This is a genomic window from Pseudoalteromonas sp. CST2 (assembly GCF_028599385.1).
In the GTDB taxonomy this organism is placed as follows: Bacteria; Pseudomonadota; Gammaproteobacteria; order Enterobacterales; family Alteromonadaceae; genus Pseudoalteromonas; species Pseudoalteromonas atlantica.
In genome coordinates this window covers 230,686-288,356 of sequence record NZ_JAQREO010000003.1, presented here as the reverse complement: position 1 = coordinate 288,356, position 57,671 = coordinate 230,686, and the positions used below count along the sequence as shown (strand labels likewise).

49 protein-coding genes (2 of these 49 only partly in view) are annotated in these 57,671 nt (G+C 40.0%); 34 read left to right on the top strand and 15 right to left on the bottom strand.

The window, feature by feature from the left end; genetic code table 11:
- Positions 1–696, bottom strand: the 5' portion of a protein-coding gene (locus PSH41_RS06110) for an aspartate aminotransferase family protein (RefSeq protein ID WP_029774471.1). The gene continues 510 nt to the left of window position 1, outside the view; only the first 696 of its 1,206 coding nucleotides appear in the window; the start codon lies at positions 694–696; the stop codon falls past the left edge of the window.
- 182 nt (positions 697–878) lie between these two features.
- On the opposite strand from PSH41_RS06110, the gene PSH41_RS06105 reads away from it, so the two are divergent.
- Both PSH41_RS06105 and PSH41_RS06100 read left to right on the top strand, forming a co-directional pair.
- Entirely contained in the window at positions 879–1,307 is a 429-nt protein-coding gene (locus PSH41_RS06105) for an Lrp/AsnC family transcriptional regulator (RefSeq protein ID WP_273588479.1), read from the top strand.
- 128 nt (positions 1,308–1,435) lie between these two features.
- Complete coding sequence (locus PSH41_RS06100; RefSeq protein WP_273588480.1) at positions 1,436–2,608, top strand: cellulose-binding family II protein; 1,173 nt, start codon at positions 1,436–1,438, stop codon at positions 2,606–2,608.
- A gap of 64 nt (positions 2,609–2,672) precedes the next feature.
- Here the strand turns inward: PSH41_RS06100 and PSH41_RS06095 are convergent, their stop codons facing one another.
- Positions 2,673–3,605, bottom strand: a complete 933-nt coding sequence (locus PSH41_RS06095; RefSeq protein ID WP_248443530.1) for a hypothetical protein — start codon at positions 3,603–3,605, stop codon at positions 2,673–2,675.
- 374 nt (positions 3,606–3,979) lie between these two features.
- On the opposite strand from PSH41_RS06095, the gene PSH41_RS06090 reads away from it, so the two are divergent.
- The 10 genes from PSH41_RS06090 to rluF all read left to right on the top strand — a co-directional run bounded on the left by PSH41_RS06090 (position 3,980) and on the right by rluF (position 19,463).
- Positions 3,980–4,282, top strand: coding sequence for an isoamylase early set domain-containing protein (locus tag PSH41_RS06090; RefSeq protein ID WP_004586437.1), 303 nt, complete (start codon positions 3,980–3,982; stop codon positions 4,280–4,282).
- Between the two features lie 9 nt (positions 4,283–4,291).
- Positions 4,292–6,289 carry a 4-alpha-glucanotransferase gene (malQ, locus tag PSH41_RS06085; RefSeq protein ID WP_273588481.1) on the top strand — a complete coding sequence of 666 codons (1,998 nt, stop codon included), beginning with the start codon at positions 4,292–4,294 and terminating at the stop codon, positions 6,287–6,289.
- Positions 6,282–8,501: a 1,4-alpha-glucan branching protein GlgB gene (gene glgB, locus PSH41_RS06080; RefSeq protein ID WP_273588482.1), complete on the top strand. Its 2,220-nt coding sequence runs from the start codon at positions 6,282–6,284 to the stop codon at positions 8,499–8,501. Before malQ ends, glgB begins: the two co-directional genes overlap by 8 nt.
- Positions 8,494–10,557 carry a glycogen debranching protein GlgX gene (glgX, locus tag PSH41_RS06075; RefSeq protein ID WP_273588483.1) on the top strand — a complete coding sequence of 688 codons (2,064 nt, stop codon included), beginning with the start codon at positions 8,494–8,496 and terminating at the stop codon, positions 10,555–10,557. The genes glgB and glgX overlap by 8 nt, the downstream gene beginning before the upstream one ends.
- Positions 10,550–13,087, top strand: a complete 2,538-nt coding sequence (locus PSH41_RS06070) for a glycogen/starch/alpha-glucan phosphorylase (RefSeq protein WP_273588484.1) — start codon at positions 10,550–10,552, stop codon at positions 13,085–13,087. Before glgX ends, PSH41_RS06070 begins: the two co-directional genes overlap by 8 nt.
- Before the next feature lie 14 nt (positions 13,088–13,101).
- Positions 13,102–14,403 (top strand): glucose-1-phosphate adenylyltransferase, encoded by a 1,302-nt coding sequence (gene glgC, locus PSH41_RS06065; protein WP_004586432.1) that lies wholly within the window; start codon positions 13,102–13,104, stop codon positions 14,401–14,403.
- A 41-nt stretch (positions 14,404–14,444) separates the two neighbouring features.
- Entirely contained in the window at positions 14,445–15,980 is a 1,536-nt protein-coding gene (locus tag PSH41_RS06060; protein ID WP_273588485.1) for a glycogen synthase, read from the top strand.
- Positions 15,981–16,071: 91 nt separating this feature from the next.
- Complete coding sequence (locus PSH41_RS06055) at positions 16,072–17,286, top strand: EAL and HDOD domain-containing protein (RefSeq protein ID WP_121638494.1); 1,215 nt, start codon at positions 16,072–16,074, stop codon at positions 17,284–17,286.
- Positions 17,287–17,320: 34 nt separating this feature from the next.
- Complete coding sequence (locus PSH41_RS06050) at positions 17,321–18,400, top strand: DUF418 domain-containing protein (RefSeq protein WP_273588607.1); 1,080 nt, start codon at positions 17,321–17,323, stop codon at positions 18,398–18,400.
- A gap of 76 nt (positions 18,401–18,476) precedes the next feature.
- Entirely contained in the window at positions 18,477–19,463 is a 987-nt protein-coding gene (gene rluF / locus PSH41_RS06045) for a 23S rRNA pseudouridine(2604) synthase RluF (RefSeq protein WP_029774482.1), read from the top strand.
- 9 nt (positions 19,464–19,472) lie between these two features.
- On the opposite strand, the gene PSH41_RS06040 is transcribed toward rluF, so the two are convergent.
- The 3 genes from PSH41_RS06040 to PSH41_RS06030 form a co-directional block, all read right to left on the bottom strand.
- A complete protein-coding gene (locus PSH41_RS06040) occupies positions 19,473–19,781 on the bottom strand; it encodes a hypothetical protein (protein WP_174694625.1) in 309 nt (102 codons plus the stop codon).
- Positions 19,782–20,653: 872 nt separating this feature from the next.
- Entirely contained in the window at positions 20,654–23,734 is a 3,081-nt protein-coding gene (locus tag PSH41_RS06035; protein WP_064387226.1) for an efflux RND transporter permease subunit, read from the bottom strand.
- 2 nt (positions 23,735–23,736) lie between these two features.
- A complete protein-coding gene (locus PSH41_RS06030; protein WP_024031767.1) occupies positions 23,737–24,819 on the bottom strand; it encodes an efflux RND transporter periplasmic adaptor subunit in 1,083 nt (360 codons plus the stop codon).
- Positions 24,820–24,942: 123 nt separating this feature from the next.
- Between PSH41_RS06030 and PSH41_RS06025 the strand changes: the two genes are divergently transcribed.
- The 3 genes from PSH41_RS06025 (at position 24,943) to PSH41_RS06015 (ending at position 27,247) form a co-directional block, all read left to right on the top strand.
- Complete coding sequence (locus PSH41_RS06025; protein ID WP_054981916.1) at positions 24,943–25,839, top strand: LysR family transcriptional regulator; 897 nt, start codon at positions 24,943–24,945, stop codon at positions 25,837–25,839.
- Entirely contained in the window at positions 25,829–26,140 is a 312-nt protein-coding gene (locus tag PSH41_RS06020; RefSeq protein WP_248450236.1) for an MGMT family protein, read from the top strand. The genes PSH41_RS06025 and PSH41_RS06020 overlap by 11 nt, the downstream gene beginning before the upstream one ends.
- Positions 26,141–26,695: 555 nt before the next feature.
- Entirely contained in the window at positions 26,696–27,247 is a 552-nt protein-coding gene (locus PSH41_RS06015; RefSeq protein ID WP_264389886.1) for a diguanylate cyclase, read from the top strand.
- A gap of 272 nt (positions 27,248–27,519) precedes the next feature.
- On the opposite strand, the gene PSH41_RS06010 is transcribed toward PSH41_RS06015, so the two are convergent.
- Both PSH41_RS06010 and trhA read right to left on the bottom strand, forming a co-directional pair.
- Positions 27,520–28,419, bottom strand: coding sequence for an SDR family oxidoreductase (locus PSH41_RS06010; RefSeq protein WP_273588486.1), 900 nt, complete (start codon positions 28,417–28,419; stop codon positions 27,520–27,522).
- Positions 28,420–29,025: 606 nt separating this feature from the next.
- Entirely contained in the window at positions 29,026–29,655 is a 630-nt protein-coding gene (trhA, locus tag PSH41_RS06005) for a PAQR family membrane homeostasis protein TrhA (RefSeq protein WP_004586420.1), read from the bottom strand.
- Positions 29,656–29,822: 167 nt separating this feature from the next.
- Here trhA and PSH41_RS06000 point away from each other — a divergent pair, with 167 nt between their 5' ends.
- The 16 genes from PSH41_RS06000 to PSH41_RS05925 all read left to right on the top strand — a co-directional run bounded on the left by PSH41_RS06000 (position 29,823) and on the right by PSH41_RS05925 (position 41,686).
- A complete protein-coding gene (locus PSH41_RS06000) occupies positions 29,823–30,182 on the top strand; it encodes a hypothetical protein (RefSeq protein WP_273588487.1) in 360 nt (119 codons plus the stop codon).
- Positions 30,183–30,407: 225 nt separating this feature from the next.
- The gene (locus tag PSH41_RS05995) at positions 30,408–30,686 is read left to right on the top strand and encodes a hypothetical protein (protein WP_273588488.1); all 279 of its coding nucleotides are present in this window, start codon (positions 30,408–30,410) and stop codon (positions 30,684–30,686) included.
- Positions 30,687–30,909: 223 nt separating this feature from the next.
- Positions 30,910–31,491: an LON peptidase substrate-binding domain-containing protein gene (locus PSH41_RS05990; protein WP_004586417.1), complete on the top strand. Its 582-nt coding sequence runs from the start codon at positions 30,910–30,912 to the stop codon at positions 31,489–31,491.
- A 69-nt stretch (positions 31,492–31,560) separates the two neighbouring features.
- Positions 31,561–32,184 carry a sigma-70 family RNA polymerase sigma factor gene (locus PSH41_RS05985; protein WP_004586416.1) on the top strand — a complete coding sequence of 208 codons (624 nt, stop codon included), beginning with the start codon at positions 31,561–31,563 and terminating at the stop codon, positions 32,182–32,184.
- A complete protein-coding gene (locus tag PSH41_RS05980; RefSeq protein ID WP_054981919.1) occupies positions 32,177–32,857 on the top strand; it encodes a ChrR family anti-sigma-E factor in 681 nt (226 codons plus the stop codon). The genes PSH41_RS05985 and PSH41_RS05980 overlap by 8 nt, the downstream gene beginning before the upstream one ends.
- Before the next feature lie 8 nt (positions 32,858–32,865).
- The gene (locus PSH41_RS05975) at positions 32,866–33,819 is read left to right on the top strand and encodes a YbgA family protein (RefSeq protein WP_273588489.1); all 954 of its coding nucleotides are present in this window, start codon (positions 32,866–32,868) and stop codon (positions 33,817–33,819) included.
- Complete coding sequence (gene phrB / locus PSH41_RS05970) at positions 33,819–35,210, top strand: deoxyribodipyrimidine photo-lyase (RefSeq protein WP_273588490.1); 1,392 nt, start codon at positions 33,819–33,821, stop codon at positions 35,208–35,210. The genes PSH41_RS05975 and phrB overlap by 1 nt, the downstream gene beginning before the upstream one ends.
- Position 35,211: 1 nt before the next feature.
- A complete protein-coding gene (locus PSH41_RS05965; RefSeq protein WP_096042973.1) occupies positions 35,212–35,640 on the top strand; it encodes a nuclear transport factor 2 family protein in 429 nt (142 codons plus the stop codon).
- 2 nt (positions 35,641–35,642) lie between these two features.
- Positions 35,643–36,353, top strand: a complete 711-nt coding sequence (locus tag PSH41_RS05960) for an SDR family NAD(P)-dependent oxidoreductase (RefSeq protein ID WP_248531905.1) — start codon at positions 35,643–35,645, stop codon at positions 36,351–36,353.
- On the top strand, positions 36,350–37,606 hold the full coding sequence (locus PSH41_RS05955; protein ID WP_273588491.1) for an NAD(P)/FAD-dependent oxidoreductase: 1,257 nt from the start codon (positions 36,350–36,352) through the stop codon (positions 37,604–37,606). The genes PSH41_RS05960 and PSH41_RS05955 overlap by 4 nt, the downstream gene beginning before the upstream one ends.
- Positions 37,599–38,336, top strand: a complete 738-nt coding sequence (locus PSH41_RS05950; RefSeq protein ID WP_054981923.1) for a DUF1365 domain-containing protein — start codon at positions 37,599–37,601, stop codon at positions 38,334–38,336. The genes PSH41_RS05955 and PSH41_RS05950 overlap by 8 nt, the downstream gene beginning before the upstream one ends.
- A 53-nt stretch (positions 38,337–38,389) precedes the next feature.
- A complete protein-coding gene (locus PSH41_RS05945) occupies positions 38,390–39,652 on the top strand; it encodes an SAM-dependent methyltransferase (protein WP_273588492.1) in 1,263 nt (420 codons plus the stop codon).
- Entirely contained in the window at positions 39,627–40,139 is a 513-nt protein-coding gene (locus PSH41_RS05940; RefSeq protein ID WP_273588493.1) for a DUF2878 domain-containing protein, read from the top strand. Before PSH41_RS05945 ends, PSH41_RS05940 begins: the two co-directional genes overlap by 26 nt.
- A gap of 50 nt (positions 40,140–40,189) precedes the next feature.
- Complete coding sequence (locus PSH41_RS05935; protein ID WP_273588608.1) at positions 40,190–40,663, top strand: chalcone isomerase family protein; 474 nt, start codon at positions 40,190–40,192, stop codon at positions 40,661–40,663.
- Between the two features lies 1 nt (position 40,664).
- Positions 40,665–41,204 carry a DUF3833 domain-containing protein gene (locus PSH41_RS05930; protein WP_273588494.1) on the top strand — a complete coding sequence of 180 codons (540 nt, stop codon included), beginning with the start codon at positions 40,665–40,667 and terminating at the stop codon, positions 41,202–41,204.
- 206 nt (positions 41,205–41,410) lie between these two features.
- Positions 41,411–41,686 carry an HU family DNA-binding protein gene (locus PSH41_RS05925; protein WP_004586404.1) on the top strand — a complete coding sequence of 92 codons (276 nt, stop codon included), beginning with the start codon at positions 41,411–41,413 and terminating at the stop codon, positions 41,684–41,686.
- Positions 41,687–41,891: 205 nt separating this feature from the next.
- Here the strand turns inward: PSH41_RS05925 and ilvN are convergent, their stop codons facing one another.
- Together ilvN and PSH41_RS05915 are read right to left on the bottom strand one after the other, a co-directional pair.
- Positions 41,892–42,389, bottom strand: a complete 498-nt coding sequence (gene ilvN / locus PSH41_RS05920; RefSeq protein ID WP_004586403.1) for an acetolactate synthase small subunit — start codon at positions 42,387–42,389, stop codon at positions 41,892–41,894.
- Positions 42,389–44,113, bottom strand: a complete 1,725-nt coding sequence (locus PSH41_RS05915) for an acetolactate synthase 3 large subunit (RefSeq protein WP_054981927.1) — start codon at positions 44,111–44,113, stop codon at positions 42,389–42,391. Before PSH41_RS05915 ends, ilvN begins: the two co-directional genes overlap by 1 nt.
- 444 nt (positions 44,114–44,557) lie before the next feature.
- Here PSH41_RS05915 and PSH41_RS05910 point away from each other — a divergent pair, with 444 nt between their 5' ends.
- Positions 44,558–47,557 (top strand): immune inhibitor A domain-containing protein, encoded by a 3,000-nt coding sequence (locus tag PSH41_RS05910; RefSeq protein ID WP_273588495.1) that lies wholly within the window; start codon positions 44,558–44,560, stop codon positions 47,555–47,557.
- Between the two features lie 203 nt (positions 47,558–47,760).
- Here PSH41_RS05910 and PSH41_RS05905 read toward each other — a convergent pair whose 3' ends face one another.
- The 6 genes from PSH41_RS05905 to PSH41_RS05880 all read right to left on the bottom strand — a co-directional run bounded on the left by PSH41_RS05905 (position 47,761) and on the right by PSH41_RS05880 (position 54,851).
- Positions 47,761–48,768 (bottom strand): isocitrate dehydrogenase, encoded by a 1,008-nt coding sequence (locus PSH41_RS05905; protein WP_004586400.1) that lies wholly within the window; start codon positions 48,766–48,768, stop codon positions 47,761–47,763.
- Between the two features lie 189 nt (positions 48,769–48,957).
- Positions 48,958–50,646: a hypothetical protein gene (locus tag PSH41_RS05900; RefSeq protein WP_273588496.1), complete on the bottom strand. Its 1,689-nt coding sequence runs from the start codon at positions 50,644–50,646 to the stop codon at positions 48,958–48,960.
- A gap of 6 nt (positions 50,647–50,652) precedes the next feature.
- Positions 50,653–51,039, bottom strand: a complete 387-nt coding sequence (locus PSH41_RS05895) for a DUF3192 domain-containing protein (protein ID WP_004586398.1) — start codon at positions 51,037–51,039, stop codon at positions 50,653–50,655.
- Positions 51,040–51,108: 69 nt separating this feature from the next.
- A complete protein-coding gene (gene xni, locus PSH41_RS05890; protein ID WP_248450211.1) occupies positions 51,109–51,882 on the bottom strand; it encodes a flap endonuclease Xni in 774 nt (257 codons plus the stop codon).
- Positions 51,883–51,892: 10 nt separating this feature from the next.
- On the bottom strand, positions 51,893–53,236 hold the full coding sequence (ppnN, locus tag PSH41_RS05885) for a nucleotide 5'-monophosphate nucleosidase PpnN (protein WP_004586396.1): 1,344 nt from the start codon (positions 53,234–53,236) through the stop codon (positions 51,893–51,895).
- Positions 53,237–53,315: 79 nt separating this feature from the next.
- Entirely contained in the window at positions 53,316–54,851 is a 1,536-nt protein-coding gene (locus tag PSH41_RS05880; RefSeq protein ID WP_248450209.1) for a GGDEF domain-containing protein, read from the bottom strand.
- Between the two features lie 203 nt (positions 54,852–55,054).
- Between PSH41_RS05880 and PSH41_RS05875 the strand changes: the two genes are divergently transcribed.
- Positions 55,055–56,845 (top strand): M61 family metallopeptidase, encoded by a 1,791-nt coding sequence (locus PSH41_RS05875; RefSeq protein WP_248450207.1) that lies wholly within the window; start codon positions 55,055–55,057, stop codon positions 56,843–56,845.
- Between the two features lie 143 nt (positions 56,846–56,988).
- On the top strand, positions 56,989–57,671 hold the 5' portion of the coding sequence (locus tag PSH41_RS05870) for a sensor domain-containing protein (RefSeq protein WP_273588497.1). Its footprint extends 1,390 nt past the window's final position; only the first 683 of its 2,073 coding nucleotides appear in the window; its start codon is at positions 56,989–56,991; its stop codon lies off the right edge, out of view.

Genomic DNA, 57,671 nt, shown 5'->3' with positions numbered 1-57,671 from the left:
ATCGCCAGTGCGGCCAACGCCTGTTTGTACTTCATCAAAAATTAGCAGTGCATTGTGCTTAGTACATAACTCGCGTACTTTTTTAGCAAATTCGTCGGTAGGTGAAATAATGCCGCCTTCACCTTGTAGTGGCTCCATCATTACGGCACATGTTTTATCACTGATGAGTGCTTCAAATGCTGCAATGTCGTTGTAATCACAATGCATAATGTCGCCAGGTTTAGGGCCAAAGCCATCAGAGTAAGCAGCTTGTCCGCCCACCGTTACAGTAAAAAATGTACGGCCGTGAAACCCTTTGTTAAAGGCAATAATTTGCGATTTTTCTTCGCCGTGTTCGTCAAGTGCAAAACGACGAGCAAGCTTAAGAGCCGCTTCGTTGGCTTCTGCGCCTGAGTTTGCAAAATACACTTTATCTGCAAATGTCGCTTCAACCATTTTTTGTGCTAAACGCAGGGCTGGCTCATTAGTCATTACATTTGATAAGTGCCAAATTTTCTCGCCTTGCTCTTTTAAAGCAGATACAAGCGCTGGGTGGCAGTGGCCTAAACAATTAACGGCAATACCGCCTGCAAAATCAATAAACTCGTTATTATTTTGATCCCACACACGTGAGCCTTCGCCGCGCACTGGAATAACTGCCGACGGATTGTAGTTTGGCACCATTACATCGTTAAATAAGTCTCTTGTTACTTGCATTATGTACACCTAAAAATTGTGAATATTGAATAAAGATTAGCAAAATAAAAACGTTAGCGTTTTCTCAGCTAGGTAATTTTTGTTATTAAGCACTATTATCGAAGGTTGTAGGTTAAATTTGCAGTGCTATTTTGTGAAAAATGATTACAATAAAAGTCAAAATAACGAAATTAATAAGCAATATGATAACTCCACAAGACGAAAAGCTACTTTCAATTTTAAAAACCAATGCAAGAGCCAGTATCTCTGACTTAGCACGCATGCTTAATTTATCGCGCTCTACCGTGCAAAGCCGTATGTTAAAACTTGAAGAAACAGGAGTTATAAAAGGCTATAGCGTAGATTACGGTGAAGACTATTTGACCAGTATGGTCTCGGCTCATGTATCTATAAAGGTGATGCAAAAACTCACCACTAAAACCAATTTAGAACTTAAACAGATTGATGCTATTTCTCAGCTTTATGCCATTAGTGGGGAGTTTGATTTAATTGCTGTAGTGCAAGCGCAAAACTTAGAAATGCTAAGCCATTTACTTGATGATATAGGTAATTTAGACGGGGTAGAGCGCACAACATCCTCAGTGATTTTAGAAACAAAATTTAAGCGTTAAAGTATAGTGTTACTGAAGCGGAAGGTTACCTATTGATTTAACTTAATATTTAATTTTATCGAAGTTAGATATTTTCGCAAAGCCTTACTATACTAATTGTAATTAACACAATTATTTAGCAATGGATTATGCCCACAACGTTATTTTTTGCACTTTTAACTTTAACTGAACCCTTAAAATTTGGTACCAATGTATCGCTTACAACACCAGATAATGCGGTTAACCAAGTGCAATGCATTTTACACAATATGGACATGCCATTTGAGTTGCAATCGTTACCTTGGCTGAGGGCTCGTCGCGAGGTAAAACAAGGTAGGTTGGATGGGTATTTTACAACGCATTTAACCTCTGAGATGAGCCAGTATGGTAAGTTGTCTTCACCTATTTACCTAGAAAATTGGTACTGGTTTACTCACCCCGATAGTGTTAATAAAGACCCGAAAAAATTACGTTATGGCGTGGTCCATGGCAGTTATCAGGCTAATTGGTTTAAAACGCAGAATATTACCTCGTTAGTTGAAGTAAACTCGCTAGAAGAAATAGTAAATGTACTTCACCATCATAGAGTAGACAAAGTATTACTTGATTTAGATGATTTTAATAATGCTGCCGATCACTTAGGTATTGACGCATCTGCCTATCCGCGCTCATTTTATCGTTATGTGCCTTTAGGGGTTTTTGCTGCTAATAAGCTTATTAATTCGCACCCTTCTTTTTTAGAAAAATTCGATGAAACGATTCCTCAATGTGCCCCTGCACCGTTTTATTTATCACAGGGCGAACAAGTACAAATACTAAATACATTGTTAGAGCCAATAAAGGCGTTAATTTCACAGCCCATAATTACCGTTGCCGCAGCGCAAAGTAACCATATAAAGCTGACTAACAAAGCGCTTAAACTCGCTGATGAGCATTGGATTAAAGAAGTCAAAACACATCAACATGATTTAGCTAAAAATATGCTATTTACTGATGCTTCTTTATATTTAAAACAATGGCAAAGGCAGTTCAAAGGCATAATTACCGAAACTATAGTGACAGATGAGCAAGGTAAAAATGTGGCTATAAGCAAAATCACCAGTGATTATTGGCAAGGGGATGAGAATAAATTTAGCCTCGTATACCAGCAGTCTTTAGCGTATCGCTTTGACAGTGTTGAATATGATGCCTCAACACATCATTTTCAGGTGCAATTAAGTTTACCGATAAAAAATGCCAAGGGCGATCATATTGGCGTTATTATTATGGGGGTCGATGTAGAAAAAGCGCTGCACTCATTTAATAACAACGCATTAAATTAATAGCGTGAGCAGCGTTTTATTAAAGCCCACGTGTATAGCAAAATTTTGTGTAAATATTGTATAGCTATTTATTTACAGCAGCCTTTGGCGCTTGTCTGATAACGGTTTTTTGTGCTTCGTTTAATTTAATAACGTAAGCATTTCCTCCTACCAGCCCTTTAAATTCTTCATCGGTAAAAATAAGCGTATTATCATCATAAAAGGTGATCGCTTCTTTTTGCGTAACAATACCTAAATCGATTCGAGACACATCACCAGAAAAAAACTTGTCGCCTTTAAAGTTTTCGAACAGCCAAATACTTGTAGAATCAAGTAACACAAGTTTAGTCCTGTCAGGGCTAAGAGCAGCGGATGTGATCCAACAGAGTTTTTCTAAAGTTGTGCAAGTTTTAAATGAATCAATTAACTGTGCATCAAAATTGGCTGCATGATCGCCCACTTTATAAACATTGGTTATGCCATCGAAAGGCTCAGTTCTATTTTTGGTAAATAAATATAAATGGCGTTTGTACTCTACAAAAGCTTCTAAATCAAAGTTGCGTTTGTTAGGCGTAATGGGAGTGCCGTCCATTTCAGGATAGGTGAATTTAATAATTTCGGCTTCGGTGGTCTCTGTTTTTATATCTATTGGGTTTTCTATTTTATAGATAGTTAACCACTTTCTGTCGTTTTTATTATTGCCAAAATCACCTAAGAAAAAATGACCAAATTTATTTTGCGTCATGTCTTCCCAGTCTATATTTTTAGCATTCGTAACAAGGATTTCTTTTTCAATAGCGCCATCTTCGCCCAGGCGATAAAGTTTTGGGTCGTCACCGCCATCATTAATCGCCCACAAACGCTTTTTTTTATCAAACTCAATGCCTGAAATTTCTTTTAATTTAGGGTCTACTGATAATTGCTTTTTACTATAAAGGGTATATATAGAAAGGCTTACAAAGGAGGCAAGTGCAATAAATACAATTACCGTAGTAAATAAAATGCTTTTTTTCAACATGAAATTTTTGGTATTTCAGAGACGTAAGATGCTGTGTATTATTACTTAAGCACACTGATAACGAAAGAATTTTATAGGTTAGTGTGAACCTTTTATACGATTTTTTACTCAATATATTAATAATGAAAAATGATTAAGTTGGTTTAATACTTGCTGTACATTAGTTTGTCATTAATAAGCGAAAATTTTTATCGTAATCGCACCTTATATGTGCAGCTCAAAACTTTTTTGCACTGTAATAATGCGTAAATAAAAATTTGTTTAAATTACCTGCGTTTAATGATGTTTAAATGCACCCCACATCGCCCTTTAAAGTGTTGTATCGGCCCTGTGGCAAAGATTAAGTACCCATTTTGGTTTAGTTGGAGCCTACTATGTTGAATAAACGTTTTTTCAAAACAAAAAATGAAGCTGAAGTTACCTTTGAGTTTACCCACCCTGATGCAGAGCAAGTAAGTTTACTTGGCGAATTTACCGATTGGCAGCCGGTGCCTATGAAGCTTAATAAAAAAGAAGGGGTGTTTAAATGTAAGCAACGCTTGCCAGTTGATCAGCAGTTTCATTTTCGTTACTTAATTAATGGTGATATTTGGGATAACGACCACCAAGCAGATGACTACCTACCTAATACATTTGGCACAGAAAATAGCATAGTGAACACTCAACGCATAAATTAAGGCGAGTAAATGGACGCACTTTCGCAGTTGTTTTATCTGCACGGTATTGGTTATGAGTTTACTAAATACACGGGCGAGCAGGTTATATTTAACGAAGACACGCGCAAACGTGCCTTACAATGTTGTGGTGTAAATACCGAAGATGAACACCAAATAGCACAGCTTAATTATCAATTAGATGTTGCGCCTTGGTTAGAGTTAGCACCCGATACCAGCTTAGTGAATTTAACTGATAACCTTTTTTATATTCGCATAGATGAGCGTCAACGTGATTTACCTGTGGCGATAACGTTGCCAAAGTTAAACGTAACCTATGAGCGTGCTAACTTACATAGTTTGGCTATTACGGGCGATTACTATGTACATGGCGTGCGTTATATTGAAGTAGCAGTGCCGTTAGGAGCTATTCCGGTAGGTTATCATCAGGCGCTGGTTAGTGTAGGGGAGCAAAGCAAAGAGATTCAATTGTGGGCCACCCCAGAAAAAGTTTTTCAAGTAGATGATACTAAGCGCACTGGGCTTTCGCTGCAGTTGTACACAGTTAAAAACAAAGCAGGCCTAGGTGTAGGGGATTTTAATGATTTACTAGAGCTATGTGACTTATGTGCACAGCAACACATGGACTACATATTACTCAACCCATTACATTTGCTGTTTGCACAGCAGAGTGAGCGAGCCAGTCCCTATAGCCCTAATAGCCGTGCGTTATTAAATCCTTTGTACATTTGTGTTGAACTATCAGCTGATGCTAAAAACAATCCACAATTAGATGCTTTGTTACACAGTGATGAGGTAAAAGCGCTTTTTAACAGCAATGAACAGTTTATAAATTATGAAAAAGTAAGCGCAGTTAAATATGCATTATTTAAAGCGCTATTTAGTCATTTTGAAGCACATGCTAGCGCTTCACGACGCGATGAGTTTGCCCAGTTTTGCAAACAAAACGCCCAGACCCTAACTACGCTAAATTCAGCCAATCCTACCTTTGATTACTACTTACAATGGCAGGCTAAATTACAATTAAGCCATTGTCAGCAGCACTGTTTAAATAAAGGCATGGCAATAGGTTTAATTAATGACCTTGCTGTTGGTTGTGCAGGAGATGGCGTTGAGTATCAATCTCAGCAATCACTTTTTAGTGATAATGCCAATGTTGGCGCACCGCCAGACCCTTGGGCGCAAGCAGGGCAAAATTGGGGGCTGCCTGCGCTTAACCCGCAACAATTAAAAAATGATCACTTTGCCTTTTATCGCTCACTTATTAGCGCAAACATGCAAGGCGTTGGCGGTTTGCGCATTGATCATGTTATGGCACTAAGGCGCTTATGGTGGTGCTTTGAAAATAACCATACACAAGATGGCTGTTATGTTTATTACCCTTTCGAGCACTTATTGGCTATTTTAAAAATAGAGTCTCACCTTAATCAGTGCATAGTAATAGGTGAAGACTTAGGCATAGTCCCGCCCGAGGTAAAACACGCACTTGCTGTAAGTGGTATTTATTCAAATAGCTTATTTTATTTTGAAAAACAACATGATGGTGAGTTTTTACCGTTACAAGAATTACCTAAGCATTGTTTAATTATGATAGCGAATCATGACGTACCGCCATTTTGCGGCTGGTGGCAAACAGATGATTTAGATATTAAACGTCAGTATCAGCTTATTGATGATCAGCAGTACCAACAGCAATTGCACGAAAGACAACAAGAAAAACAACGATTACTGCGTTTTATACAGTTACATAGCGCAGAGCAACTTAGCGAAACTAGCGATGCTATGTGTGTTTACGGTGAACTTGCCAAAGCACTTGCACGCAGTGAGACCCGTTTATTTGCACTTCAGCTTGATGATTTAGATAAACAAACGTATCCGGTGAATATACCCGGTACTAATACCGAATACCCAAATTGGCGCCGTGTTTTAACTCATTCAAGCAACGCTATTTTTAAAAATAATGCCAGTACCTTGGCTGCAGTTAATTCAATAAGGAAAGGATATGAGTAGTACCGCACCAAAGGATTCATTACAGACCCATTACGACGCACAGGTAACTGCACTTCAAGGCGGCAGATTTAAAGACCCTTTTAGCTTTTTAGGGGCACATGCTTATAAAAATGGCTACGAAATACGCGTGTATTTACCCGCAGCTAAAAATGTAAATATTATTATTAATGATAAAAAAGTTATTGCTAAGCGTTATAACAGCAGCGATTTATTTATTGCAACAAGCAACGAAATGCCAACGCAACCTTATAAGTGCAACGTTGAATATGCAAACTCAGCATTATGTTTTTACGATGAATATAGCTTTGCAAGCAGCCTAGATACGGATGCAATGTATTTATTTAACGAAGGCAGTTTAGAGCATGCATATAAACATTTAGGCGCTCACTTTATTAATCAACAAGGGGTTGATGGAGTGCGTTTTTGTGTGTGGGCGCCTAATGCAGCCAGTGTATCTGTTATTGGCGAATTTAACCTTTGGCAAGCTAATCGTCATTATATGCGCTTTCATCCTGCGTGTGGTGTATGGGAGCTTTTTATCGCAGGGCTTCAGCCCGATACCTGTTATAAATTTTCTATTGTGACACAGCAAGGCGATGTGCTTGAAAAAGCAGATCCGTTTGCCTTTAAAATGCAGCAAGCTCCGGGTACGGCCAGTGTGTTACAACAGCAAGCAACGCCTATTTCGCTCAGTGATAGCGAGCTTAAAAATCGTCAAAAGCGTAACCATATAGACGCGCCGGTAAGTATTTACGAAGTGCACTTAGGGTCATGGCAAAGGGCTGAAGAAAACCGCTATTTAAGCTATAGCGAACTTGCCGACAAACTGGTTAATTACACGCTTGAAATGGGCTTTACGCATATTCAATTAATGCCAATAAGTGAATATCCGTTTGATGGCTCTTGGGGTTACCAGCCAGTGGGGTTGTTTGCACCAACTAGTCGCTTTGGTGATTACAGCAGTTTTAAATACTTTGTTCAGCAGTGCCACAAAGCAAACTTAGGCGTGCTACTTGATTGGGTGCCTGGGCATTTTCCTAGTGATCCGCATGGTTTACACCACTTTGACGGCACGCATTTATTTGAACATGCCGATATTCGACAGGGCTTTCATCCTGATTGGAATACCTATATTTATAATTACGACCGCCCGGAGGTTAAAAGCTTTTTAATCTCTAATGCGATGTATTGGCTAGAGCAATTTGGCCTTGATGGACTGCGCGTAGATGCGGTTGCTTCAATGCTTTATCTAGATTACAGCCGCAAAGAAGGTGAATGGGTTGCCAATTGTTATGGTGGACGAGAAAACCTAGGCGCTATTGAGTGCTTAAAGCAGGTGAATTTGCGTAGTTATAAAAACAATCCGGGCATTATGATGGTGGCTGAAGAGTCGACCGCGTGGCCGGGGGTCACTCAAAGTGTTGATCACAATGGCTTAGGTTTTGGCTACAAATGGAATATGGGGTGGATGAACGACAGCCTTCATTACATGCAACATGACCCGCTTTATAGGCAGCATCATCATCACGAAATGACGTTTTCTATGGTGTACGCATTTAGCGAAAATTACATTTTACCGCTAAGTCATGACGAAGTTGTACATGGTAAAGGCTCATTAATTGAAAAAATGCCTGGTGATGATTGGCAAAAATTTGCGAATTTACGTGCGTATTACGCATTTATGTGGGCGCACCCCGGTAAAAAGCTGTTGTTTATGGGAGGCGAAATAGCACAGCGAAAAGAGTGGGATCACAACCATTCTATTGATTGGCATTTGCTAGAGCATAAAAGCCACCGCGGTATACAAAACACTGTACAAGCGCTTAATACTGTTTATAAAAAGTCGCCTGCACTGTATGAACTCGACTCAAGCCCTGCGGGTTTTGAATGGATAGATAACAACAATAACGAGCAAAGTATATTTAGTTTTGTACGTTATGCTAAAAATGCCCACGACTTTATTGTAGTAGTGGCAAACTTTACGCCTGTTTCTTATCAAGAGTATGAAATTGGGGTACCCGCAGCGGGTAAGTATAAGGTTATTTTAAACACCGATGATGATGCTTTTTTTGGCTCAGGTATTAAAGTAACAGCAAACAAAAACGCTACAGTTAGAAGCGTTAAGGCAAGCGCTCATGGCTTTTCGCACAGCATTAAAATTGCAATGGGCGGGTTAACGACTATTTATTTACAAAAGGTTGAAGATGAGTAATCGATTTGAGGTTTCACATGGGCAACCACAGCCACTTGGCGCAACTATTAGCAGTGGCGGCGTTAACTTTAGCTTGTACGCACCTAAAGCAACACAAGCTTATGTGTGCTTATTTGATAAAAGCGGGCACTCTGAAATATTAAAAGTAACCATGCATATCAACGAAGGCGGTATATGGACAGCCCATGTCGCGCCCTTAGCCGAAGGCGCATTATATGGGTATCGCGTAGAAGGGGAGTACAGTCCTGAAAAAGGTCTGCTGTTTAACGAGCACAAATTGCTGATTGACCCTTATGCAAAAGACTTGTTTGGCGAATTTACATGGAGTGAGCGCCACTATGGGCAAATGCCTATTGGCACGAAAAGCACCGTTAATAATGCCATTGATATACCTAAATCACGGGTTATTAATAGCCAGCCTTATAAACATAAAAAGCCAAACCATAGCTGGTCTAATACCGTTATTTATGAGTGCCATGTAAAAGGCGCCACGTGCCGACACCCTAATATTCCTAAAAATTTACAAGGCAAATTTTTAGGCTTAAGCCACCCTAGCTTTATTGAGCATTTGCATAATTTAGGGGTTACCGCACTAGAGCTGCTCCCTGTACATGCTTTTATAAGTGAGCAGTTTTTAACAGCAAAAGGGCTGCAAAATTATTGGGGCTACAACACACTCAACTTTTTTACCCCCCATAAAGATTATTTAGTTGATGATGACATTAACGAATTTAAGCGCATGGTTAGTGAGCTTCATAAAGCGGATATAGAGGTTATTTTAGATGTGGTTTATAACCACACCGCAGAAGCGGGCGCCGATGGGCCGATTTTATCGCTCAGGGGGTTAGATAACCTAGCTTATTACCGGACGGTGGCTGATAAGCCTCAGGTGTATATAAACGATACCGGCTGTGGTAACACCATTAATATTGATCATCCTAAAACCTTAAAGCTGGTACTTGATAGCTTACGTTATTGGGTGCAAGTAATGGGAGTAGACGGATTTAGGTTTGATTTAGCCACCATTTTAGGCCGAAATGCCCATGGTTTTAATAGCGCCCATGCGTTTTTTCAAGCCATTGAACAAGACCCTGTATTAAGCCGTGTAAAGCTTATTAGTGAGCCCTGGGATATAGGGCCAGGAGGTTATCAACTGGGTTCTTTTGCTGCACCTTGGCGAGAGTGGAATGACCAATACAGAGATGTAATACGCCGATTTTGGCAAAGCGAAGAAGGCGTTATTGCAAATGTGGCAAAACGTATTCATGGCTCATTTGATATTTTTGAGCACAGCCAGCGCGGGCCGCTAAACAGCATTAATTTTATTACCAGCCATGATGGTTTTACGCTTGCCGATTTAGTGAGTTATGAGCACAAACATAATGAAGCGAATGGCGAGCAAAATCGCGATGGCCATAGCGCTAATCATTCCACCAATTGTGGTGTTGAAGGGTTTACTAATGATGCCAAAATTATTGCCCTAAGACTGCAGCAACAAAAGAACTTTTTACTTACGCTAATACTCTCAAAAGGGGTGCCTATGATTGCCTCAGGCAGTGAAATGGGTCACTCGCAAGGGGGCAATAATAATGCGTATTGTCAAAATAACCGCACCAGTTGGTTGGCATGGAAAGACTCACAGCTAAATCATTCACTAACCCGATTTATTGACGATGCACTAAAAATAAGACGTGGTCACAGTGCGTTTAAACACAGCGTGTTTTCAGAAGATATAGACGAGCGCTTTACGGTTAAATGGTTTACCGAGCAAGGCGTAAAAATGACCAACGAGCATTGGCACGAGCCACAGCGCCAGTTTTTAATGTATAGCTTGTTAGATAAGCAAAATAAATACGCCTTATTAATCATTTTAAATGCGAGTAAAAAAACAGTTTTTTGTAAGTTACCCCCATCGCCAATCGCGGCGCAATGGGACATGGTTTTATCAAGTGTACATAACGCATCGGTGAGTAGTAAAGAGGATGCAATAGTCGAAATTTCAGCACAAAGCAGCTGGGTTTTTAGTGCAAATTTAGAGGACGATGGTCATGTCTAAGCAAGACGAAAATGTGTGTGTGGTAAAAGGGTGGCAAGAAGGCCCTGTAATTGATGAAAGCACTTTAAAAGATGATTTAACTCGGCACTTTTATTACAGTTTAGGGCGTGACAAAGTGGGTGAGTCGCAACTGTATTTATATCATGCGCTTGCGCTGACAATAAGAGATCGGCTTGTTGCTCGTTGCAGAGAAACCAAACAACAAATCAAGCAAGAAAAACGCCGTAAAACAGCTTACCTATCGCTAGAATTTTTAATGGGTAGAGCACTTGGTAATGCAATTTTAAATCTCGACTTAGACGAACAAGTCTCCAGTGCACTGCAAGAGTATTGCACTACAATTGAAACCGTAGCCCAGGCAGAGCACGATGCAGGGCTAGGTAATGGTGGCCTTGGGCGTTTAGCTGCCTGCTTTTTAGATAGTTGTGCAAGCCTTGCACTTCCCGTGGTTGGTTACGGTATTCGCTACGAATACGGTATGTTTAACCAATCATTAAAAAATGGCCACCAAGTTGAGCAACCCGATAACTGGCTTCGTGAGGGGCACCCGTGGGAGCTTGCCGCGCCTGAGCAATCACAACGAGTGAAGTTTTTTGGGCACGTACAAAGTTATACCGACAAACATGGGCGCGAACACCGTCAATGGATTGGTTGTCACGACGTATTAGCTGTGCCATATGATGTGCCTATTCCTGGTTATAAAAACGACATTGTTAATACGCTAAGGCTATGGAAATCAGAAGCGACCGACGAATTTAACTTAACCGAGTTTAACGCGGGGAGTTATTCAGAAGCGGTAGCGCAAAAAAACCTAGCAGAACAAATCACAATGGTGCTTTACCCAAATGACAGCAGTGAAAATGGTAAAGAGCTTAGATTACGCCAACAGTACTTTTTATCATCAGCGAGTATTCAAGATATTGTATCGCAATGGGTTGAACAGTACGGCGAAGACTTTAGTGACTTTGCAGCCCATCATGTATTTCAATTAAACGATACGCACCCAAGTATTGCCGTGGCAGAGTTAATGCGCATTTTAGTTGATGATTACGAGCTTGATTGGGGTAACGCATGGGAAATTACAACCAGCACAATGGCTTACACTAACCACACGCTATTGCCAGAGGCGTTAGAAAAATGGTCAGTGCCGCTTTTTGCAAAACTATTGCCGCGAATTTTAGAAATTATTTATGAAATAAACGCTCGCTTTTTAGCGCAAGTGGCTCAGCATTGGCCAGGCGATGCAAGTAAGCAGCGTGCGCTTTCGTTAATTGAAGAAGGCGACGTGCCGCAAATACGCATGGCTTATTTAGCGATTGTGGGCAGCTATTCGGTAAATGGTGTGGCCGCACTACATACCCAACTTTTAAAAGAAGGGCTATTTAAAACCTTTTATGAGCTTTGGCCTAACAAGTTTAATAATAAAACCAACGGGGTTACCCCAAGGCGTTGGTTAGCTCACTGCAACCCGGCCTTGAGTCATTTAATTACAGAAAAAATTGGCTCAAAATGGGTTAGCGATTTTGCAGATATAAGCCAATTACGCCGCTACTTCGACGACACCGCGTTTCATCAGCAATGGCAAAATGTTAAACGCGAAAACAAACAACGTCTCGTCGATTTAGTGAAAGAGCGCTGTGGTGTTGATTTTGATGTAGAGATGATGTTTGACGTACAAGTTAAACGTATTCACGAATACAAACGCCAGTTATTAAATGTACTTCATGTTATTCATTTATATGACCGTATACGCCGAGGCGATACCACAAACTTAGTACCACGTTGTGTGCTGCTAGGGGGTAAAGCCGCGCCTGGTTATTACATGGCTAAAAAAATAATTAAGCTAATTAATAACGTAGCTGAGGTTATTAATAAAGACCCACTTGCAGCGCCTTATTTACGAGTTGCGTTTTTGCCAAATTATAATGTGACCGCCATGGAAACTATTTGCCCTGCAACTGATTTATCAGAGCAAGTATCGACCGCAGGTAAAGAAGCATCAGGCACCGGTAACATGAAGTTTATGATGAATGGTGCGCTTACTATTGGTACGTTAGATGGGGCGAATATTGAAATTAGAGACGCTGTTGGCGCTGATAATTTCTTTTTGTTTGGTGCGCAGGCTCATCAAATTGATGATATTAAATCTCGATATAACCCTTCTCATTTAATAGAGCAAAACAGCGACCTAAGCCACGTAATGCAGTTACTCGAAAGCGGGCAATTTAACCTGTTTGAGCCTAATTTATTTGACGACATTATTAATGCTATTAAAAGCCCTCACGATCCGTGGCTGGTTGCACATGACTTTGAAAGCTATGTGGCAGCGCAAAAGCAGGTAGAGGCTGCGTATCAAGACCAAACGCATTGGACGCAAATGAGTATTTTAAATACGGCCGCAAGCGGCATATTTTCAAGCGATAGAACCATAAGCCAATACAGTGAAGATATTTGGCACCTAACCCCCCTAACTATTAGTGAAACAGACTTACACGCAACTACGAGCCATGCCACTAAGAGCACAGACTAAACGGAGAGAGTATTATGCCTAGTTATGCAAATCGTTACATAAGTAGCTTAACCCGAGATACGTACGCGTTAATACTGGCTGGTGGACGCGGCTCACGCTTACACGAATTGACAGATTGGCGCGCAAAGCCCGCTGTTTATTTTGGCGGTAAGCACCGTATTATCGATTTTCCATTATCAAATTGTATCAATTCGGGTGTGAGGCGTGTAGGCATAGCCACACAATATAAATCGCACTCTTTGATTCGCCATGTTAATCGCGCCTGGGGCCATTTTAAAAAGGAGCTGGGGGAGTCGGTTGAAATTTTACCCGCATCTCAGCGTAATGGTGATGAGTGGTATTGTGGGACTGCCGATGCGGTTTTTCAAAACATGGATATTATTCGCCACGAACTGCCAAAATATGTGATGATTTTGTCAGGCGATCACGTTTATCGAATGGATTACGGCGCTTTATTAGCCGAGCATGTGCAAAAAGGAGCCGACATGACAGTATGTTGCCTTGAAGTACCTGTTGAAGAGGCTGCAGATACCTTTGGGGTAATGACCGTTGATGAAAAAAATCGGGTATGTCGCTTTGATGAAAAACCTTCGATCCCCAGCTCTGTCCCTGGTAAGCCAGGTACCTGCTTAGCCTCTATGGGCAACTATGTGTTTAATACTGAGTTTTTATTTGAGCAGCTAAAAAAAGATGCTGAAAATGAAGGTTCTGGCCGCGACTTTGGGCACGATATTATTCCGGCAATTATAGAAGAGCACAGTGTGTATGCGTTCCCGTTTAGAGATCCCATGCAAGAAGGGCAACCTTATTGGCGCGATGTAGGAACGTTAGACTCGTTTTGGGAAGCCAATATGGAATTGGTAATGCCCGAGCCACAGCTAGATTTATACGATCCAACCTGGCCTATTTGGACCTACCAAGAGCAGTTGCCACCGGCTAAGTTTATTTTTGATGATGAAGATAGACGAGGTATGGCGGTAGACTCAACGGTATCAGGAGGGTGTATTGTATCGGGCTCCGTGGTTAGAAAATCACTGCTTTTTTCTAACGTACACGTGCGTTCATTTTGCGAAATAGAGCAATCGGTTATTTTACCCGGGGCTCTCATTAATCGTCATTGTAAAATTAAGCGAGCGATAATTGATCGAAGCTGTGAAATACCCGCAGGGCTTGAAATTGGCTACGATAGAAAAGCCGATGAAGAAAATGGCTTTAGGGTGTCTAAAAAAGGCATCGTATTAGTCACCCGTGATATGCTCACGGAACTTGCTAAAAAGCTTGAACGTCAAGCACACGAAAATAAAAAGTTCGCTTAAAATCGGATGCGAATAACAAAGGTTAAGGAAGTAGTAAATAAATGCATGTATTAATGGTTGCCGCAGAAAACGATGCTCTACCAAACGCTAAAGTGGGCGGGGTAGCAGATGTAGTCAGAGATGCCCCAAAAGCACTAGCAGCACAAGGCGTGAGCGTAGATGTTGTTATTCCTGATTATGGGTTTGAGCAACTGCAACGTGAATATATAGGTGATGTCACTGTTATATTTAGAGCGCAGCCACAGGTATTATCTTTATTTAAAATAAGTGATGACAACACACACATTAATCAATTTGTTATTTCGCACCCACTGTTTAACCAATCGGGTTCGGTGTATTGCAATGACCAACCCGGGCGACCTTTTGCTACTGATGCAACAAAATATGCATTATTTAGTGCCGCTCTATGTGAAGCGCTGCTACAGGGTTTAATAACGCGCCCTCAAGCACTGCATTTACACGATTGGCATAGCGCGTGTGTCGCCGTATTATTAAAATTTGATAAACGCTACGATACCCTCGCTAATTTACATATTGCCTATACAGTTCATAATTTAGCACTGCAAGGGATCAGGCCTTTTAAACACGACGACTCGAGTTTGGAGGCTTGGTTTCCGTCGTTAGGTTATAACGGGCAACATTTGTGCGACCCTCGTTACCCACACTGTTTTAACCCTATGCGCAGTGCTATAAATTTGGCAGATAAAGTTCATTTAGTCTCACCTACTTACAGTACTGAGGTACTAAAGCCGAGTAATTATCAGCAAGGTTTTTTTGGTGGAGAAGGCTTAGAGCTTGATTTACAAAATCAATCGGCTCAAGGCAAGGTGGTGGGAATATTAAATGGCTGTGAATACCCTGAGAAAAACCCTGAGCAGGTTACTTTATCGCTCTTGTATGAGCGTATTGAACATACTTTATTTAACTGGATGGCAAAACATGAGCAGCTTGAAACGAGCTACTATGTGGCGCATCAGCGCATGCTGCAGTTTAAAAACACGCCAATAGATGGGCCCCTCGTAACAAGTGTTGGCAGGCTGACCGAGCAAAAGGTGTTATTACTTTGCCAACAATACGGTAATGCATTAGCGCTTGATAAAGTGTGTGAAATAATTAACCGTTTTAATGGTCGTCTTATTATTTTAGGCTCTGGTGACAAAGCCCTTGAAAGCATTTTCACCAAGGCCATGGCACGCAATGCAAACTTATTGTTTTTAAAAGGTTATGGGCAAGGTATTGGCGATAGCCTATATGAGCTAGGGGATTTATTTTTAATGCCAAGCTCGTTTGAGCCATGCGGAATTAGTCAAATGCTTGCTATGCGCGCAGGGCAACCTTGTTTAGTACACAGTGTTGGCGGTTTAAAAGACACCGTAAGCCACAACAACAATGGCTTTGCATTTTCTGGCGGCTCGTTGAATATACAAGTTGATGGGTTAATGACATGCTTGACTGAAACCCTTACGCTAAAACAGCAAAATCCTAAGCAATGGAGTAACATTACTGCTAATGCTAAAGGAGCACGTTTTTCGTGGGAAACGGTCGCTGCTGATTATATTTCAAGCATGTATTGCTAAATCATTAAAATTAAACGCAGCAGAAGTGACATTTATACCTATTTACGCTATTAATTACTTAGTTTGAGTATAAAAATAAGAAGTAGGTAATGTGTCTGTATTTGTTGCAAGGCAAGCAATATTCAATCGTAAGCAAAATGTAGTTGCTTACGAGCTTTTATTTCGTAATAGTGCTGAAAACTTTTTTCCCGATATAGAAGAAGGTCAAGCAACTGCTCGCCTAATAATGGAAAACCAGCTTAATTTAGGCACACGCCACATCACCTCAGGTAAAACGGCACTGATAAATATAGGCCCAGACTCTTTAAAGCACAATTTATGTGACTTTTTACCCTGCAAAGATGTGGTCATTGAGCTATTAGAAACCATTGAACCCACCGACGATAACTATCAGCTTTGCAGAGAGCTTTTTCATAAAAACTATAAACTCGCATTAGATGACTTTGTTTATAACGAGCAATGGGAGCGATTTTTAAAGTTTATTAAGCTAGTAAAGTTTGATATTGCGCAAACGCCTTTATCAGATATTGCTGAGATTGTAGAAAAACTAAAACAGCATAAAAAAATAAAAATATTAGCAGAAAAAATAGAAACCCAAGCAGATTATCACCAAGCACATAAAATGGGGTTTGATTACTTTCAAGGCTACTTTTTTGCCAAGCCCACAATGCACGAACAGCAAGACATTGATTATAACTATGCGTTAGTTGTGGCTATTTACGCGCAAGTAATGAAACCAAGCCCAGATATAAAGCAAATTAGTACGTTATTTGAAGCCGATGCGGCCTTGGCTTATAAGCTTATGCGGCTAATTAACAGCGGTGTTTTTCCTATTCAGAGTAAAATATCATCTATTAAACAGGCGTTAGTGTATTTAGGGCATGAGCATTTAAAAAAGTTTGTTAGTTTAATTGTTACCGCGCACACCGCGGGAAAAAAGCCAGCAGAACTAATGCAAGTGTGTGTAGTTAGAGCACGCTTTTGTGAGCTAATAGCAAAGCAAGTGTCTAAATCGTTGGCGGGTGAGGCGTTTTTAACCGGCTTGTTTTCGTTACTAGATGCGATACTCGATCAACCTATGAGTTTATTAGTCGAAAAGTTACCTTTTCCTGATGATATTAAAGCGGCATTATTAAACGAAAAAAACACCCTATATTATATTTTAAATGTAGTACAAGCGTACGAAACAGGTAGCTGGTGGACATTAGAAAAAGCCGTTATATTACTTAATGTTAAAAGTGATGTGCTGCCAGGGTTATATAATCAAGCCGTAGATTGGGCAGATAATTATAAAAATAATAGTTAAAGGACAGTAACCGCTCATTATGCGAAATTATAATATGGACTTTATTCGCGGCATTGCCGTGCTTTGCCTAGTGTATATGAATGGCTATGCGTTTGGCTTAATGGATTATAGCTATATTCCTTTATCTACCCCGCCTTTTAGCGACACCCTTATCCATGCTGTGAGTACTTTTTTTGTTGATGGCCGATTTAGAACGCTGTTTAGCTTACTGTTTGGGGCAGGGCTTTATATTCAATGGCAAAAAGTTAAATCAATAGCACCTTTAAAAGCGCGATTGCATTGGCTCATCATTTTTGGTTTGGTACATGGTTTTTTACTTTGGGCTGGCGACATTTTATTTTTGTACGGTGTATCTGGCTGGTTTGTTCTAAAATATTTGCAAAGTAATAACCGACTGCTTGTAAAAAGGGCAGGGGAGTTTCTTTTAATTGGTTGTGTAGCCACGGGGTTGGTGCTCTTTAGTGCGCCAGATGAGGTCGTTTATCGTGATTCAGCACAGTATATCGATTTATATAGCCCGCATTACAGCGATTACTTTTTGAGTAATCTAGGTATGAATGTATTAATGCTGGTAGCTGTTCCTATCATGATCATGTGGCTGTGCGTAGGGCTAATGCTGATTGGCATATATTTATATAAAAATGAGGTTTTTAGTAAAGGTTTAACTAAGCCGCACCTTATTGTTTGTATAGCTGGTGCCTTTATTTTTTCAGGCATGAGGCTTTATGCGTCAAAGTTTACAGGAGGAGCAGGGTTCGCTATACAAGAGTTTATAAATACCTTTGCCGCATTGTTCATGACTGTATTTTATATTCATCTCATCGTGAAATTTTGTAATAACCGTGCTCATGTGGGTCGGCTTATTCAGCAAGCTGGGCGCTTAGCTTTTACCTTATATATATGCCAAACACTGATGCAGCTATTGCTTTATAAAGTGTTGTATCCGCAGTGGGTATTAAGTTTTAACCGAATAGACTATTGGATAGTCGCGACTGGCCTAGTTAGCGTGCAGCTATTGTTTACAGCTTTATATTGTCGCTATTATGAGCAAGGGCCACTGGAATATGTTTGGCGCAGGTTAACTCAAGCAAAAATTGCAAAAATTAATGCGTAAAGGTTTAAATTAGGGGCGAAAAATAATGGCGTGTGGTTTACACTAGTCGCCTTTAAAATTAGGACCATTAAGTGCCATGACCGAATTAAAACGTTTAAATAAATTTATTAGTGAAACAGGTTTTTGTTCACGCCGTGAAGCCGATAAATATATTGAGCAAGGTCGTGTAACGGTTAATGGTAATACGCCTGAAATGGGCGTAAAAGTGGCTGATACCGATACTGTTTTAGTAGATGGAAAACCGCTGCGCGAAAAACCAAAACGCGTGTACATTGCGTATAATAAGCCAGTGGGTATTACTTGTACCACCGAGAGTAAAATTCAAAGTAATATTGTTAAAGCCGTTAATTATCCCACCCGTATATTTCCTATCGGCCGTTTAGATAGACCTTCAGAAGGATTGATTTTTTTAACTAACGAAGGCGATATCGTTAATAAAATTTTGCGAGCGGGTAATAACCACGAAAAAGAATACGTGGTGACAGTTGATAAACCACTCAATCGCCAATTTGTGAGCAAAATGGCCAACGGTATTCCTATTTTAGATACCGTTACAAAAAAATGTAAAGTGACACAAACAGCTCCGCAAGAATTCAAAATAGTGCTTACGCAGGGGTTAAACCGCCAAATTCGTCGTATGTGTGAATACCTAGGTTATGAAGTTGTGACCCTTAAACGTACCCGCATTATGAATGTAACGTTAAAGGGCTTAAAAGTAGGCCAGTGGCGACATTTAACCGACGTAGAAATGGCGCAAATTAATGACTCCATTGCTGATTCGGGTAAAACGCAAGAGCACTCGGTTGATACCAATAAGCAAAATGCCAATAACAAAGGCGAGCCTAAAAAGCGTGATTTTCAGGGGGAAAACCCACGCGCCTTTAATAATGAACGAGGCACTCGCACTCAAAGAAGTAACACGCCCTTTCAAAAGCGCTCAACCACCTATGTAGGTAAAGGTGGAGCTAGTAAAAATACGCAAGGTGATAGCAAAAGCGCAAACAACAAAAAGCCAGCAAACGGTAAAGCGCGTTCATCTGGCACGTTAAGTTTAAAAAAATAGCGTGCGCACTTACCATTGTATTTGATGTACAACGTTACCGAGTGGGCTTTTAACGCCTACGATGTTTATTTTCTCATTTTTTAGCCGCTTTAATGCTGGTTTATCTAAATACCACCTAAAAGAGCGCTTTCTGTAAGTTTGTAAATCAAGCACAACCAGTTTTGCGCAGCTGTATTCGTAATCACTCGGACACGCCTCTACAGCCAGTAGCTGGTACTCTTGCTGCCAGCTATTGTCGCTATAATAATACGTCCATAACTTTACTGAAATACAAAAACTAGCCCACAGCCATAAATAAACTAAAACCGGTATAAACAAAATACCCAGCCAGCCCCTAAGCTTCCCATCGTGCTAGGGCCTGTTGACCTTTCAGGATTAAATTTGTTCAAACTAGGGGCGGTTTAATCGTGGCGCGAGGTTTGTAACCTAGTGGACTAAGTAAAAACTGAGCAACAAAGAGTAAATTGCCCCTAGGCAGAACCCTCCGGGCAGCGCATGTTTGGCATTTATTCCACGTTATCGCCTATTTATGGGGAATAACCACACTACATAGGCTCTGCCTTGCCTAAATGCCAAACACACTGCTGCAAATTTAACCTCGAAAGATAAACAGGCCCTACATAGTCTTTAAAATTTGATTTAAACGTTATGCATGCGTTGTACTTTTTATATCCGTACATACCTGCCGCAAAGCTAAGCACCACTGATAAAACAGGGAATAACTTATGTGTTAAAAAATCATAAGCGGTATTGGCAATAAAGGGGGGATCGAGATTTTCATCCCAAGCAATAAAAAATAGGGGTGGGAATAGTAAACTAGCGGTAATTATTATTCTAAAAAGTTGTTTTGCTGTCATTTGAGGGGTTACTTATAAAACACAACGCCAATATAAAGTAAATAAAGCCCTAAATAAATGGCTAATGCAGATACGCTGTTTTTAGAGCGCAGTCGTTTAATTAAATCGTAAGTACCGTCAAACATGCCTGTTATTACCAGTGTAATACCGCCCGTGAAACGGTAGTTGTTTAAATCTACATTGCCATTTTCGTCGGTTATAAAGCGAAAACAGCCAAAGAGAATACAAATACAACCTAGTTTATTATGTCCATCTTTAACTTCGGTTTAAATAATAAAAAACGCAGCTACTGTGAGGTAAGTTGCGTTTTAAACGTCCTGTAAGGCTTTTAAATTACTTTCTAGGCTCGTAGTCTATTCTAAATACAACAGTATAAAGCACAGGCACTACAATAAGCGTGAGTATGGTTGCAAAACCTAAACCAAACATAATAGTTACTGCCATTGACTGGAAGAACACGTCAAACAACAGCGGGATCATACCTAAAATGGTGGTAATAGCCGCCATGGCTACAGGGCGTACACGGCTAACGCCAGATTCAAACACAGCTTGATAAGGCGATTTACCATCGCGAAGCTCAAGATTTATTTGATCGACCAACACTATGCCGTTTTTAATCAGCATCCCGCTCAAACTTAGTAATCCAAGTAGTGCCATAAAGCTAAATGGCGCATTCATTATTAACATGCCCGCACTCACACCAATAATGGCAAGTGGCACTGTAGCCCAAATAACTAAAGGCTGTTTAAGTGAATTGAACAGCAGTACGGTTACCGCAAACATCGCTAAATAACCCAGTGGTAATGAACCAAATATAGCGGCTTGTGCATCCGATGACGACTCATACTCGCCGCCCCATTCTAATTTATAGCCACGCGGTAGCTCTATTGCTTCTACGGGTCCGCGCACGCGTGCAAATAACTTAGCGGCAGTTTCATCGCCTAATACGTTGTGATCGGCCATTACCGTTATTGTGCGCTTTCGGTCGCGGCGCATAATTAGGCTGTCTTCCCATTCAACCACAAATTCGTCAACCACTTGTGTTACTGGCACAAATACACCCAGTACTGGGCTGTATATTTGTAAATCGTGAACGCTTTCTACATTTAGGCGCTCATTTGCCGGTGAGCGAGCAATAATTGGCAGTAGTTGTGTACCATCGCGGTATACACCCACTTGCTTGCCTGAAAGGCTAGTAAGCAGTACATCATCAAGGTCTGACTTACTAATACCTAAGCGGCGCGCTTTTTGTTCGTTAAATTGTGGGCGAATCATTTTAGTACGTGCGCGCCAATCATCACGAATATTATAAGCGCCGTCGTCTTGTGCGATCACTTCTTCAGCCTGGGCGGCTAATCGTCTAAGTATTACCGGATCGGGGCCTGTAAAGCGTGCTTCAATTTTAGCATCGGTTGAGGGGCCAATTTCCATGGGCTTAATTTTAAGCTCAGCTGAAAGCGGTGTATTTTGCGAGTATTCACGCACTTTTTGCATTACTACAGCCACCGCCTCGCGGTTTTTTACTCTAATAATGAGCTGCCCGTATGACGAGTACGACTTTTGCGGTGCATAAGTAAGCATAAAGCGTGGAGCACCTTGGCCTGTAGTACTGGTTATTTCTTCAACTAGCTCTTCTTTTTGAAGGTAGTTTTCAAGCTTTTTAATTCCCTCTAGCGTTGCTCTTATGTCGGAGCCTTGTTGCTGCCAGTAATCTACATAAAACATAGGGGTGTTAGAGGCTGGGAAAAACGATTGTTTAACCGCACCAAAACCAACCACAGCCGAGCAAAGGAGCACGACCATAAGCACAAGCGTGGTTTTACGATAATGCATAGACACATCTAAAAGTGCTTTATAGCCGGTAAAAATAAAGCCTTGGTATGGGTCGTCATTTTCCTCTTCGCCCTCAGCATTTTTAGCTTTTTTAAATTCATCTTGTTTAAACATTAAATTTGCAAAAAATGGCGTAAGCGTAATGGCGGTGATCCAGCTTAGTAAAAGCGATATAAACAAGACCCAAAATAAGCTACCCGCAAATTCACCGGTCGCATCAGAGCTTAGGCCAATAGGGGCAAACGCAGTAATACCAATAACTGTAGCGCCTAGTAGCGGCCATTTAGTTTGTTCTACAATATTAACTGCAGCTTTTAACTTAGTTTGGCCACGCTTTAAATTTATTAATATGCCTTCGGTTACTACTATGGCGTTATCTACCAGCATACCAAGGGCAATAATAAGCGCACCCAGAGAAATACGTTGCAGGTCTATGGCGAACAACTTCATAAATATAAAGGTGCCTAAAACGGTGAGTAATAAAATACCGCCAATTAAAATACCACTTTTTAAGCCCATAAATATAAGCAGTACCACGATTACAATGGCAATCGCCTCTACTAGGCTGACAATAAAGCCATCTACCGATTTTTCTACTTCTTTAGGTTGGTTATACACCGATTCTACATGAATGCCATGTGGGCGCTGGTACTCAAGCTCTGCTAAGTGCTCGTCAATACGTTTACCTACATCTACTACGTTCACGCTATTCATAAACGAAACACCAATTAAAAGCGCTTGTTCTGAGTTGTAGCGAATAACATTGCTGGGTACTTCTGCGTATTCTCTAAATACTTTGGCTACATCACCTAAGTAAATAAGCTCGCTAGCACCGGGTTTTGATATAAGTAGGGTTTCGAGCTCTTTAACATCTTTAAATTCGCCGGTTGGGTGAAAGCGTATAGACTCATCGCCCACTCTAATTTTACCTGCGTTAGAGACTGTATTTTGCGATTGCAGTAAACCAAAAATATGGCTTGGGGCAATACCAAGCTGCGCTAATTTACGGGTAGACACTTCAACCATTACTTGAGGCTGTTGCTCACCAGCAATGGTCACTTTACTCACACCTTTAACCAGTACGAGTTCACGCTTTAAGTAATCGGTGTAATCTTTAAGTTCATCATAAGAGTAGCCATCGCCGGTTACCGCATACATAACGCCGTATACATCACCAAAGTCATCTAAAATGGTGCTTGGGTAAACGCCACTTGGGAGTGAAGGCGCTAAATCGTTAATTTTGCGGCGCATTTCATCCCAAATTTGGCGCAGCTGCTCTTTTCGGTAGGTGCTTTTCATTTCTACCGATATTTGCGACTTACCATTTGATGAAATAGAGGTCACATAATCTACGTAGGGGAGTTGCTGAATCGCATTTTCGATAGGAAAGGTGACTTCTTCCTCTACTTGTTGTGGCGATGCGCCCGGATACATAGTAATAACCATGGCGGTTTTAAGCGTAAACTCTGGGTCTTCTAGTTGGCCTAAATCAAAGTACGACACACTCCCGCCAATTAACAGCAGTAGTGCAAACATCCAGCTAATTACTTTTTTCTCTATGGAGAGTTGCGCAAAGCTCATAATTATAAGCCTCGCTCTTTATTCCATGGACGTACTTTCATGCCCTCATCTAATGAGTGTACGCCAGCGGAGACGACAATTTGGCCTTCTTTAATACCGCTTAGCACTTCAATGCCGTCGCGGTGTACTTGGCCCACTTTAACGGCTTGTTTATTAACAACGCCGGTTTCTGGGTTATATATCCACACATAGGCGTTATCCGACACGCTTTCTTTAGCTTCAGAAAAAACCGACTCTACCGGTAAAATAGTGTAAGCCACTTGCGAGCTGGTTACTTTTGATAAATCGATAAATACACGGCCCGTCATCCCTGCAAGTAGGTTAAAGTCTTTAGGTACTGGCAGCGAAAAAACAACTTTGTAGGTGAGCGTAGTAGGATCGGCCTGCGTATCCCACTCTTTTAAATCAAGGGTGTACTCTTTATTATCATAACCGTCAAACACAACGGTAGGGTGGTAGTCGCTGCCTTTTTTAATGCGCGCTATTATTTTTTCAGGAACTTGGATTTCTACATCCATTAAATCGCGGGTCTCTAGGCGTAAAATGTTTTGCTTGGCTTGAATGTTTTCAAAGTTTTTAACAAATACTTTGGCTACAGTCCCTGCAAATGGGGCGCGCAGCTCGCTGTATTCTAGGTTGGTTTCGGCAATTTTAAAGGCAGACTCTGCCACTTGCATATTGGCCAATGCTTCATCGTACTCTGATTGACTCGCGATTCTTTTTTCAAGTAATTGTTCAATGCGGCTAAGTTGTGATTTAGCAAGCTCATAACGGGCTTTTCTATCATCGTACTGTAACTGAAAGTCTTCTGGGTCAAGCTTTGCTAAAAGTTGTCCTTTTTCAACTTCTTCACCTGCTAATACCGGAAACTCTACCAGTTCACCATTGACTCTAAATGCTAAGTACGAGCCTTGGTTAGCAACCACTTCAGCAGGAAAACTGCGCACATTTGTTTGCGAATCATGTCCTATATTGAATAACTTTACAGGCCTAATGGGCTCTTCTTTTACTTGCTTTTCTGGCTCTGAACAGGCCATTAAGGTAAGTAAAGTCGTAGTAAGTATACATAGACGAAAGAGTTTCATGTCTTCTCCGTGGCAATGATGGGCAAAATAATTAAGTGCAGGATACGCCGCAACCATATAAAATAAAATTCATTAAATTTTAGAAACATAATAAGTTTTATTTATGATCATGTTGAGCGCAGTATGAAGCTGAATCAATTACAAATTTTAGATGCCATTGTACAAAGTGCAAGTTTAAGTGGCGCGGCGCTTAAATTACATAAAACTCAACCTGCGCTTACATTAGCAATTAAAAACCTAGAGGCAAAAATTGGCTTTGAACTACTTGATAGAAGTAAGTACCGATTACAGTTAACTGAAAAAGGGCGTGTTTTTCATCGTGAAGCACAACAATTATTGCATGCAAATGATGAGCTAGCACAGCTTGCTAAAGAGCTTGCACTGGGTAACGAGCCACAATATCGAATTTGTTATGAGCAAATTTGTCAAAAAGACAGTTATAACGAGATCATAAGTAATACTTTTAGACTATTTAAGCGTACAGAGTTTAATTTAACCAGTGGCAAACGCTTTGTCTCTTTAGAGCAAGTAAATAGTGGGCAAGTGGAGTTAGGCATCGGCCCCTGGTTTGACTTATTTCATGCAACAGGGCACTTAGAAAGCCTACCAATTGGTAAATTAAACATTGGAATTATTGCATCTACTAAAGCGTTTCCTAAGTACATGACCTTTAATGAGCTACAAAATTACCCGTGTTTGGCCATGTTTGAAAGTGACTTAAGCATAGACAGCGACAAGCTTTCTTACTCAAAAGGCTCTGCCTTAATGAAGATTGACGATGTAACCAATTTAAAGTCGTTTTTGCTTGCTGGTGCCGGCTGGGCAATGATGAACATAGACTATTGCGCCCCTGAAATAGAAGCTGGGCTGTTGCAGCAAATACAGATAAACGACAGAGAAGATGAGTTTGGTATAGAAGTACGTGCATTTAGGCGAGATGCAATACACCATGGCCCTGTTGCGCGATCTATTTGGGAGCAATTTAAAGTACTCAGTGAGGCGTACGTTAATGACCGCTGATATTGATAAAGAAACCCTCATTTACACCATTATTGCAAATATACCTGTAGGTTTTGTAGCAAGTTACGGGCAAGTAGCAACGCTTGCCGGTTATCCGCAAAATTCACGCTTAGTAGGGCGCCTTTTAAAGCAAATGCCAGATGATTCTGTTATACCGTGGCACAGAGTAGTAAATAGCCAAGGTAAAATATCATTTCCTGCAGGCAGTGATAAATACCAAGAGCAGCGCCAAAAGCTATTATTAGAAGGGGTTAGCTTTAAAAACGACAAAGTAAATATGCGCGAGTGTAGATGGCAGTAATGAACGTATTATCGTAAAAGAGCTTTTAAAGGCTGCTTTATTACAAGTATGCGGCTTACTTTTTTGTTTTAAGCTATCGTAAATCTACAACAAATAGGGTTATTCAGCTTCTAGTTTTACTTTTACCACAACCTCCTTATCTAGCTTTGTGAATGAAAAACTTACAATGATAAGCGATATATTTTCTATTTTTTCACAATAAAAATATATACGGCAAAGTAAAAAACACCTCTACACCTACCTATAGCTAAAATGGCATTAAATCAATTAAGCGTCGAGATTTGGCATAGCACTTGAACTACTTATTAGTTGTAAATAGATATTGAGCATACCAAATGCTCGCTCAAGGGCGCGTTTAAAATGGTATCTCATTTGCAAAAAGGTAAAAGCGTAAAAACGTAAGTAATCCTCAAGCCATCTTAAAAGTGACTGATAAATTATTTGAAAAGTATGTTTTTTCACATCGCTAGTGATGAATAATCCAGGTGATGAAGTGTAAATATTTAGTTTTAAGCATGAGGGTTATTAAAACCAAATATTAAGGACTAACAAACTATGACTGACCCAACTTTATTGATTTTGATGTATTTTGTGATCCCTGTTTGGCTTGCTGCTGGTATTGCTGATTGGTTTTGTCATCGACGTAGTAATATTTCTACAACCAGCGGTGCTAAAGAGTCATTTATTCATTTATTAATGTTTGCCGAAGTGGGCATTCCGTTAATCCTCGTTTTAATTTTTGAAGTTAATAGTTTGATTATTGCCATTTGTATTGTGTTGTTTTTTCTGCATGAGCTTACAGCAATGTGGGATGTAACTTATGCAGTAAGTAAGAGAAGGGTAGGGCCGGTAGAGCAACATATACACAGTTTTTTAGAAATGATACCCCTGTTAGCTTTGGTATTAATTATTGCGCGCCATTGGGAGCAATTTACCGCTTTATTTACTCCAGGCGGCTTTCCTCCTGACTTTACGCTACAATTAAAAGCCTCTCCTTTACCAATAACTTACTTGGCAACGGTACTATTTATAGCACTTGCGCTAGAATTTACGCCTTATTTAGAAGAGTTCATTCGCGGTATACGTGCTAAAAAAGATAACACTTAATCTGCTTGGGTTATTTAAGCAGTTAATTTATGCGTGTCTAAATAGGCACGCTCTTGCTCACACTGAGCTAAATAGTGCTGTATGAGCACAGGTTTTAGTACCAAGCTAAGGTGCTGTTTAAGGTATTGTTAACCAGAGCCTCACCAATACTTAGTGGGGCTTATTTAGGTATAATTGAAAAAAGGCTAGGTAATAATAGCGGCGTAAATACGCCGCTATTATTTTATCAAATCAATAAGCTAAGATTAACTAATATAAGAGAACCAGCATGATTAAGGTAGATGCTGCCCACCTGTCACGCCCATTATTTCAGCGGTAATGTAACTTGACTCTTGCGATGCTAAGTAGACATAGGTGGGTGCTAGTTCAGCAGGCTGACCTGGTCTGCCTAATGGTACGTTATCACCAAATTCAGGCAATTTTTTAGCCGGTTGGCCGCCACTTTGTTGAAGCGGGGTCCAAATTGGCCCTGGAGCAACCCCATTAACCCTAATGCCTTTATCAATCACCATTTTTGCTAAGCTTTTAGTAAAGCTTGTAATTGCGCCTTTAGTCGATGCGTAATCAAGAAGCCCAGCAGAGGGTTGATAGCATTGGATAGAGGTTGTATTAATAATACTAGCGCCCGGTGGCATATGTTTTACCGCCGCCTTTGTTATCCAAAACATAGCAAATACATTTGTTGCATATGTTTGGCAAAATTGCTCGGTAGATAAATCGTCTAACTCGGCAACAAACTGTTGTTTACCTGCATTATTCACTAATATGTCGATTGAGCCTAAGTTTTCAACGCTTTGCGCCACAAGGTCGTTACAAAAACTCTCATCAGAGATATCGCCTGCAATTCCCCAAGCTTTGCTACCGCTGGCTTTTAATATATCGAGTGTTTCTTTCGCATCGGCTTCTTCGCTGGCTAAGTAATTAATAACCACATCGGCACCTTCTCTGGCAAATGCAATGGCAACCGCTCTGCCAATGCCCGAGTCGCCCCCGGTGATCAACGCCTTGCGACCCTTTAATCTGTCGCTACCTACATAGGTATCTTCGCCGTGATCTGCTTTAGGTTTTAAAATTTCATCTAGGCCTGGGTCTGGTTGTTCACTGTCTTTTTCGGTCCGTCCCATTTGATATTGGCTTCTAGGGTCTTGCATCGTAAATTGGTTAGTTGGCATATCAACGTCTCCTTTAACGTAAAGTTTAAGTTGGATTAACTGCATGTAATCGCAAAGAGCCTAATGGTAGATAACGCATCAATGCGTGTTATCTATGTCTTTGCTTGGCGGGAATAGACGTAAAAGTGAGTGTGGTTGTAAAATATTGAGTATAAGTAGCAACTTACTAATCTAGCACTTGTCTCAATTGTAGAGTCAGCTTGTAATGCGCCCACTTTGTATCTCCTTTAACGTATTTGCTTGGCCAAGGTTTTACTGACCATGTATATTGAAGGAGCAATAGATATGCCATAGCGTTACATTCAAAATATGATGCTATGTCACTTATTTTAATGCATTTATTTTAAACTAGGAAAAGAGTAAGTGAATAAAATGGGTAAAAAATGGATAAGAGTACCGAAAATGTTACACGCTGTTTATCGAGCTAGTTAACTAGGCGAGCAAGGTAAAGTGATAGGCTTATAGTCAAAGCCGTAAATAACAGCGTCTTAAATTAAGGCGGTGATATCGCTTAAGCTACAACGCGCTTTTATCGCGTTTTTATATAGAAGGGTAGCCAAATTATTGCGGTTTATGTGCGTGGCAGTAAATTACTAATTACATGTATTAATACACGTAATTAGTAATTGAAATGTAGTGGCACACACACCCAGCTATTACAAAGAGGTGCCAAATTGCGTGGCTAAATTGAGTGCTTTTAGCGCTATAAAATAATGTACCTAAGCTATAAAAAATGCCACCGGCCAGTAACCAGTACAGTGCTTTTACATCAATATTTAAATAAAGTGGGTATACAATCGCAAGGGCAAACCAGCCCATAAGTAAGTAGGTAGCCAGCGAGACTTTTTTATTACCATTTTTAACCAGCACTTTATAAGCAACGCCACCAAGCGCGACTGCCCAAATAAAACTCAGTGTCCCCCAAGACCACCATCCATTAAGAGATAGCAACAAAAATGGAGTGTACGTACCTGCTATTAATACGTAAATAGCGCAGTGATCGCACTTTTTATAAAAAGCGCGTAATTTTGGCTGTACACTGGCGTGATAAAGTGTGGATGATAAAAACAATACAAATAAACTAGCCCCATATACAGCGGTACTAATATAAGCTTTTACGCTGGTGGCTTGTTTAAATAAATCCCACATTACAAACACAGCAAAAAATATTCCCAGTGCATGGCTTAATACATTGAGTTTTTCTTCTTTGCGAGAATAGGGTGCCTCTATAGTCATACTAGTCCTACCACTTATTAATTAAACTTGAGTGTACAGGTGTACGCTCAATGTTTCAATGTCAGCATTGTTACTATAAATTAGTTACCGTACTTTTATTGATTTTAAAGGGAATTAATCGGGTATAGTGTGGTCGTATAGTCTCAATTAATTAAGGCACGTTTATCATGAAAAAAGAGCTCAAAGCCGTTTTACTTACTGCCATTGTGTATCCTGGGGCAGGGCACTTTTCGCTTAAAAAGCATTTAATAGGCTGTATTTTTGCAGGTGTATTCACGCTACTTTTGTTTATGACATTAGGTGATATTTTGGCTATAGCGCAATGTAGCGCAAATGAAATTTTAGCAGGTAAAATTCCGATGACGGCTTCAGGCATTTTACAAGCCGCCCGTAATCCATCAGGTGAATGTGCACAGCTAGGGGAATATAAATATCTTCCTTTAATGGTGGTCATTTGGTTACTAAGTATGGTTGATGCTTATCGGTTAGGTAAAAAAGTTAAATTTGATACACAAAATAAAAAGTAATGGTAGTCGTTGTTTTAAACTGCAAATAGTGAACTAAAAATATTTACTAATAGTTAGTCAAAAAATTAAAAAGGTTAGTTAAATTAACCAAGCCTGAATGCTGCGTTGCTGTATGGTTTTTAATATAGTCTTTATATATCAATGATTTAATTTTTATTTTTCTGTTGGCACAACCCTTGATTATGTTATTGCGTCTAAACAATATACACAACAAGGAATACCATTATGAAACATTCAATTAAAATCGCTATGGCAAGTTTATTAGTATTAGGTTCTTCGCAAGTACATGCGAGTGAAGTGGACCTAGATGTAACTGATATTATAACGCAAAACGTAACAAGCTATATTAATCAAGCAACGGCAGAGCTTGAGCAATCAATTTCGCAGAGCCTTAGTTTTGATGCCCAGGCAGTACTTGAGCAATTTGTAAATCAAGCGCAAGAACAAGCTGACGTTACCACGCAGTCTACGATGCCGGTAACTACGCAAGTTATAGCTAAATAAGTGTAAAAGGATAAGACGATGAGTAACGAATTAGGATTATTTGCACTTATGTTGGCGCCTGTTGTAAGCATGATTAGTGTTTACTATATGGTACAAGTAATAAAAAGTATGGGAAGTTGGATCAACTTTTAATTTATAGGTAAATAATTCGATTTGAGTAAGCTGATCGACTTAGTAAAAGCGCACGTAAATAAAGGCAGTGTAATTTAAAGAAGTAGACTTTATGAAACGTGCGATTTTCCCATTACCAATATTTGTGTTACCAGAAGGCTATACGCGTTTGCGTATATTTGAGCCTAGGTATTTAAACATGGTAAAAACCGCACTACAAAATAATGTCGGTTTTGTACTGTGCACCTACCAGCACGACACGCCATTTAATATTAGCGCTCAGGGCTGTTTGGTCGATATTATCGACTTTGATCAAGACCCTAGCAATATGCTACTCATTGATGTGTACGCTGCTAAAAGCGTGCAAATAAATGACGTATACCAAGATGAAAGTGAATTGCGCCATGGTTTATTAAGCGATTGCAATACGCCGTATTGGTACAATGACTCACACAGTGAAATTTCGGCTGATAATCAACGCTTGTCTGATTCTTTGCAGGACATATTTTTAAACAATAAAGAGCTTTCTAGTTTATATAGGCAAACCAAGTTTGATAATTTAGCCTGGGTAGCTGCGCGCTGGCTTGAACTATTACCTATATCTATTGATAAAAAACAGCAACTTGCGTTCGAAAGTAACTTTGCTAACTTACTAAACTTCCTCCATACTGTGATCAACAATGAATTTGCCTAAAATAATGTGATCTGCGTTTAATTGCTTGGCGTATAGATATTTACAAAAGCATACACGGGATTAATTATTATGGTAAGTCAACAACCCTCACCACGTTGTGAACCTAATACAGGTAAATATACTGCCATGCCAGAAACGCCAAGTGCAGAGCTTATGCAAGCTCTGCTTGATGTAGCTACTTCGCGAGACAAAAGAGCGTTTGCTTACTTATTTGAATACTTTTCGCCAAAAATCAAACGCTTTGGAATTAAGCAATTTGGCTCTGAGGCACAAGCAATGGAGCTTGTACAAGAAACACTAACCTCAGTGTGGCGTAAAGCGCATTTGTATCACAGCGATAAAGGGGCTGCGACGACTTGGGTATATACCGTAATGCGTAATGCCTCATTTGATATGCTTCGTAAAATGAAAAGTAATAAAGAAGAAAATATAAGCGAAGATATTTGGCCACTTATTAACGAATCTCAAGATACAACACTTGAATTTAGCGACCACTTGGAAGATCAACAAATTAAACGTTACCTAGACAAACTACCAACCGCACAGCGAGAGGTAGTCAGAGGTGTTTATTTCCAAGATATGTCGCAAGAGCAACTTGCTCAACAATTAAATATTCCTGTAGGCACGGTAAAATCACGATTGCGTTTAGCCTTGCAAAAATTACGTAATGAAATGGGAGATCAGCATGATTAAACATCACCCTAGTGAATCTTTACTAGCACAATATTGTTCAGCGCAGTTACCTGCATCGTTAAGCGTTGCGGTATCTATACACGTTGATATGTGCCCAGTTTGCCAAGCAAAAGTGGCAAAACTTGAAGCCGCTAATGCAAAGGATGTATTTAGCGAGACGCCTCACGCCCCTGATGCATTAAATTTAAGTAACGACTTACAAGCACCAGATTTTGACGCCGACCTGCTAGATTTGATAACCGCCGATGCTAGCATTGATGAAGTTTACGAAGTTGAGCCGGTAACCGTACAAGTTAACGAGCATAACTACGAATTACCACGCGCCTTAACACGCATTTCGCATGGGCGTTTTACGCAAGTGGGTAAGCTTGCTCGCTCTCGCGTTGCTATTGATGATGGCCCATTGCGCTCAAGCCTTTTACATATTGGCGCAGGGGGCGAAATCCCCGAGCATACTCATACTGGTTTTGAAGTAACCTTGCTACTTGATGGTGAGTTTAGTGATGAAGAGGGCAGTTACGTGCCAGGAGACTTTATTTGGCAAGATGGCTCTCATCAGCACACCCCACTTACAAAAGATGGCTGTTTATGCTTTACAGTAGTCAGTAGTGCGCTACATTTTAATAAAGGGCTCAGTAAGTTACTTAATCCTATAGGTAACTTGATTTATTAAGAGAATTTATGCAAACAGACACAATAAAAATAGGTATTAGCGCCTGCTTAGCAGGCGAAAAAGTACGTTTTGATACAGGCCATAAAAAGTCTAACTTTTGTATGGATGAACTTGGAAAACATGTAGAGTACACGCGTTTTTGCCCAGAGGTAGCCGTAGGGTTACCTATTCCTAGGCCAACCATACGCCAAGTACGCGTAGGCGATACAATAAAAGTATGTCGCCCAGATGGCACTGGCGATGTTGGGCCTAAGCTAACTGAATACGGTAAAAAAGTAGCCACAGAGCAAGCTAAAAACCTAAGTGGTTTTGTTTTTTGTGCGAAAAGCCCAAGCTGCGGTATGGAAAGAATTAAAATTTATAACGAAGCGGGCACCGGCAATACCTCCGAAGGCGTTGGTTTTTTTGCTGAGCAAATAATGAAGCACAATCCATTACTGCCATGTGAAGAAAACGGCCGCTTAAACGACATGCATTTACGCGAAAACTTTGTAATGCGCGTGTACGCTTACAAACAGTGGCAGTTATTAGCTTCTGAGCCGCTAACAGTGCATAAGCTTACCCAGTTTCATTCACAATATAAGTACTTATTAATGGCTCATAATTATCAAGCTTACCGCGACTTAGGTAATTTACTTGGTACTTATAATGGTGATGATATTAACACTTTAGCAGATGAGTACATTCTTGGGTTAATGAACGGCCTTAAAAAGCCTGCATCACGCAGGAATAACTGCAACACGTTAATGCACTTGCAGGGCTACTTTAAAAAAGACTTATCTAAGGTTGAAAAGCAAGAGCTACGCGATGCCATCGACGAATACCGTCAAGGTTTAGTGCCTTTGTACGTACCGCTTACTTTGTTAAAACACCATCTGAAAGTACACCCTAATGAATACCTAGAAAAGCAGGTGTTTTTTAATCCTTACCCTAATGAACTAAAATTACGTTACGGCATATAATGAATACACTTTTTTGGTTTAGGCGCGATTTGCGCCTTTTTTCTAACGAAGCGCTTATTGAAGCGCTAAATAATGGCGCTAAACAGGCCATTTTTTTTATCTGCGAAAAGCAATGGCAACAACACAACGCCGCTCCCATTCAAATAGATTTACTAAAAAGACGCCTCAATTATATACGCGAGCAGCTAGCACAGTACGCAATAGAGCTGCATATTTTTGACGCCCCTTACTTTGACGATTGTGAAAGTGCGCTTTTATCATTTTGTGATAAACATCAAGTAGAACATGTAATTGCTAATAAAGAGTATGAGTTAAATGAAGTAAATCGTGATGCGCAAATACTTGCAAAGTGTGATGATAAAAATATTACGTTTACCCTCTATGAGGGAGATGTAATAGCGCCTGTAGGCAGTGTTAAAAACCAAAGTAACGAAATGTACAAAGTGTTTACGCCATTTAAAAAACAGTGGCTTAAACAACACCAAGATACTCACTTTAGCTTATTACCGTGGCCTTTAAAAAAACAGCTGATAAATAGCAACGCACAGGCCATTAAAAGTGATGGCAGCTCAGAAAAATGGCCAGTTGATGATGAAAGCTTAGCAACCATTGTTGATAATTTTATTTGCGACAAATTAAGTAGCTACGACGAACAGCGTGATATACCCAGCATTAAAGGCACATCGGGTTTAAGCCCTTATCTAGCTCTGGGTATTATAAGCCCTAAGCAGTTACTGGTTAATATTCAAAACCGCTACCCAGATATTTTAACAACATCTAAAAGTAAAACTTTTACTTGGGTAAACGAGCTTATTTGGCGCGAATTTTATCGTCATTTAATTGCGCAATTTCCTAAGCTCTCTCGTGGTGATAACTTTAACGAAAAGTACAATGGCGTTAAATGGCGTAAAAACGAGGCTGAGTTTAAGGCCTGGTGCGAAGGAAAAACAGGTTACCCACTCGTTGATGCAGCGATGAGACAGTTAGTTCAAACCGGCTGGATGCATAACCGTTTAAGGATGGTAGTTGCCAGCTTTTTGACTAAACATTTATTAATTGATTGGCGTGAAGGCGAGCAGTTTTTTATGCAGCACCTTATTGATGGCGATTTAGCCTCCAATAATGGCGGTTGGCAGTGGGCTGCCAGCACTGGCTGTGACGCGCAGCCTTATTTTCGCGTATTTAACCCTATCACTCAAAGTGAGCGCTTTGATCCTAATGGTAAATTTATACGTAAATATTTACCAGAGCTTGAAAAAGTGCCAGATAAACATATTCATTTTCCTCATGCATATTTAGCGTCAATAGGGGCTGATAAGCAATGTTACTGGCCGGCAATCGTAGATCATAAAGCAGCTCGCGAGCGTGCAATAGCTGCATTTAAGGGGTGATATGGAAACAGCATTACCGGTAGCAAAATTTGTAGAAATATATCAACAACTCGATAAATCAAACCTGCATTTGCTTAATGATATTTACAGCGAGCAAATTAAATTTAAAGACCCAATGCACGAAATACACGGGCTAAGCGAGCTTACCCGATATTTTTCTAATCTATATAGTAATGTTAAGCATTGTCAGTTTGATATTAGTGACACCTACGAGTGTGATGACAAAGCATTTTTGTATTGGACTATGCATTACGCCCACCCAAAACTGGCTTCTGGCAAAACTATATCGGTAGAAGGGCACAGTAAGCTGGTTTTTAAAGAAGGTAAAATTATTAACCACCGCGACTATTTTAATGTCGGAGAAATGCTATACAAGCATATTCCTATTTTAGGTGGCGTTATAAATTACATAGATAAACGAGCAGGGTAGCGATGAATATTTTAATTACAGGTGCAACCTCAGGTATTGGCGAGCAGCTTGCAATAAAGTACGCACAGCAAGGCAACACGGTAATTGCTTGCGGTAGAAACCTTGAAAAGTTAGCTGAGCTTGAAAAACACACCAATATTAAAACGTGTCAGTTTGATGCCACAGACCTCAAAGACATAAAGCAAGCAACCCTTGGCTTTAGTGCTTTTGATAAGGTTATTCTTAACGCTGGTAACTGTGAGTATGTAGATGATGCCCGTAACTTTGACAGCGCTTTGTTTGAGCGAGTTATTTCAGTAAACCTGCTGGCAATGGGCTACTGCCTAGAGGCACTATTACCAAAAATTAGTGCGGGCGGACAACTTGTGCTTGTTAGCTCAAGCGTTACGTATTTACCTCTGCCACGCTCTGAGGCTTATGGCGCATCTAAAGCCGGGGTAAGCTATTTAGCGAAAAGCTTAGCAATCGACTTAAACGATGTTGATGTTACGTTAGTGCACCCTGGTTTTGTTAAAACCCCCCTTACTGATAAAAACGATTTCCCAATGCCTATGGCCGTCACTGCATCAGAGGCCGCCGATTATATGATTAAGGGGATCAATAAACGCCGTAAAGAAGTTCATTTTCCTTATCGGTTTACGCTTATTTTAAAAGCATTACGTATTTTACCGTTACCACTTTGGTTACGTTTAGCAAAAGGATTAGCCCGTTGAAAAAAATAGCAATAATAGGTTCTGGCGTATCGGGTTTAACCTGTGCTCATTTACTGCATAAGCATTACGATATTACTGTATTTGAAAAAAATGATTACATTGGTGGTCATACCGCGACAGTAGAGATATCGGATGCTGGGGTTAAACGCGCAATAGACACGGGCTTTATCGTATTTAATGACCGCACTTACCCGTACTTTGAAAAACTACTCGCGCGCATTGGCGTAGACAGACAAGAAACACAAATGAGCTTTAGTGTTCATAATCAAGCAAGTGGTTTTGAGTACAACGGACACACCTTTGCCAGCTTATTCGCTCAAAAAAGAAATATATTTAGGCCTAAGTTTTGGCGCTTGTTAAGCGATATAGTTAAGTTTAATAAATTATGTAAAGCAATGCACAGCGAGCAAAACTACCCTAAAGATCAAACACTGGGTCAGTTATTAGATACGCACGGCTTTAATGACTTTTTTAAATACCATTACATTTTACCTATGGGGGCGGCAATTTGGTCAACCAGCATCAAAGAGATGCAAAATGTAGGGGTTGAGTTTTTTGTAAACTTTTTTTACAACCATGGCTTACTTGATGTTACAAACAGGCCGCAGTGGTATGTAATCCCTGGTGGGTCTAAGCAATACATTAAGCCGCTTATTAAAGGTTTTGCAGAGCGGATAAAACTAAATACCGACATTGAGACGGTTACGCGTGTAGATAATAAAGTAATTATTACTCTTGAAAATGGCGAACAAGCTGAATTTGATAAAGTGGTATTTGCGTGTCACTCAGATCAAGCCCTTGCATTACTTGGTGATGCGACTGAGCAAGAACAGGCTGTATTAGGTGCAATCCCTTATACCGAAAACTCGGTAGTACTGCATACAGATACCAGTTTACTGCCAGATAGAAAAGCCGCCTGGGCTAGTTGGAATTACTTACTAAACGAAAACACCGACAAAGCAGCGGTTGTTACATACCAAATGAATATACTGCAAGGTATTGACTCAGATACACAATTTTGTGTAACCCTTAATCACTTAGAAGGGATTAACAAAGCAAATATATTACGTGAGTTTACTTATCATCACCCTGTTTTTAACGAAGCATCCATTGCCGCACAAAAACTCAAGCACACTGTTGATGGCCAAAATAATAGCTATTTTTGTGGTGCTTATTGGTATAACGGTTTTCATGAAGATGGTGTTCGCAGTGGGGTAGATGTGGCTAAGCAATTCGGTGTTGAATTTGAATAGCGCTGTATACTTAGGCGATGTAAGGCATCGGCGCTTTGCGGTAAAAAACCATCAGTTTAAATACCCGCTTTATATGATGTGGGTAGATTTAAAAAATCCGTTATTGCTTAATAACATTCACCCTATGTTAGGTACTTTTGGGTTTAAAGCACTGCGTTTTAATCAAGCCGATTATTTAAACACACTGCCAAACTCAGAGCCATTAAGTATTATTGAACGTGCACAGTGCCAAATAGAAAAACTAGGCGTTAAAGAGACGTTTTCGCATATTTATATGCTTGGCCAACTTAGGTGTATGGGCATTTATTTCAGCCCTGTAAATTTTTACTTTTACGGTAATAGCACCGATAACTTTAAATATATGGTGGCTGAGGTAAGCAATACGCCGTGGAATGAACGCCATTATTATTTGGTGCCCTTACAAAAAAAAGTGAACTTTAAGAAGGCTTTCTCCGTATCACCCTTTATGAATTTAGATATGGACTACCATTGGCAAGTACAACATACAGCCGATAACACATTAATTCATATAGAAAATAAACGTGGGGATGAGTTGTTATTCGACGCGTCTTTACGATTAAAGCGAAGTCAGTTAACGAAGCAAGAAGTTAATAAATTATTAAAAAAATTTCCTGCGATGACTTTGTCTATTTTCAAAGGTATTTATGTGCAAGCACTTAAGTTGTTTATTAAAAGGGTTCCTTTTTTAGGTCATTCAGGAAAACCTTAGTATAGTTAAACAAGCTTAGTTGCGGGTAGCGATACAATTATAAAGGGTTTAAGATGGAAAAAGTCTCAAGTATAAACTGCCAAGAGCAAACTGGTTGGTTTACAAACTTATATAAAAAGCTAGTCACCAAAGCCTTTGCCAGTATTGAAACAGGCCAAATAGTGTTAGTTGAGAACAGTCGCTCAACAGTATTCGGTCAACAACATTCAGACTTAAAAACCACTATTACCGTTAACGACACTGCCATGTATAAAGCATTTGCGCTATCTGGCAGTGTAGGTGCTGGTGAGTCTTATATTCTTGGGCAATGGTCGTGTGATAACTTGACCAAACTCATCGAAATTTTTGCCATAAACCAAAAACAACTAGATGCTTTTGAAAAAAAATTCTCGTTTTTTAGTGGCCTAGCTCACCGTTTTAACCATCTTAAAAACAGCAACTCAGAATCTGGGTCGAAAAAGAATATCGTTGCACATTACGATTTGGGCAACGATTTATACGAGTCATTTTTAAGCGAGGAAATGCTTTACTCCTGCGCTGTTTATCCATCAAAAGACGCCTCTCTTGAAGACGCTCAACAAAACAAGCTTAAACAAATTTGTGAGCAGGTAGAGATAAACGAAGGCGATTCAGTTATTGAAATTGGCACAGGCTGGGGGGCGTTTGCGATTTACGCGGCCACACATTACAACTGCCATGTGACCACAACAACGATTTCTGATGAGCAATATGCCTATGTTGAAAACAAGGTTAAACAGTTAGGACTTGAAAATAATATAACTTTGCTCAAGCTTGATTACCGTTTATTAGAAGGTCAATACGACAAGCTTGTATCAATAGAGATGATAGAAGCAGTAGGACATGAATACCTACCAAGCTTTTTTAAGCAATGTAATAGTTTGCTTAAAGAAGACGGTGCAATGCTTATCCAAGCGATCACTATTGGCGATCAACGTTATCAACATTATTTAAAAAACTCTGACTTTATTCAGCAGTATATTTTTCCCGGTGGTTGTTTGCCTTCAATTAATGAGATGAGCGAGCAAATTAAGAACAATTCCGATATGGTTATTCATACTGTAAGCGACATAGGCGCGCATTATGCTAGAACACTAGCCGATTGGCGCACACGCTTTATTGATAACTGGCACACCCTTGACAGTGACAAGTTTGATGAGCGTTTTTACAGATTATGGTTATTTTACTTTGCTTACTGCGAAGGCGCTTTTAGAACGCGAGCAACCAGCACCGTTCATTTAACGGCGCGTAAACCACGTTTTACTAGTCAAAATGACGAAATTGCCCTTAATTATTAATTTTGTGCTTTTTCAAACAGTGTGGTTTTTATCACTGTTTTTAGAAGCTCAATCTGTTTTATACACCTCTGGTATTGTTGTGCTTATGTTTGTTTTATCAAAGCAGCATAAGCTCGACGCGTTGCTTTTAGTAAAAGCTTTACCAATTGCGCTGTTATGTGAATACCTTGCTGTGCAGCTAAACCTTTTGGAATTTAAAGTATCCCCTTTTCCGCTTTGGTTAGCCTTGCTATGGGCAGCATTATTGCTTTGCTTAAACACATCAATGGCGTTTATTACTAATCTAAAACTTTGGCAAGCCTATTTAGTGTGCTTAGCCTTTGCGCCAATTAGTTATTATTCAGGTGCTCAATTTGGCGTGCTTAGTATTTATTCACCTGTGTGGATGTTTTGGCTTCTGTACGGCGCACTGTGGGCTGCTGCCTTTACATTAATTCTTATTATTAATCAAAAAATTAAAGTGATTATAAATTTTAGCAAGCAATAACAGGAGCTTGTATGAATATCACCGCAAAAATATTTGCAATAACGGCCACAATGATTATGGCTACTTTTTTTACCCCATTGAGCTTTAGCGAAGAGCAAACTGACTTTAAAAAAGTGGGCGAGGCGCGCATGGAATATTTATTTTGGGATGTTTACGATGCAACGTTATATACCCGCTCAGGGAGTTACAAACAGGGGGCGCACCCCGTTAAATTTACGCTCACCTATTTGCGAGACTTTGCAGCAAAAGACATTGTTAAAGCCACTAAAGAGCAATGGCAGCATTTAGGTAAAAGTGATTTATCAGCTAAGTATGCTGATAAATTACTCGCGCTTTGGCCAGACATTAATAAAGGCGAGTCGTTAAGCTTACAAACATCACCAAGCGGTCAGGCTACTTTTTATCATAATGATAAAAAGTTAGGTGAAATTAGTGACTCGCAATTTGCCAATCAGTTTTTAGCTATTTGGCTAAGCCCAAACACCTCAGAGCCAGCACTTAGAAAACAATTATTAGGGATTTAACATGCGCAATATAAATAAATTTAAACAGCTATGTATTTTAATGGCCGCATTATTTTTAGTGAGCTGCTCCGCGCCAAAAGTAGAGCACTACAATAGCAGCAACCCAGAATTTGATTTTAAAGCGTTTTTTAGTGGCGATTTGAAAGCATACGGTGTTGTGCAAGATTATAAAGGCGAACTCACACGTAAACTTGTTGTCTCTATGAATGCGCGCTGGGAAGGTAACAAGGGCGTTATAGAGGAAGACTTTGTGTATGACGATGGTGAAACACAAAAGCGTATTTGGTATGTCACCCTTAATGACGATAATAGCTTAGTGGGACGTGCTGATGATGTGCTTGGCATTGCAACCGGTAAAAGCGCAGGCAGTGTGTTTCATTGGAACTACAATGTGGCCTTACCCTATGACGGCAGTACGCTTGAGGTAAATTTTGATGATTGGATGTACCTGGTTACACAATCGCGCTTGATAAACCGAACGTCTATTGTTAAGTTTGGTGTCGAGGTTGGGGAAGTGACCTTAGTTATCGAAAAAATATAGAGCAGTGTGTTATTTAAAGTGTGCCTTTTGTGTACTTAAATTAAGTTTTAGTTAACCCAACACGCTGTATTTTACCGAGAATTATTAAAATTTTACGCATTTTCGAAGTATTTAAGCAAAAAATGCAATTTGCTGTTGCTAACTCCTTAAAAATGCATAAAGATAGGTTTTGCGAAGGCAAAATAATAACGAATAGGAATCTAACAATGAATAAAGCTCAATTAGTTGAAAAAATCGCTACTGATGCAGAAATCTCTAAAGCTGCTGCTACACGTGCACTTGACGCGTTTACTGGCGCTGTAACTTCTTCTTTAAAAGAAGGTAATTCAGTTGCATTAGTAGGTTTTGGTACTTTCTCAGTTAAAGAACGTGCAGCACGTACTGGCCGTAACCCACAAACGGGTGCTGAGATCCAAATCGCAGCGGCAACTATCCCAAGCTTTAAAGCAGGTAAAGGTCTTAAAGACCAAGTAAACCCTTAATTGGCGTTTTACAGAATTTTTTAAAAAAGAGCTATTTAGCTCTTTTTTTTTGCCTGTATTAAAGTAGCGAGCTTACCTAAGTTAAGCTTATTTCCGCATGCCTAATTAGGTATTAATGCAGAGCGTTGTAAGGCAAGGCTTAGCATAAAAAATCCCTGCTAATTGCTTAGCAGGGATTTAATAAAAACGCTTAAGCTTTAATTAATTACGCTTTTAGTGCTTTGTCACCACGGCCGATCCCTACAGCACCAGAGCGCACCACTTCAATAATGTCGGTTTCATGGCGTAGGGTGTCTAAAAACGATTCTATTTTGTCTGTGCTGCTTACCAGTTGTAAGCTGTAGCTTTGGCGTCCCATATCTAAAATAGCACCTTGGAACACGTCTACAACGCGTGTAACAGCTGCACGTGTGGTTTCGTCTTGGGCGAATACTTTAACAAGTAATAATTCACGTTCGATGTGACTCATTTCCGTTAAATCAATAATTTTAAGTACATCAACTAATTTATTAACTTGTTTAGTAATTTGCTCAACGATTCTATCATCACCCATAGTGGTAATGGTGATACGTGACAGTGACTCATCATCAGTAGTGCCCACTGTTAAGCTATCTATGTTGTAGGCGCGCTGTGAAAAAAGCCCAACAATGCGAGATAAGGCTCCCGGTTCGTTTTCTAATAAAATAGATAATATACGACGCATTATGCTTTTACTCCTTTACGTAACCACATCTCATCAATGCCACCTAGTTTAATTTGCATTGGATATACATGTTCTTTTTCATCAACGTTAATATCTAAAAATACTAAACGGTCGTTAATGCTCATGGCTTTATCTATAGCAGGTTGTAGCTCATCTAAAGTATCTACCTTTATGCCTACATGGCCATAGCTTTCAACAAGTTTTACAAAATCAGGTAATGAGTCCATATATGAAGATGAATGGCGACCGCCGTAAATCATATCTTGCCATTGGCGTACCATGCCTAATGAGCGGTTATTTAGCGAAACCACTTTTACAGCCAAGTTGTACTGTAAGCATGTTGATAGCTCTTGAATATTCATTTGGATTGAGCCATCGCCGGTTACACACACTGATTCTTTATCAGGAAAGGCAAGCTTAACACCCATAGCTGCTGGTAAGCCAAAGCCCATGGTGCCTAAGCCCCCTGAATTGATCCATTGGCGAGGGTTTTTAAATGGATAATATTGCGCTGCAAACATTTGGTGCTGACCTACATCAGAGCTTACATATGCGTCACCATTAGTGGCTTTATACACTGCTTCTATAACAGCTTGAGGTTTTATTTTGTCGCCATCGGTGTTGTAGCTTAGGCACTTTTGCTCGCGCCAGCTAATAATTTGTCGCCACCAATCCTCTTGGGCACTGCGATCAATTTGAATGCTACTTTTATCTATGCCGGCTTGCAATTGCTCCATCACAGTGGCTAAACAGCCCACAACCGGAATGTGTGCTTTAATCGTTTTAGAAATAGAGGTCGGGTCTACATCAACGTGAACGATGGTTGCATTAGGGCAAAACTTTTTAACATTATTGGTTACACGATCATCAAAACGCGCTCCCAGCGCTAAAATTACATCGGCATTTGCCATGGCTTTATTGGCTTCAAGCGTGCCGTGCATACCCAGCATACCCACGTAATTTGGGTGAATACCCGAAATACCGCCTAAGCCCATTAATGTATTAGTGATAGGTGCATTGAGCGATTCAACTAAGCGGGTTAATTGCTCAGAGGTGTTAGATAAAATAATACCGCCGCCTGAGTATATAACCAGTTTTTTTGCTTCTAAAATTGCGGTAACCGCTTTGCGAATTTGTTTAGAGTGGCCCTTTGTATTTGGGCTGTAGGTTCTAAGCTCTGTTGTTTTAGGGAAGTTGTACTCAAACTTAATAGCAGGGTTAAGCATATCTTTTGGTAGCTCAACAACAACGGGTCCTGGGCGGCCAGTGCTTGCAATGTAAAACGCTTTTGCCAAAATAGCCGGAATTTCTTCAGCGCTTCTGCAGTTAAAACTATGTTTTACAACCGGGCGAGAACAGCCAACAATGTCAGTTTCTTGGAATGCATCGTCACCAATTAAGCTAGTAGGTACTTGCCCCGATAATACAACCATCGGGATTGAGTCCATATAAGCGGTGGCAATACCTGTAATACAGTTAGTTGCGCCGGGGCCTGAGGTAGCAAGTACAACACCAACTTCGCCAGTAGCACGGGCATAACCGTCTGCCATATGCGTTGCGGCTTGTTCGTGACGCACTAAAATATGTTCAATGTCTTCTTGTTGAAAAAGTGCATCGTATAAATCTAAAACCGACCCACCTGGGTAGCCAAATATATACTTAACTTTCAACTCTTTTAATGCCTGAACAACTAGTTCAGAACCATTATATTCTTGTTTGCTCATCCTCATTCCTCTGTGCGCTGTTTATGCATAAAAAAACCCCCGCGTAGTGCGAGGGTTTTTAAAAAGCAATTTCACTTTTTAATACATCCCCGCTGGGCTTATCACTAAGACCACTACGAGTACGATTAAAAGGTGAAGTTGTTTTTTCATAATTGTCACTTTATAAAAAGCAAAATGCTGCTTTAGATTAAAAATTCTATATGGGGTTATTTTTAAGGGTTTTACGTGCTTATGTCAACCTTGAAAGGGCTGTTTTGGATTAAAATTTCAAATTAATTTGTTTTCATACTAAAAAGTTGCACGCTATTTGTAGTTATATAAAAAATATGAAGAAATTATGCTAATTTTACCGAGTATCCATAATGGGTAAATAGGTGATTTGAGCGCTGTGCTTAATGCATATATTAGGTATGATAGAGCAATAATTTATCTGGGGAAGATACAGTGAAAAAAATAATATGGCTTGGCTTATTTCTTTGCAGCCTAAACCTTAACGCAGCAAATACCAGTGCGCATGACCCAGGTATTATTAACAAACAAAGAATAGAGTATTGGTTAAATAAACGCGCTGATACCCAACAAACCACTAACAAGCCAACGGTTGAAAGCTACTTAGCGAATACTGAACGGCTTAACCCTTCGCAGTTAAAACCTGTTTCTACTATGAAAGCCCGCTTAACCGCGAAGCAAGCCAATAAGCAGCTGCAATATGCAAGTGCGGCTAGCCCTAGCAACGCGCTAAATGAGGTTAAAGTACTGGCTATTTTAATTGATTTTCCTGATTTAAAGCACGATGACAATCAGCTAGTTGATGGTGATACCGATATGTATTACGAAAATTATACAAAGGAGCATTACCAACAATTGCTTTTTAATGAGGGTGGGTTTGTTGGCCCTGATAATGAAACGCTTAGCAGCGTATACGATTATTATTACGACGCATCAGGCGCTAGCTTAACTTTTAGCGGGCAAGTATATGGGTGGGTTAGGGCAAATAGTAATGCTAAAACCTATGGTGAGCGCGTAGGTAACACACGCGATATAAATGCCCCCGCACTGATAAAAGAAGCAGTCGAAAAAGCCACTGCACAATTTGATATTGATTTAACGCAATATGATTTAACAGATTTAGATGATATTGACGGCGATGGCATTATCAACGAGCCAAACGGCATTATCGACCATGTTATGGTTTTTCATTCCAGTATTGGTGAAGAATCCGGTGGAGGCTATTTAGGCGTTGATGCAATTTGGTCTCACCGCTACTACGTATTTGATGAAAACAGTGAACCGGTTAGTATTGCGGGTAGTAGCGTTAAGTTATCGGGCTATACGGTAAACCCAATAGATGCCAGCATAGGTGTCGTTGCGCATGAATTTGGTCACGACTTAGGTTTAGCAGATGAGTACGATTTACAGTCAAATACCGTGGGTGAGCCTGTATCGTCTTGGTCAATAATGTCTACTGGTAGCTGGGCTGGTGGGCCTAGAGGTTCACAGCCCGTTATGTTTAGTGCACAGGCGCTTGAGTATTTACAAAACAGATACCAAGGCAATTGGGTGAACCAGCTTAATTTAACCATGGAGGAAGTGAGCAGTCAGCCTCAGCAGTCGCTAGTTTATACTAGCTCACTTTCTCAGCAGCAAAGCCAAATTAAAGTGACACTTGCGCAGCAGCTAGAAAAATTTAAAACCCCGGTTGAAGGTGATTTTCAATTTTACTCTGGTACAGGTAACAACCTAACACACACGCTCTCACAAACCGTGACCTTACCTGAGGCGGCTACACCACTGACTCTTAGCTTTTTAGCTTACTACAGTATTGAGCGCGATTATGACCTTGTACAAGTAAAGGTAAATCAAACTCCTTTAGCTGGTAATTATACAATCGAGACAAATCCTTATTATGGCGATATAGGCCCGTATATAACTGGTGATTCGTTTTTACATGCAGATGCGCAGCAACCTAATGGTTTTTTAATGCATGAGTTTGATTTAACACAATATGCAGGACAAACCATTACATTAAGTATTGAGTATATTACCGATACAAACACACAGTATTATGGTTTTGTAGCCGATGATTTAAAAATAACAAACAACAATACTGTGATTTGGCAAAATAACGCAGAGCAGCCAAGTATTAACTTAGCGTTAAATGGTTTTAGCCGCGTGAGTAGTTATATTTATGCTAAACCAGCCCACTACTATATACAGCTACGTGCGCACAGAGGTGTGGATGCCGGCTTACAAGCAGAGCAATATTCACCGGGAGTTTTATTATGGTATAGCAATAGTGCATTTGATAACAACAACACAACTGATCACCCAGGGGGTGGTTTAAATTTAGTGGTTGATGCGGATCAAAAGCCAATTTATCGCGGTACAAGTAGCACCACACTTGCAGATACACCTATACAAGTACGCGATGCTGCATTTAGTTTATATCAGCAAAGTGCAGGTTTAGGCGATCAAGACTTAGCTGCCATTAGTGAGTTCAATGATCATTTTGATTACAGCTTTACGCAGCAGGCTGAATCAGGTGTGGTGCTTACTCCCCAAGGGTTTAACTTTGAAATAGTCAGCCAACACCCTGAAAGTGAAGCAGCAGAGCTTTTGCTTAGCTATGATGCGCTACAACAAATAACCACAACAGTAAACGAGGCAACCGTTAGCTTTAATGTAGCCGGTTTAAAGTTAACCCCCACAGATACATTTTTATGGGACTTTGGTGATGGGCAATCGAGTACTGAGCTAAGTCCTACACATACCTATGCCGATTACGGCACATACAGCGTTACCTTTTCGGTAATGGGTGAGATGACTACGCAAACACAAACTAAACAAATTACCATCACAAAACCGCTAGAAATTGAAAATTTAACGTATCAGTTAAACGGTGCGACTTTATCTGCTCAAGCAATCGTAACTGGCGGTAAAGCACCTTACAACATGAGTTGGCTTATAGATGGTGAACCCGTATCGCAAACTGAAAACCTAGATTACCAATTTAGCTACTCTGGAGATTATACCCTCGCGTTAATAGTAACTGATACGCAAGGAATAAGTGTTAGCCAACAGCATGCTTTGAGTGTTAATGCACCGCTGCAATTAAGTACACGCCATACGGCAAATAACTTAGCGGTACAATTTAATAGCTCACCATTAGGTGGATCTGGTAATTATACATATAGCTGGGATTATGGCGATAGCAGCCCACTAGGTACAACGCAAAACCCAAGTCATAATTACCAAGGTGCAGGTAGTTATTCAGTAAAACTTGTGCTCACAGACAGTCAAACCAATGAAGTTATAAGTAGTGAGCTAACAGTCTCGGTACAAGAAGCGCAAAGTGAATCGTCATCAAGTGGTGGGGCAATAGGTTATTTAATTGTGCTATTAGTGATAAGTGGATTTTACCGGCGTACCAGCAATAAAGTTTAATGATTTTGTGAAGCAATACCAATCGACTTAAATGTCTAATAACTTAACACCAGTGGTATAAAAGGTGATGCTCGCTGCATTAAAAATTCTATTTAAAATAAATAGCGTAGTTATGCCAAGTGATGTAATTAGCAAAGGTTAAAATACAAAAAAGCCAGCAATATGCTGGCTTTTAGGCTTAAAACAAGATTAACCTTGTTAAATTATAAACGGTCGATTACTGATTGAGTGAAATCAGTTGTACCGTGGCTGCCGCCTAAGTCACGTGTTGTGCGATCGCCTGATTTAATTACATCAGCTACTGCGCTGCGAATACGCTCAGCCGTGTCGCCCATATCTAAGTGCTCAAGCATTTGGATAGACGCTAAAATTACTGAAGTAGGGTTTGCTAGGTTTTTGCCAGCAATATCTGGTGCACTACCGTGAACGGCTTCAAAAATAGCAGCATCTTCACCAATGTTTGCACCTGGTGCCATACCTAAACCGCCAACTAAACCAGCACAAAGATCAGATAAAATGTCGCCAAATAAGTTAGTTGTTACTACAACGTCAAACTCTTCTGGTGTCATAACTAGCTTCATACATGTTGCGTCAACAATCATTTCAGTTGATTCAATTTGCGGGTAACGCTCAGCAACTTCACGTGCAACTTTTAAAAATAAGCCAGAGGTAGATTTTAAGATATTTGCTTTGTGTACTGCGGTTACTTTTTTACGGCCTTCACGTACTGCTAACTCGTAGGCAAAAGTGATGATTTTCTCAGCGCCTTCGCGAGTAATTACAGATTTAGCTTCTGCTTCGTTACCGTCTTCGCTTACTACTTGGCCTAAACCTGAGTACATACCTTGGGTATTTTCACGAATAGTAATGATATCGATATCATCGTAACGTGCTTTAGTACCAACAAATGATTTAACAGGGCGTACGTTTGCGTATAAACCAAATTGCTTACGTAATGTTACGTTAATAGACGTAAAACCTTCACCTACCGGCGTCGTTAGTGGGCCTTTAAGAGTGATTTTGTTTTTAGCGATTGTATCAATTGTTTCTTGAGGAAGTAGCTCGCCAGTTTTTTCTAGTGCAGCAAGGCCTGCATCAACAAATTCATAATCAAAATCGCAACCTGCGGCTTTTAATATTTCAAGTGCTGAGTCGATAATGCTCGGACCGATGCCGTCGCCTTTGATCACTGTGATGGTTTGTTTGGCCATTGACTTTTCCTTTAAAAGAATAAAAAACGCACATAAATTATTACTAATAATAGTAACTGCTTGTTAGGTCATTTATGTGACGTATGTGGATATATTTTGAGGGCGCATTTATACCAACTTATCGCCCATTTTGCCAGTTTATACTATAAATACAGGGTATAACCTGTGCTTATAGTCAGCATAAGTGACTTAAATGCTGTTATATAGCGATAAGCCTTGCAGTTGCGCAAAAAAATCATCCTCAGATTTAAAGCCTTGTGCTTTTAGCTGCGCATTTAAAGTTTGTTTTTGCCAAGGCGTTAAAGGCAGAGCGGGTTTAAAAATAGTTTGCGCCACGACCTTTAAACTAATCCATAATTTGTGCTGCTCGTTTAGCTCTTTTTTAGGTTGTTGTTCAGCATCGAGTAGGGGCTTGGTCCATGGATTATCACTCAGTAGTTGTGTTAATTCTGTATTTAAATGTTCATTATTAATCGTTTCCACCCCAAAAAAGGCTGCTAATGGGGCACTATAAGTTTGGTTAGGCACACTACTTATGGTTACTTTTGCACAGAGCTGTGCACTGCAGTGGGTTAATAAATAATGCACGTAACCATAGATAGGCAAGGCTATATGTTCAAACTGCTGTTTTGGGTTATTGCTTACCATTAAAGCTAAAATACTAATAAAGCTATTAAGTTTATTCAGTACGATGTGTTTGTGCGGATGATGTGATGTATCCACTAATTGCTCAAATATAACCCGCTGAATAATCGCCGGTGCATTATCGTAGCCGACCATCGACAAGCTATGGCGTAAGTCTTTGGCGGCTTGGTGCTGATTGTTATAGGGCCTGACTGCTTGGCAGAGCTTCTGTGTTATTTCACTAAAAGGGGCCAGTAACTTATCTAAGCCTTTAAAGCTATATTCATGCGCTACTTTTATATGACTTACTAATGCTATTAATTCGGCCTTTGAACTTATCTGCGGCGAGGCTTTACGTACCAGGTGCTCATTGTTCCAGGCTAAAAATAATACCCGTTTATCAGTACATAGCCATTGCATTGGTTGATCTTTAAGTGAGGTTTTAACCTTGTACCACGCCAGTTTTTTCTCATTATTGGCATTAATAAGTATATGCTTATTAGCCTCATCACTTGCTAGATAAACCATTGCTTGGTCGCTGTAAACAATTTTACTGCCTGGCAGGTGTGGGCCTATATGCGCTATTAAATCCTTAATTAAGCTTTGCGCAAATGGGTTAGCTGTTTTGACATACAATTCACCCAAAGCTTTGTAAAAATTTAATGGGTTCTTTTTCGATGTATAGGTGATGTTCATCGCGATAATATTACTTAATGCACACAAGGTTATGGCATTGTCATATAGCATTATGTCGCTAGTACTTAGTAAAGCTTGCTTATACTTATTTAGTTTAGCCAACATACGCACGCTATTTTGGGTAGGGTGCTGTGCACTGACCAACACTTTTGCTGCTAGCTGATGGCGAAAACGCCATATTTTTTTATCGCTGAGTGTAAGCATTTGCTGCTGCGCAATTTTATTATGCTGCGCTACAACGCAGCAATGTTCTACCAATGCAACACCAATATAAAGCTCGGTTAGTTCGTCATCAAATTGCTGGCTAGCGCACAGTGCGGTGCTAATAACACATTGGTTAATAACGAGGTTTGTAGCAAAGTCGTAGTGGCTGGTGTACAAGCTTAAACGCGCTTGTAAAGCGTGCGGGTGTTGCTGATACAAAACGCGATAGTGCTGGGCTGTTTGTACAACAAGCGGATAAAGATGTTGCCACTGCGTTTTGTCACTATAAATTGTTAGTATTTGATGTGTGTTATGCAGTAACCGCACTAACTGTTTTGAAATGGGCTCATCCATTGGCCATCACCTGATCTTTTCCTGATAAGTTGTATAGGCGCTGGGGCCCCATAAAAATAACTCACCATTTTTAAATAATAAGCCGGTGCATTCATCCATCGTGGTTATGCCATCTGAAGTTTGGTGCTGAGTACGGTAAAAAACAATCTGCCATACTTGGTCTTTGTTACGTTTGGCATAGGTTAAATCGGGGCTTCCTAAATAATCGAGTACACTGTTTAAAGTAACCGCCTCATCAATTGACAGCTTTCTTATGTATCGCTCGTTAAAAGCCTCACGGTCTTGCCAAATCATTGCTTGCGGGTCATCTTTATAAAAGGTGATCACTAAAGTCGCAATGAGTGCATACAAGCCTAACCCTAATATTAAGTATCTTATAAACTTTTTAATCATTTTTAACTCACACTCGCAACAATAAAGTGAGTATATGTTGTGCGCTTAAACAGTGCTATCAACATGCGACTAATGCAACCTTAACTGCTTTAAACTAAAACCTAGCTGTATATCTGTTCGCAAAGTTACTAATTGTTTAGAAATAACATACATGTCTTTTTGCTCAACTAGCTTTCTTTGAATACTGCTTGATAGGGCATCATCTTCTATGGCGCTATCTATGCTTTCGTAGGTATTTACAATAAGCTGAGCCGATTTAGTCCCTATGCCTTTAACGCCGGGTACATCGTTAGTTTTATCACCCGCTAAGGCCCAAAAATCAATAAGTTTACTTTGCTCAATACCAAAGCGCTGCTCAATGCTGACGCAATCTAGGTAGCTCTTTTTAAAATAATCGTACACACAAATATAGTCGTTCAAAAAAGGTAAAAAACCCTTATCTGTAGAAACAATGGTACTGTTTATCTTATTTTTTGCAGCTTTGTCGGCTAAGGTGGCTATGATATCGTCGGCTTCATCGTTAAGCGGTTCAAATACAACGATACCCGTTTGCTCTATAGCTTCTTTAAAGTTGTGCAGCGCATTTTTAAGCGTGTCGGGCATGGGGGCCCTAGAGTGTTTATATTGCTTATAAAAGTGGTAGCGCCAGCTTTTGTCGCCATCAAAGACAGCTATAGCGTGAGTGGCATTTGTTGACTGTAAAAGCTTTTTGCAAGCATGTGCTACGCGCGCGCAACTGGCCTTTAGCATCTGTTCTTCACTATGGTGTGTTTGGTTAGCGTCAACTGCGTAAATGCGCCTAATTAAATTAAGCGCATCAATTAAAAGTAAATGGGGTTTCAAATAGTCAAACTCATGCTTTTATTTCATAACAAGGGATATACTTACTACCGGGTAACTTCATACGACCTTGGTCTACAAATGCTTGTAATAGTTTATCCATATCTTTCATTAAATCAGGCTCACCACTTAACACATAAGGTCCATGTGCTTTTATAGCGCGTAGGCCTTCATCTTTAACATTGCCAGCAACAATCCCCGAAAACGCTCTACGTAGGTTAGCCGCTAATTGCTGCTTGGGCTGTTCTAGGTGCAAATCTAAACTTGCCATGTTTTCGTGCGTAGGTGCAAAAGGTTGCTGAAAATCGTTATCGATTTTAAGTGTCCAGTTAAAGTAGTAGGCATCGCCTTGGCTTTTACGATAATTACGTACATTTGCCATAGCTGATTTTAATTTTTGCCCTACTAGCGCTGGATCATCAATGATTACTTCAAACTTATCAAGGGCTTCTTTGCCTAATGTCAGCTCTACAAACTTACATAACTCGCTAAAGTACGCTTCGCTTTCCTTAGGGCCGGTTAAAATAACAGGCAAACACTGTTTTTCGTTATCTGGGTGCAGCAAAATACCTAATAAATAAAGTAATTCTTCTGCAGTACCTGCACCACCTGGAAATATAATAATTGCATGCGCCGTTCTAATAAATGCTTCAAGGCGCTTTTCAATGTCGGGTAAAATTACCAGCTCATTTACAATAGGGTTTGGTGGCTCTGCGGCAATTATACTAGGCTCGGTTAAACCAAGATAACGGTTTTCACTAATACGTTGTTTAGCATGGCCAATAGTGGCACCTTTCATCGGGCCTTTCATTGCCCCCGGGCCGCAGCCAGTGCATATATTTAAACCACGTAAGCCAAGCTCGTAACCGACTTGTTTTGTATATTTATATTCTATTTCGTTAATTGAATGCCCACCCCAACACACAATCATATTTGGTTCGCTGTTAACGCGCAGCGCCCCGGCGTTTCTAAGCATATCAAATACCATGTGGGTAATGGCTTTTTGTTCTTTAAGATCTTTTTCGTATTTTTGGCAAATAAATAAAATATCGCGGATCACCGAAAAAATATGCTCGTGAATACCGGTAATTATTTCGCCATCAACAAAGGCGGTTTCGGGAGGGTTTTCTAACTCAATTTTAATGCCGCGCTCGCGACTGACTAAACGAATATCAAAGTCTTGGTATTTGTCGTAAATTTCATTACTTGCATCTGTGTGGCTGCCTACGTTAAGGACGGCTAAGGCACAGTTTCTAAAAAGTCGATAACGTTCACTGGCTGAAGATTGCTCTAATAAATCAACTTCCAATTGTGACAGTAAATCTAAAACCCCAGTCGGGTTTAACTGTATTAACATCGGCATTCTCCTTGCTGCTTAAAATGTAAAAACTGCATGTCATCTACTTTAGCACTCAAACTAATTGAGAATTATGACATTATTTACTCATACAAAGGCGATCCCGACCCGTTTTCTTTGCTTCATAAAGGGCGTCATCTGCTCTGTCGAATGCTTTGAGCGGTGTATCGCCTTTTTTAAATTGTGTAGCGCCTAACGAAATAGTGATTTCTATTTCTTTTTCTCTAAATTTAAAAGGAATATTTTTAATCACTTTTCTCAGTTTTTCAAGCGGCTGCGCTGCGTTTAACAACGAAAGCCCAGGCATAAGTAGTACAAATTCCTCTCCGCCGTAGCGGGCTATAAAATCAGACTGCCTCACTGATTTTTGCAGCGCCTTTGCAATAACTTGTAAGGTTATATCGCCTGCAGTATGACCAAATCTATCATTAATTGACTTAAAGTGATCCACATCAATAACCACTAGGGTAACATCCGAGGCTTGGACATTAAATAAGTGAAGCTCGTGATTGTAACGTTCATCAAAAGCCGCTCTATTAGGAAGTTTTGTAAGGCTGTCGAGTAAGCTTTTAAAGCGTTGCTCGTTTAGGCGTTTTTTATATTTGGTTAGTTTGCCTTCTAAGCTGCCGATTCGCTCGTTAATTTCATCAAAGCTGGCAATCAGCGTTTCGCGGTCTTTTCTTTCTAGCTGCTCTTTAGCAATAAAGTCTTGGCTGAGTGATTTTAGCTCGTTATCAACTAATTCTTTTAAAGAGGAAATAGACGTAGCAGATTGGGTTTGCTCGTTTAAATGCTTTATTTTTCCTTCAATACGTTTATTTAGTGTATCGAACTCTTCCCCCATTGATTTAGAGTGCTGGCTGGTAGATACGATTGATGAGTGCAACTCTTCTAATGTTTGGTTAAGCGAGACTAAAAAGCTTTGTGCCGATTGGCGCTCTTTACTGATATTTTTGACCACGACGCTTATTATATTTAAAGCGGCTTGCAGCAGGGTTTCTAAATTATCGTTTTCGGTAATTGCATTTTTTATTTGTTTAATTTGTTCTGTCGATTCATCCTCTAATACCAGCTCATTTGCAAGCTCTAACAGCTTTTTAGCCATACGAGGAGAAGCATTGGTACTTGTTTCATCCGTGGTTGAAAGCTTGCTATGCAAAGCATGGTGATAAAAGTTAATAAGCTGATTTAATATCGGAATGTAGTCGTGCGTAGACTGTACATTATTAATTTCGTGGTCGAGTAAATGTCTTAAAGTGCGGCGGGTATCATCTGGTAAGCCTTTGGTTTTTTGTAAAAGCTTACCGGCTGTTTGTACGCTCGAAAACAGCTCTCGCTGATGGGCTGTTTGTAACGCCTCTTGGTTTTGCAGTAACAATAAAATGTCATCTATTAAAGGGGATAATATTTCAAACCCGACACCTTTATTTAGCGAACTTCTAAATTTGGCGAGTTTATTATCAAGCTCAATATCAAGCCCTTTACAGCTTAAAGACAATTTTGCAGTTAGATTTGATAAAGTATCAACTTGGAGCTTACGCGCATTTTCAATGGCTATCCTTGCTTCAATTGCTTGCTTTAACTTTTTATCTACAGCGTTAGAGTTTTCAGACACCTAAGCATACCGCCATCGTATTAATTACATTACCTTCAGTTTACAACAAAATCATATTAAGTGTAGTTATCTAATTAAAAACTTAGCATTTTTACTTAGACCCTGCATGTAAACTGAGCTATTAGGTTGTTTGTCGTTTTTAATTCACTTTTAATTTATGCCTTGTTAGGCTTATTTCAAATAATAAGTAACCTTGAGTCATTATGAAAAAGCGTTTAGTCCTGTCAATGTTAGCGGCCTGTTGTGCAGCCCCTGCGTTAGCCGATGTAAATTATTCTTTAAGTATTACACAGCCACAACATCATTTAGGTAATGTAAGTGTAGAGTTTCCAAAGTCGGCGCAATCGCATATCGATGTTAAATTGCCTGCATGGCGTACTGGTCGCTACGAAATATTAAATTTAGCCAATGGGGTACGTTACTTTGCGGCCACAGACGACAATGGCAATGCATTAAAATGGGAAAAAATTAATCACAGCACATGGCGAGTGCATTTAGCTGAGCCAACACACGTGAATATTGATTACCAAGTATATGCAAACGAGTTAGGTAAACGTGCACGCCACATAGACGATAGCCATGCGTTTATTGATGCATCTGGCTTTTTTATGTTTAGTGAATCGTTTCGCCAAGAACCAGTTACCGTAGATTTAAAGGTGCCTAAAGCGTGGCGCTCTGTATCAGGTATGGAAAATGCGAGTAATAAACACAGTTTTAAAGCCGCAGACTACGATGTACTGGTAGACTCACCAATAGAAACAGGAATTAACAAACTTCATAAATTTGAAGTAGATGGCCGCCAGTACGAGTTAGTTATATGGGGCGAAGGCAACTACGATGAGCAACTAATGCTTACTGATTTAAAAAAATTAGTGACCACAGGTAATGTTATTTGGAATAGCTACCCGTATGAGCGTTATGTATTTATGGTGCATGCTACATCGGGTGCTGGCGGGGCAACTGAGCATTTAAACTCAACCATTATACAGCGCCCACGGAATCGTTTTGGTAGCCGCGAAGACTACTTAGGCTTTATAAGTACCGCCGCGCATGAATTTATTCATACCTGGAATGTAAAAGCTTACCGCCCTAAAGGGCTGGCGCCTTATGATTACACCAACATGAACTACTCAAATTTATTATGGATTTCGGAAGGTTCTACTAGCTACTTTGAAGATCATCTATTAGTGCGCTCAGGCATAGAAACCACCGATGAGTTTTTTAAAGTGATGAGTAAAACGATTAATCGCCACTTACAAACACCAGGTCGAGAAGTACAAAGTGCCAGTGAAACAAGCTTTGATAAATGGATAAACCAAGGCGGCGACCACGCGCGTAATTACAGCACCAATATATATTTAGAAGGCTCATTGCTTTCTATGTTGTTAGATATACATTTATTAGAAACAACCCAGGCAAAAGTTAACTACCGCCAAGTACACAACGCTTTATACAACAAGCACACGTTACCACAAGGGTTTACTGAGCAAGATGTACTGGCAATATTGAAAGAGCTAACAGGTGAAGACTACACAACGTGGTGGCACGATAACGTGAGCACCCCAGCTAATATAGATTTTGATGCTTTATTAGGTAAAGTTGGCTTAAAGCTTACTCGCCCTGAGAGCGCTAAGCCACTAGCAAGTATTGATGCCACTGCAAAAAATAGCGGTGAGTTATTAACGCTTACCCATGTTCGCAGAGGTGGAGCAGCATGGCAGGCGGGCCTCACAACAGACGATAAAATTGTGGCGGTTAACAAGCAGCATGTTGGAAAAGATTTAAAATCGAGCTTAGAAGTATTTAAAGCGGGTGAAAAAGTCACTATCGATTTTATTCGTCGCGATGCACTTCAATCAACAACCCTCGTTTTATCGCAAGATTATGATAAACCTAAAAAGGTGGTTGCTGATAAAAATGCTACTTTATCTCAACGCGCTTTATTTAAAGCATGGATGGGGGTAGAGCACCCAATTAATGTGCAAGCTGATTAACATAATAGCGTTTAATAAAAGGAGCTTTGGCTCCTTTTTTTATATCTTATGCAAAGGTATATCACCTAGAAACCAACCTAAAAGTGCTAATTTTAAAAGTACGTCCTATTATTGTGTTAATAACAACTCTAGGTTGCGTATAAATGAAGTCATTAAAAACCACTCAAATCCTCTCACATCAATTTGTGCTTAACGATCCGCTGCATCAGTTATTTGATGCGATACACAGTATTTCTGTGCAAGGATACGATGAGCAGCGCCGCGTTATTTATTGGAATAAAGGCAGTGAGCTGCTTTATGGCTATACAAAAGAGTACGCAACCGGAAAAAAACTAGAAGATTTAATTATTCCGCCCCCAATGCAAGATGCGGTTATAGATGCTCATCGTGAGTGGCTCATAAACGATATCGAAATACCCGCGGCTGAGCTTACATTACAGCATCAAAATGGCAGCAATGTCACTGTGTTTTCAAGCCATGTTATGTTTACAAATCAGCATGGGGTAAAACAGATGTACTGCATCGACATAGATTTGAGCGATGTAAAACAAGCACAAGCGCAAGCTATGGATAAACAGCAGATGCTCGAAAAAGTATTTGAAGCCATTCCTGATTTGTACTTTTTACTCAAACCGGATGGCACCATAGTTGATTACCACGCAAATGATTTGAGCAACTTACATTTACAACCTGAGCAATTTTTAAATAAATCGATGTTTAGCGTATTGCCCTATACTGTAGCCAAAATGTTTAAAGACAATATTCAAGAGCTGTTAATTCACAAAGGTAATGTATGCTTTGAATACGAACTTTTAGTACCCAAAGG

Coding starts and splice junctions, on each gene's coding strand:
- PSH41_RS06105 (WP_273588479.1), top strand. CDS start 879: ATGATAACTCCACAAGACGAAAAGCTACTTTCAATTTTAAAAACCAAT.
- PSH41_RS06100 (WP_273588480.1), top strand. CDS start 1,436: ATGCCCACAACGTTATTTTTTGCACTTTTAACTTTAACTGAACCCTTA.
- PSH41_RS06095 (WP_248443530.1), bottom strand. CDS start 3,605: ATGTTGAAAAAAAGCATTTTATTTACTACGGTAATTGTATTTATTGCA.
- PSH41_RS06090 (WP_004586437.1), top strand. CDS start 3,980: ATGTTGAATAAACGTTTTTTCAAAACAAAAAATGAAGCTGAAGTTACC.
- malQ (WP_273588481.1), top strand. CDS start 4,292: ATGGACGCACTTTCGCAGTTGTTTTATCTGCACGGTATTGGTTATGAG.
- glgB (WP_273588482.1), top strand. CDS start 6,282: ATGAGTAGTACCGCACCAAAGGATTCATTACAGACCCATTACGACGCA.
- glgX (WP_273588483.1), top strand. CDS start 8,494: ATGAGTAATCGATTTGAGGTTTCACATGGGCAACCACAGCCACTTGGC.
- PSH41_RS06070 (WP_273588484.1), top strand. CDS start 10,550: ATGTCTAAGCAAGACGAAAATGTGTGTGTGGTAAAAGGGTGGCAAGAA.
- glgC (WP_004586432.1), top strand. CDS start 13,102: ATGCCTAGTTATGCAAATCGTTACATAAGTAGCTTAACCCGAGATACG.
- PSH41_RS06060 (WP_273588485.1), top strand. CDS start 14,445: ATGCATGTATTAATGGTTGCCGCAGAAAACGATGCTCTACCAAACGCT.
- PSH41_RS06050 (WP_273588607.1), top strand. CDS start 17,321: ATGGACTTTATTCGCGGCATTGCCGTGCTTTGCCTAGTGTATATGAAT.
- rluF (WP_029774482.1), top strand. CDS start 18,477: ATGACCGAATTAAAACGTTTAAATAAATTTATTAGTGAAACAGGTTTT.
- PSH41_RS06035 (WP_064387226.1), bottom strand. CDS start 23,734: ATGAGCTTTGCGCAACTCTCCATAGAGAAAAAAGTAATTAGCTGGATG.
- PSH41_RS06030 (WP_024031767.1), bottom strand. CDS start 24,819: ATGAAACTCTTTCGTCTATGTATACTTACTACGACTTTACTTACCTTA.
- PSH41_RS06025 (WP_054981916.1), top strand. CDS start 24,943: ATGAAGCTGAATCAATTACAAATTTTAGATGCCATTGTACAAAGTGCA.
- PSH41_RS06020 (WP_248450236.1), top strand. CDS start 25,829: ATGACCGCTGATATTGATAAAGAAACCCTCATTTACACCATTATTGCA.
- PSH41_RS06015 (WP_264389886.1), top strand. CDS start 26,696: ATGACTGACCCAACTTTATTGATTTTGATGTATTTTGTGATCCCTGTT.
- PSH41_RS06010 (WP_273588486.1), bottom strand. CDS start 28,419: ATGCCAACTAACCAATTTACGATGCAAGACCCTAGAAGCCAATATCAA.
- trhA (WP_004586420.1), bottom strand. CDS start 29,655: ATGACTATAGAGGCACCCTATTCTCGCAAAGAAGAAAAACTCAATGTA.
- PSH41_RS06000 (WP_273588487.1), top strand. CDS start 29,823: ATGAAAAAAGAGCTCAAAGCCGTTTTACTTACTGCCATTGTGTATCCT.
- PSH41_RS05995 (WP_273588488.1), top strand. CDS start 30,408: ATGAAACATTCAATTAAAATCGCTATGGCAAGTTTATTAGTATTAGGT.
- PSH41_RS05990 (WP_004586417.1), top strand. CDS start 30,910: ATGAAACGTGCGATTTTCCCATTACCAATATTTGTGTTACCAGAAGGC.
- PSH41_RS05985 (WP_004586416.1), top strand. CDS start 31,561: ATGGTAAGTCAACAACCCTCACCACGTTGTGAACCTAATACAGGTAAA.
- PSH41_RS05980 (WP_054981919.1), top strand. CDS start 32,177: ATGATTAAACATCACCCTAGTGAATCTTTACTAGCACAATATTGTTCA.
- PSH41_RS05975 (WP_273588489.1), top strand. CDS start 32,866: ATGCAAACAGACACAATAAAAATAGGTATTAGCGCCTGCTTAGCAGGC.
- phrB (WP_273588490.1), top strand. CDS start 33,819: ATGAATACACTTTTTTGGTTTAGGCGCGATTTGCGCCTTTTTTCTAAC.
- PSH41_RS05965 (WP_096042973.1), top strand. CDS start 35,212: ATGGAAACAGCATTACCGGTAGCAAAATTTGTAGAAATATATCAACAA.
- PSH41_RS05960 (WP_248531905.1), top strand. CDS start 35,643: ATGAATATTTTAATTACAGGTGCAACCTCAGGTATTGGCGAGCAGCTT.
- PSH41_RS05945 (WP_273588492.1), top strand. CDS start 38,390: ATGGAAAAAGTCTCAAGTATAAACTGCCAAGAGCAAACTGGTTGGTTT.
- PSH41_RS05940 (WP_273588493.1), top strand. CDS start 39,627: ATGACGAAATTGCCCTTAATTATTAATTTTGTGCTTTTTCAAACAGTG.
- PSH41_RS05935 (WP_273588608.1), top strand. CDS start 40,190: ATGATTATGGCTACTTTTTTTACCCCATTGAGCTTTAGCGAAGAGCAA.
- PSH41_RS05930 (WP_273588494.1), top strand. CDS start 40,665: ATGCGCAATATAAATAAATTTAAACAGCTATGTATTTTAATGGCCGCA.
- PSH41_RS05925 (WP_004586404.1), top strand. CDS start 41,411: ATGAATAAAGCTCAATTAGTTGAAAAAATCGCTACTGATGCAGAAATC.
- ilvN (WP_004586403.1), bottom strand. CDS start 42,389: ATGCGTCGTATATTATCTATTTTATTAGAAAACGAACCGGGAGCCTTA.
- PSH41_RS05915 (WP_054981927.1), bottom strand. CDS start 44,113: ATGAGCAAACAAGAATATAATGGTTCTGAACTAGTTGTTCAGGCATTA.
- PSH41_RS05905 (WP_004586400.1), bottom strand. CDS start 48,768: ATGGCCAAACAAACCATCACAGTGATCAAAGGCGACGGCATCGGTCCG.
- PSH41_RS05900 (WP_273588496.1), bottom strand. CDS start 50,646: ATGGATGAGCCCATTTCAAAACAGTTAGTGCGGTTACTGCATAACACA.
- PSH41_RS05895 (WP_004586398.1), bottom strand. CDS start 51,039: ATGATTAAAAAGTTTATAAGATACTTAATATTAGGGTTAGGCTTGTAT.
- ppnN (WP_004586396.1), bottom strand. CDS start 53,236: ATGTTAATACAGTTAAACCCGACTGGGGTTTTAGATTTACTGTCACAA.
- PSH41_RS05875 (WP_248450207.1), top strand. CDS start 55,055: ATGAAAAAGCGTTTAGTCCTGTCAATGTTAGCGGCCTGTTGTGCAGCC.